General features: G+C 62.3%; 50 protein-coding genes and 1 tRNA gene (2 of these 51 cut by a window edge). 33 read left to right on the forward strand and 18 right to left on the reverse strand.

All coding sequences use genetic code 11. The features are described 5' to 3' along the window. The 12 genes from KUV41_RS16495 to KUV41_RS16550 form a co-directional block, all read left to right on the forward strand. Positions 1-464 carry the 3' portion of a hydrogenase small subunit gene (locus tag KUV41_RS16495; RefSeq protein WP_315900602.1) on the forward strand. Its footprint begins 634 nt before the window's first position, so only the last 464 of its 1098 coding nucleotides appear in the window; the start codon falls outside the window, past its left edge; the stop codon is at positions 462-464. Continuing rightward, positions 464-2278 carry a nickel-dependent hydrogenase large subunit gene (locus KUV41_RS16500; protein ID WP_222486789.1) on the forward strand — a complete coding sequence of 605 codons (1815 nt, stop codon included), beginning with the start codon at positions 464-466 and terminating at the stop codon, positions 2276-2278. The genes KUV41_RS16495 and KUV41_RS16500 overlap by 1 nt, the downstream gene beginning before the upstream one ends. Positions 2279-2291: 13 nt before the next feature. Further along, the gene (gene cybH, locus KUV41_RS16505; protein WP_222486790.1) at positions 2292-3098 is read left to right on the forward strand and encodes a Ni/Fe-hydrogenase, b-type cytochrome subunit; all 807 of its coding nucleotides are present in this window, start codon (positions 2292-2294) and stop codon (positions 3096-3098) included. A gap of 645 nt (positions 3099-3743) precedes the next feature. Continuing rightward, positions 3744-4532, forward strand: a complete 789-nt coding sequence (locus KUV41_RS16510; RefSeq protein WP_261396086.1) for a HyaD/HybD family hydrogenase maturation endopeptidase — start codon at positions 3744-3746, stop codon at positions 4530-4532. Positions 4533-4587: 55 nt separating this feature from the next. Beyond that, positions 4588-4917: a HypC/HybG/HupF family hydrogenase formation chaperone gene (locus KUV41_RS16515; RefSeq protein ID WP_222486791.1), complete on the forward strand. Its 330-nt coding sequence runs from the start codon at positions 4588-4590 to the stop codon at positions 4915-4917. A gap of 130 nt (positions 4918-5047) precedes the next feature. Further along, positions 5048-5446 (forward strand): hypothetical protein, encoded by a 399-nt coding sequence (locus KUV41_RS16520; RefSeq protein ID WP_222486792.1) that lies wholly within the window; start codon positions 5048-5050, stop codon positions 5444-5446. 40 nt (positions 5447-5486) lie between these two features. Beyond that, entirely contained in the window at positions 5487-6317 is an 831-nt protein-coding gene (locus tag KUV41_RS16525; protein ID WP_222486793.1) for a hydrogenase expression/formation protein, read from the forward strand. Then, positions 6314-7399 carry a [NiFe]-hydrogenase assembly chaperone HybE gene (gene hybE, locus KUV41_RS16530; protein ID WP_222486794.1) on the forward strand — a complete coding sequence of 362 codons (1086 nt, stop codon included), beginning with the start codon at positions 6314-6316 and terminating at the stop codon, positions 7397-7399. Before KUV41_RS16525 ends, hybE begins: the two co-directional genes overlap by 4 nt. Next, positions 7399-8490 (forward strand): hypothetical protein, encoded by a 1092-nt coding sequence (locus KUV41_RS16535; protein WP_222486795.1) that lies wholly within the window; start codon positions 7399-7401, stop codon positions 8488-8490. The genes hybE and KUV41_RS16535 overlap by 1 nt, the downstream gene beginning before the upstream one ends. After that, complete coding sequence (gene hypA, locus KUV41_RS16540; RefSeq protein ID WP_206943428.1) at positions 8483-8824, forward strand: hydrogenase maturation nickel metallochaperone HypA; 342 nt, start codon at positions 8483-8485, stop codon at positions 8822-8824. Before KUV41_RS16535 ends, hypA begins: the two co-directional genes overlap by 8 nt. 32 nt (positions 8825-8856) lie before the next feature. After that, on the forward strand, positions 8857-9897 hold the full coding sequence (gene hypB, locus KUV41_RS16545; RefSeq protein WP_315900603.1) for a hydrogenase nickel incorporation protein HypB: 1041 nt from the start codon (positions 8857-8859) through the stop codon (positions 9895-9897). 1 nt (position 9898) lies between these two features. Beyond that, a complete protein-coding gene (locus KUV41_RS16550; RefSeq protein ID WP_222486797.1) occupies positions 9899-11671 on the forward strand; it encodes a sigma-54 dependent transcriptional regulator in 1773 nt (590 codons plus the stop codon). 35 nt (positions 11672-11706) lie between these two features. Here KUV41_RS16550 and hypE read toward each other — a convergent pair whose 3' ends face one another. Genes hypE through KUV41_RS16570 form a run of 4 tightly spaced genes read right to left on the reverse strand, consistent with a single transcriptional unit; the run spans position 11707 to position 16823 of the window. Then, positions 11707-12756 carry a hydrogenase expression/formation protein HypE gene (hypE, locus tag KUV41_RS16555; protein WP_222486798.1) on the reverse strand — a complete coding sequence of 350 codons (1050 nt, stop codon included), beginning with the start codon at positions 12754-12756 and terminating at the stop codon, positions 11707-11709. Next, positions 12753-13892 carry a hydrogenase formation protein HypD gene (gene hypD, locus KUV41_RS16560; RefSeq protein WP_222486799.1) on the reverse strand — a complete coding sequence of 380 codons (1140 nt, stop codon included), beginning with the start codon at positions 13890-13892 and terminating at the stop codon, positions 12753-12755. Before hypD ends, hypE begins: the two co-directional genes overlap by 4 nt. After that, positions 13889-14173, reverse strand: coding sequence for a HypC/HybG/HupF family hydrogenase formation chaperone (locus KUV41_RS16565; protein ID WP_222486800.1), 285 nt, complete (start codon positions 14171-14173; stop codon positions 13889-13891). Before KUV41_RS16565 ends, hypD begins: the two co-directional genes overlap by 4 nt. Further along, on the reverse strand, positions 14133-16823 hold the full coding sequence (locus KUV41_RS16570; RefSeq protein ID WP_222486801.1) for a carbamoyltransferase HypF: 2691 nt from the start codon (positions 16821-16823) through the stop codon (positions 14133-14135). Before KUV41_RS16570 ends, KUV41_RS16565 begins: the two co-directional genes overlap by 41 nt. Before the next feature lie 289 nt (positions 16824-17112). Between KUV41_RS16570 and imuA the strand changes: the two genes are divergently transcribed. The 3 genes from imuA to KUV41_RS16585 are packed head-to-tail and all read left to right on the forward strand — an operon-like array spanning position 17113 to position 22695. Continuing rightward, positions 17113-17787 (forward strand): translesion DNA synthesis-associated protein ImuA, encoded by a 675-nt coding sequence (gene imuA, locus KUV41_RS16575; protein WP_222486802.1) that lies wholly within the window; start codon positions 17113-17115, stop codon positions 17785-17787. After that, positions 17784-19328 (forward strand): Y-family DNA polymerase, encoded by a 1545-nt coding sequence (locus tag KUV41_RS16580; protein WP_222486803.1) that lies wholly within the window; start codon positions 17784-17786, stop codon positions 19326-19328. The genes imuA and KUV41_RS16580 overlap by 4 nt, the downstream gene beginning before the upstream one ends. After that, positions 19312-22695: an error-prone DNA polymerase gene (locus tag KUV41_RS16585; RefSeq protein WP_222486804.1), complete on the forward strand. Its 3384-nt coding sequence runs from the start codon at positions 19312-19314 to the stop codon at positions 22693-22695. Before KUV41_RS16580 ends, KUV41_RS16585 begins: the two co-directional genes overlap by 17 nt. Before the next feature lie 154 nt (positions 22696-22849). Here KUV41_RS16585 and ychF read toward each other — a convergent pair whose 3' ends face one another. The 8 genes from ychF to KUV41_RS16625 all read right to left on the reverse strand — a co-directional run bounded on the left by ychF (position 22850) and on the right by KUV41_RS16625 (position 30178). Further along, positions 22850-23941, reverse strand: a complete 1092-nt coding sequence (ychF, locus tag KUV41_RS16590) for a redox-regulated ATPase YchF (protein ID WP_206943415.1) — start codon at positions 23939-23941, stop codon at positions 22850-22852. A gap of 123 nt (positions 23942-24064) precedes the next feature. Beyond that, positions 24065-24649 carry an aminoacyl-tRNA hydrolase gene (gene pth, locus KUV41_RS16595; protein ID WP_206943628.1) on the reverse strand — a complete coding sequence of 195 codons (585 nt, stop codon included), beginning with the start codon at positions 24647-24649 and terminating at the stop codon, positions 24065-24067. Positions 24650-24776: 127 nt separating this feature from the next. After that, the gene (locus tag KUV41_RS16600) at positions 24777-25466 is read right to left on the reverse strand and encodes a 50S ribosomal protein L25/general stress protein Ctc (RefSeq protein ID WP_206943413.1); all 690 of its coding nucleotides are present in this window, start codon (positions 25464-25466) and stop codon (positions 24777-24779) included. A 119-nt stretch (positions 25467-25585) separates the two neighbouring features. Further along, a complete protein-coding gene (locus tag KUV41_RS16605) occupies positions 25586-26527 on the reverse strand; it encodes a ribose-phosphate pyrophosphokinase (RefSeq protein ID WP_206943411.1) in 942 nt (313 codons plus the stop codon). A 72-nt stretch (positions 26528-26599) separates the two neighbouring features. Continuing rightward, positions 26600-26674 (reverse strand) — tRNA-Gln (locus tag KUV41_RS16610). A 16-nt stretch (positions 26675-26690) separates the two neighbouring features. Further along, positions 26691-27572 carry a 4-(cytidine 5'-diphospho)-2-C-methyl-D-erythritol kinase gene (gene ispE / locus KUV41_RS16615; protein ID WP_206943408.1) on the reverse strand — a complete coding sequence of 294 codons (882 nt, stop codon included), beginning with the start codon at positions 27570-27572 and terminating at the stop codon, positions 26691-26693. Positions 27573-27731: 159 nt separating this feature from the next. Then, entirely contained in the window at positions 27732-28346 is a 615-nt protein-coding gene (lolB, locus tag KUV41_RS16620) for a lipoprotein insertase outer membrane protein LolB (protein ID WP_261396087.1), read from the reverse strand. A gap of 98 nt (positions 28347-28444) precedes the next feature. Further along, positions 28445-30178, reverse strand: coding sequence for a tetratricopeptide repeat protein (locus tag KUV41_RS16625; protein WP_261389674.1), 1734 nt, complete (start codon positions 30176-30178; stop codon positions 28445-28447). A 205-nt stretch (positions 30179-30383) separates the two neighbouring features. Between KUV41_RS16625 and hemA the strand changes: the two genes are divergently transcribed. From hemA to KUV41_RS16695, 14 genes are all read left to right on the forward strand, one after another. Then, complete coding sequence (hemA, locus tag KUV41_RS16630; protein WP_222163703.1) at positions 30384-31649, forward strand: glutamyl-tRNA reductase; 1266 nt, start codon at positions 30384-30386, stop codon at positions 31647-31649. Positions 31650-31716: 67 nt separating this feature from the next. Then, a complete protein-coding gene (gene prfA / locus KUV41_RS16635; protein WP_206943402.1) occupies positions 31717-32808 on the forward strand; it encodes a peptide chain release factor 1 in 1092 nt (363 codons plus the stop codon). Beyond that, complete coding sequence (gene prmC / locus KUV41_RS16640) at positions 32808-33644, forward strand: peptide chain release factor N(5)-glutamine methyltransferase (protein ID WP_222486806.1); 837 nt, start codon at positions 32808-32810, stop codon at positions 33642-33644. Before prfA ends, prmC begins: the two co-directional genes overlap by 1 nt. Before the next feature lie 259 nt (positions 33645-33903). Beyond that, positions 33904-34404, forward strand: coding sequence for an Lrp/AsnC ligand binding domain-containing protein (locus KUV41_RS16645; RefSeq protein WP_206943397.1), 501 nt, complete (start codon positions 33904-33906; stop codon positions 34402-34404). 7 nt (positions 34405-34411) lie between these two features. Next, complete coding sequence (locus tag KUV41_RS16650; RefSeq protein ID WP_206943395.1) at positions 34412-35194, forward strand: HesA/MoeB/ThiF family protein; 783 nt, start codon at positions 34412-34414, stop codon at positions 35192-35194. Then, a complete protein-coding gene (locus KUV41_RS16655; protein ID WP_315900604.1) occupies positions 35191-36108 on the forward strand; it encodes a LysR family transcriptional regulator in 918 nt (305 codons plus the stop codon). The genes KUV41_RS16650 and KUV41_RS16655 overlap by 4 nt, the downstream gene beginning before the upstream one ends. Positions 36109-36524: 416 nt before the next feature. Further along, complete coding sequence (locus KUV41_RS16660; protein WP_222486808.1) at positions 36525-37814, forward strand: NAD(P)/FAD-dependent oxidoreductase; 1290 nt, start codon at positions 36525-36527, stop codon at positions 37812-37814. 69 nt (positions 37815-37883) lie between these two features. Beyond that, entirely contained in the window at positions 37884-39110 is a 1227-nt protein-coding gene (locus tag KUV41_RS16665; RefSeq protein ID WP_222163536.1) for an ABC transporter ATP-binding protein, read from the forward strand. Between the two features lie 11 nt (positions 39111-39121). After that, on the forward strand, positions 39122-40039 hold the full coding sequence (locus KUV41_RS16670; protein WP_206943388.1) for an ABC transporter permease: 918 nt from the start codon (positions 39122-39124) through the stop codon (positions 40037-40039). Then, a complete protein-coding gene (locus tag KUV41_RS16675) occupies positions 40036-40830 on the forward strand; it encodes an ABC transporter permease (RefSeq protein ID WP_206943386.1) in 795 nt (264 codons plus the stop codon). The genes KUV41_RS16670 and KUV41_RS16675 overlap by 4 nt, the downstream gene beginning before the upstream one ends. Positions 40831-40885: 55 nt before the next feature. Beyond that, a complete protein-coding gene (locus KUV41_RS16680) occupies positions 40886-41953 on the forward strand; it encodes a PotD/PotF family extracellular solute-binding protein (protein WP_206943385.1) in 1068 nt (355 codons plus the stop codon). Between the two features lie 105 nt (positions 41954-42058). Continuing rightward, positions 42059-43426 (forward strand): glutamine synthetase family protein, encoded by a 1368-nt coding sequence (locus KUV41_RS16685; protein ID WP_206943384.1) that lies wholly within the window; start codon positions 42059-42061, stop codon positions 43424-43426. 168 nt (positions 43427-43594) lie between these two features. Then, complete coding sequence (locus tag KUV41_RS16690; RefSeq protein WP_206943383.1) at positions 43595-44917, forward strand: NAD(P)/FAD-dependent oxidoreductase; 1323 nt, start codon at positions 43595-43597, stop codon at positions 44915-44917. 346 nt (positions 44918-45263) lie between these two features. Further along, complete coding sequence (locus KUV41_RS16695; RefSeq protein ID WP_206943382.1) at positions 45264-45824, forward strand: glycine zipper 2TM domain-containing protein; 561 nt, start codon at positions 45264-45266, stop codon at positions 45822-45824. 175 nt (positions 45825-45999) lie between these two features. Here KUV41_RS16695 and KUV41_RS16700 read toward each other — a convergent pair whose 3' ends face one another. Next, the gene (locus tag KUV41_RS16700) at positions 46000-46470 is read right to left on the reverse strand and encodes a phosphate-starvation-inducible protein PsiE (protein ID WP_222163532.1); all 471 of its coding nucleotides are present in this window, start codon (positions 46468-46470) and stop codon (positions 46000-46002) included. A gap of 165 nt (positions 46471-46635) precedes the next feature. On the opposite strand from KUV41_RS16700, the gene nhaB reads away from it, so the two are divergent. Then, positions 46636-48177 (forward strand): sodium/proton antiporter NhaB, encoded by a 1542-nt coding sequence (gene nhaB, locus KUV41_RS16705; protein ID WP_222486809.1) that lies wholly within the window; start codon positions 46636-46638, stop codon positions 48175-48177. A 131-nt stretch (positions 48178-48308) separates the two neighbouring features. On the opposite strand, the gene KUV41_RS16710 is transcribed toward nhaB, so the two are convergent. Continuing rightward, complete coding sequence (locus KUV41_RS16710; RefSeq protein ID WP_222486810.1) at positions 48309-49802, reverse strand: Na+/H+ antiporter NhaC family protein; 1494 nt, start codon at positions 49800-49802, stop codon at positions 48309-48311. Between the two features lie 218 nt (positions 49803-50020). Further along, complete coding sequence (locus KUV41_RS16715) at positions 50021-51397, reverse strand: glutamine synthetase family protein (protein WP_222238664.1); 1377 nt, start codon at positions 51395-51397, stop codon at positions 50021-50023. Between the two features lie 246 nt (positions 51398-51643). Here KUV41_RS16715 and KUV41_RS16720 point away from each other — a divergent pair, with 246 nt between their 5' ends. Together KUV41_RS16720 and KUV41_RS16725 are read left to right on the forward strand one after the other, a co-directional pair. After that, entirely contained in the window at positions 51644-52387 is a 744-nt protein-coding gene (locus KUV41_RS16720) for a gamma-glutamyl-gamma-aminobutyrate hydrolase family protein (RefSeq protein WP_222163524.1), read from the forward strand. A gap of 261 nt (positions 52388-52648) precedes the next feature. Further along, positions 52649-53011, forward strand: coding sequence for a hypothetical protein (locus KUV41_RS16725; RefSeq protein WP_206943369.1), 363 nt, complete (start codon positions 52649-52651; stop codon positions 53009-53011). A gap of 154 nt (positions 53012-53165) precedes the next feature. Here KUV41_RS16725 and KUV41_RS16730 read toward each other — a convergent pair whose 3' ends face one another. Next, positions 53166-55145: a Na+/H+ antiporter NhaC family protein gene (locus KUV41_RS16730; protein WP_222486811.1), complete on the reverse strand. Its 1980-nt coding sequence runs from the start codon at positions 55143-55145 to the stop codon at positions 53166-53168. Between the two features lie 264 nt (positions 55146-55409). Here KUV41_RS16730 and KUV41_RS16735 point away from each other — a divergent pair, with 264 nt between their 5' ends. Then, the gene (locus KUV41_RS16735; protein ID WP_222486812.1) at positions 55410-56825 is read left to right on the forward strand and encodes an aspartate aminotransferase family protein; all 1416 of its coding nucleotides are present in this window, start codon (positions 55410-55412) and stop codon (positions 56823-56825) included. A gap of 137 nt (positions 56826-56962) precedes the next feature. On the opposite strand, the gene KUV41_RS16740 is transcribed toward KUV41_RS16735, so the two are convergent. After that, entirely contained in the window at positions 56963-57514 is a 552-nt protein-coding gene (locus KUV41_RS16740; protein WP_206943364.1) for a cupin domain-containing protein, read from the reverse strand. Positions 57515-57589: 75 nt separating this feature from the next. Beyond that, positions 57590-57671: the 3' end of an Asp-tRNA(Asn)/Glu-tRNA(Gln) amidotransferase subunit GatB gene (gatB, locus tag KUV41_RS16745; RefSeq protein WP_206943362.1), read on the reverse strand. It continues 1373 nt past the right edge of the window; 82 of the gene's 1455 nt are visible here — the last part of the coding sequence; its start codon lies beyond the right edge, outside the window; its stop codon occupies positions 57590-57592.

The raw sequence follows: 57671 nt of genomic DNA on the forward strand, positions 1-57671 counted from the left end.
TCGATCGCCTGCCCGAGCTGGATCGTACCGGGCGTCCGAAGATGTTCTATTCCCAGCGAATCCATGACAAATGCTATCGGCGTCCGCACTTCGATGCTGGCCAATTTGTCGAGGCCTTCGATGATGAGGGGGCGAGGCGCGGCTATTGCCTTTACAAGGTCGGCTGTAAGGGGCCGACCACCTACAACGCCTGTTCCACCGTGCGCTGGAATGAAGGCGTGAGTTTCCCCATCCAGGCGGGTCACGGCTGTATCGGCTGCTCGGAGGATGGTTTTTGGGATAAAGGGTCCTGGTACGCCCGCCTGCAGGACGTTCACCAATTCGGTATCGAGGCCAATGCCGACCAGATCGGTGGTGCCGTGGCGACCGGTGTGGGCAGCGCGGTCGCCATTCATGCCGCGGTCACCGCATTGAAACGGGCGCAGGTCAAGCGCCAGTCATCTGTCAGCAAGGAGGAGGTCTGATGACACAGACGCGCACACCCAACGGGTTCGACCTGGATAGAAGCGGCCGTCGCATCGTGGTGGATCCCGTCACGCGCATCGAGGGACACATGCGCTGTGAGGTCAATGTGGATGACAACAATATCATTCGCAATGCGGTCTCCACGGGCACCATGTGGCGTGGGCTTGAGGTCATTTTGAAGGGCCGTGATCCTCGGGATGCCTGGGCCTTTGTCGAGCGCATCTGCGGCGTCTGTACAGGCTGTCACGCGCTGGCATCGGTGAGAGCGGTGGAAAATGCCCTGGATATACGCATCCCGCGAAATGCTCACCTGATTCGGGAAATGATGGCAAAGGTGCTGCAGTGGCACGATCACGTGGTCCACTTTTATCACCTGCATGCGCTCGACTGGGTCAATCCCGTCAATGCGCTGCGCGCCGATCCCAGGGCCACATCTCGTCTGCAGCAACTGACCGGCCCCAACCATCCGCTGTCATCCCCTGGCTACTTTCGGGATGTGCAGAATCGTCTGAAGACCTTTATCGAGTCTGGCCAGCTGGGCCTGTTCAAGAACGGCTACTGGGACAACCCGGCGTACAAGCTGTCACCGGAGGCGGATCTCATGGCCACCGCCCACTATCTGGAGGCACTCGATCTGCAGAAGGAGATCGTCAAGGTCCATACGGTGTTCGGCGGCAAGAACCCGCATCCCAACTACATGGTGGGTGGGGTGCCTTGCGCCATCAATATCGACGGTGACCTGGCTGCCGGGGCTCCGCTCAATATGGAGCGACTCAATTTCGTTCGGGCTCGTATGGAAGAGGCCTTTGCGTTCTCCCAGAACGTCTACCTGCCGGATGTGATCGCCATTGCCAGCTTCTACAAGGACTGGCTCCATGGCGGCGGTCTCGCTGGCAGCAATGTGATGGATTACGGCGACTACTCCAAGGTCAACTACGACAAGTCCACCGATCAATTGAAGGGCGGTGCCATCGTCGGTGGTAACTGGGACGAGGTGCACGAGGTCGACCCCACCGATCCAGAGCAGATCCAGGAGTTCGTGGCCCATTCATGGTATCGCTATGCCGACGAGTCAAAGGGGCTTCACCCGTGGGACGGCGAGACGGAACACCACTACGAGCTGGGCCAGGCAACCGTAGGCACCCGTACCCACATCCGGGAATTGGATGAGTCGGCCAAGTATTCCTGGATAAAGTCGCCGCGCTGGCGCGGGCACGCCATGGAGGTGGGGCCACTGGCCCGCTATATCCTCAATTACTCCCAGGGCAACGAGTTTGTCATCGACCAGGTCGACAGCTCCCTGGCGGCCTTCAATCAGCTCGCCGGCACCCGCCTTACGCCACGCCAGGCACTGCCTTCGACGATAGGGCGCACCCTGGCGCGGGCGCTTGAGGCGCATTACTGCGCCTCCATGATGCTCGATGACTGGCACGAACTGGTGGCCAATATTCGAGCAGGTGACCTCGCCACGGCCAACATCGAGAAGTGGGACCCCGCCTCCTGGCCCAGCGAAGCCCGTGGGGTGGGTATCGTGGCGGCTCCCAGGGGCATGAACGGCCACTGGATTCGCATCAAGGACGGCAAGATCGAGAACTATCAGTGCATCGTGCCCACCACCTGGAACGGCAGCCCGAGGGATGCCGAAGGCAATATCGGAGCCTTCGAGGCCTCGTTGCTGGGGACCCCGATGGAAAGGCCGGACGAACCGGTGGAAATCCTGCGCACCCTGCACTCCTTTGATCCTTGCCTGGCGTGCTCCACCCATGTGATGAGCGAGGACGGAGAAGAGCTGTCCCGCGTAACCGTGCGATAGCGGGGGAGGAATCATGTCTCAGCAATCCAAGACGCCGGATGTTGCGCAGACGTCTGCGGCTTCTGTTGACCCAGAAGTGTCGGGCCAGCCGGGCGCATCACGCGAAGGGGGCGCCGGTACTGAGGCCGGCGCGCTACCTGACTCCGTCAGGCAGACCTCGGTCTACGTGTACGAAGCTCCGTTACGGCTATGGCACTGGACCAATGCCCTGGCGATTCTCGTGCTGATCGTCACCGGCTATTTCATCGGCAAGCCGCTGCCGACGGTCTCCGGGGAGGCCAGCGATCACTTCGTGATTGGCTACATCCGTTTCGCGCATTTCACCGCGGGATACGTACTGACCATTGGCTTCTTGTTCCGTTTCTACTGGTCATTGGTGGGTAACCATCATGCCAAGCAGCTGTTCAGACTGCCGCTGCATCGCAGCGAATGGTGGCGTGAAGTCTGGTTCGAGCTGCGCTGGTACCTTTTCCTTGAAAAGCGTCCGCGCAAGTACGTGGGGCACAATCCCCTGGCGCAGCTGGCAATGTTCCTTTTTATCACCCTGGGAACGCTGTTCATGATCGTCACGGGTATGGCGCTTTACGCTGAGGGGGCTCTCAGGGGGAGCTGGCAGGACAGCCTGTTTGGCTGGGTCATTCCGCTGGTAGGGCAGAGCCTGGATGTTCACACCCTGCACCGGCTTGGCATGTGGGTCATGGTAGTGTTTATCATCATCCACGTGTACGTCGCGATACGCGAAGACATCATGTCGAGACAGAGCATTGTCTCGACGATGATCTCGGGGGAACGTACCTTCAAGGACGATGAACCCTTCTGATGCACTGATTGAGGAGGTCCCGAAGATTTAGAGGGTTCAAACGATTCGGAAGATCCAGAAGCAGAAGGCCTTATTGTGCACACGCTAGCGGGCTATTTACCAACCCGCTAGCGATCCTTGTCAGTTGATAACTCCTTTAGATGTCAGGAAAAGGTGCCAGCTTTTCCGTAACATGCAGAAATAAGTGGCCGTTGATATATCTCGCATTAGCCTGTTTAGAAAGCCCTGTCTCGAAAGCCTCTGTCTCGAAAGCTCTTGCTCGATAGCCCCTGTCGCGAAAGCTTCTCTCTCGTTAACGAGCGACTGGGTAACTACTGGCTTTTCTTGATACACCTTATCGAGACGCATCTCACCTATGTGTGCCGTGCCAGCGATGAAGTCGCCTGTTAGTGGAAGAAAATGGACAGGGTGCTTACCACTTTTCCTTTAAATTGTGCTGGATCAATAGAGACATTTTTTCTTGATTACAGCCCGAGCTATTCTGCGACACTGAGTTTTTGTTTGGTGAAGCGCTAGTGTTCGCTCAGTAATTCACTGTTTTTACATGCCTATATGTCGATACCGAGCACCTTTATGTTGTCTTCTGTTTACCGGTGTCAGCGGCTGATATGACGGGAACTTAGCGCCTTTGAAGGTGGGAGCCGAATGCCTTTAGCCATGGATAACAATGACAGCCAAGCATCGTCGATATTGGTGTTGGGAATCGGCAATGTGCTCTGGGCCGATGAGGGATTTGGCGTTCGGGCGGTTGAAGCTCTCCATCGACGTTTTGATGTGCCCCCTCAGGTAACGGTGCTGGATGGAGGCACCCAGGGTCTTTATCTGCTGCCCTACATCCAGGCATGCAGCGAGCTGCTGGTCATTGATGCCATCGACTACGGGCTTCCTCCTGCGACGATCCATGTCGTGCGTGACGATGAGGTTCCGAGCTTTATGGGAGCCAAGAAGATGTCACTGCATCAGACGGGCTTTCAGGAGGTGCTGGCGGCGGCGCAGTTGCTGGGTTGGCAGCCTCGACACCTCACGCTGATCGGCGTGCAGCCGCAGGTCATTGATGACTACGGCGGGTCGCTGCGCCCTGAGGTAGCCGCCCGTATCGATGAGGTGATCCAGCTGGCCGTGGAAGAGCTTGGTGCCTGGAAGGTGACGCTGCGTCCTCGTGAGGCGATCGCGGATCAGGTCGGCCTGGCCGCACCAGCCCTGGCACTGGATCACTACGAAGGACAGCGCCCGTCGTCGCGAGACGCTTGTCGCCTTGGCGACGCGCGATTTCTTGTCCAGGCAAGCCAGACCGAGACCCAGACCGATACCGAGACCGACCCGAGTCGCGTGGCGGAGCGGCAACATCATCAGCCCTCTGCGTCCCGCTCTTCGATTCAAGGGCCCACATGTCTGGACACTACTGGCTGCTCCCGTGAGGGAGGTCCGCCATGAGGATGGGGCTGGCCACAATCGTCGATAGGCTCTCACCGCACGATAGGTGGCAGCCATGTGTGTAGGCATACCGATGCTGGTGGTGGACGTATCCGGTTCGCTCGCCCTGTGCTGCCGAGAAGCGGGAAGCGCGGCTGAACAGGTGGATATCGCGCTGATCGGTGACGTGGAGATAGGCGATTGGCTGCTGGTGTTTCTGGGTGCGGCTCGGCGTGTGCTCGACCCGGAGGAAGCTCAGCTGATACGCAGCGCCTTGGACGCCGTGGCGCTAGTCGCCAAGGGAGGCGCCATGGAAGCAGGCTACTTCGCGGACCTGGAGGCAGAAGCCCCCAGACTACCGCCGCACCTCGAGGCCGCCCGTAGGGCCGGAAGGACCAGCGGCTGAGGCAAGCTGGAGCGTTGCGGCCGCTCGGGGAAAAACTCGGGGAAAAGCTCGGCGAAAAAGTCGGGATGCGGGAGGACATTGGTGAGAGAAGGGATGTGAGAAAAGATGCGAGAGTCGTTGGGAGAGAGCGATGACGGGACCCTTGGGGCGCTTGATCAATGAACTGGGCTATCCCTGCCTGGCGGGAGCTGAATTGCAGGCGTTCATCTCACAGGAGGGGTTGCACGTACTGCTGTTGAGTGGCGATCCAGAGACCAATCTCGAAACCCAGGACGTGGCTGCCATTCTCCCGGAGCTGGTGAGTGCCTTTGCTGGCAAGTTTATCCCCGCGGTTGTCCAGCGACAGGACGAGGACTTGATAAGAGAGCGCTTCCAGGTCTGGCCGGTGCCTTCTCTGGTTTTCGTCGAGCGAGGTCAGCTAAAGGGCGTGGTGTCGCGGGTTCGTGACTGGCAGGACTATCTCGAAGAGGTCGGCGCTATCGTCGAGGGAACATCGCCGCACGCCCAGTTGATCGCCAGGCAGTCATAAGTCGTCGGGGTGATTGGCGGGCCTATACAAGGAATGGATCATGACGCTGAACCACTTTTCTCCCTCCTTGGGTGGGGTCGGGCCCGGCAGTCAAGAAGGTGCCGAACTCGACTATCTTCCCATGCCGTCGGACATGCGCACCTTTCATGCCTCGTTGCCTGAAGTGGAAGACCCCGAACGTATTCGCCCGGCTCTTACGGCGTTGAAGGCCTTGGCCACCGCCGCGTCCCGGTGGACGCCGGAAGGCGGCAACCTGGTGGTTGAGCTTCCACCGCTGGACGACGAAAACCGTCGGGTGGTGGCCGATACACTCGGGGAAGGAGAGGTCTCGGTGCGTGCGAGGGGGGAGCCATCCTGCGATGTACAGGAGTCCATCTTCGCCGGGCTATGGCGAGTGACCACGGTAGGCAATGGCGGGGCTGACGAGCGAATCGAGATCGGCAGGGTGCCCAGCGCCGCACTGAAGACGCCACCCAAGCGAATTTTCTGCCCACCGGAAACGGCGGCAGGGGTCGTCAATGGCCCCTTTATCGTCACGGAGCTGGTCGAGCGCTGTCACGCTCACCGTCCCGGCGATGAGCCCTACGCCATCAACCTGTCGCTCCTGCCCCATACCCCGGAGGACCTTCATTATCTTGAGCTGGCGCTGGGCCAGGGCGAGGTATCGATTCTGTCCCGGGGCTACGGCAATTGCCGTATCGATAGCACGGCGCTAGAGCATGTCTGGCGGGTGCGTTATTTCAATTCCCAGGATGCGCTGATTCTCGACGTCATCGAAGTGTCCGACATCCCTGAGGTGGCCTGCGCGGCGCCTGAGGACATCGCCGACTCTGTGGTCCGGCTTGAACAGACGCTGGAGGCCATGGCGTGATCCATTCCCAGTTTGAAGGGTCCTTCCTTGGCGACGCGGCGCGTCTGGATGATAACGCCCGTCTTGAATGCAAGATTTGCTGGTACTGCTATGACCCGGCTTTGGGTGACAGCAGCAGGCAAATAGCGCCAGGCACGCCATTTTCTCGTCTTCCGGCGGATTGGCGCTGCCCCGGCTGCGATGGCGATAGCCAACAGTTTATGGTGCTGAGTGACGATAACGCCCCCGCCACAACAGCCATCATCGAGCCTAGCCAGGGTGAGCCGCCGTCTGCGGACGCTCGCGCTCAACCTGAGGACGCTCAAGGGGGGACTAGCGTGTCGGGCGTGGCACCCTTGGGTCCGGCAGAACCTGCGTCTGCAACGTCAATCGAGGCGTCCTTTCCTCAGGGCTCCAGCAGTACCCGTCACGGGGCCGCTAACAGGGCCAATAGTCCAGCCAGTAACGGGGCCAATAGTCAGGTCATCAGTCAGGCCAGCAGCCAGGTCCGTTCGCTGGTCGAGGCCTTCCGTGAAACCCAGGCATCGCGCATGAAAGATATGCCCTTCTGTCATCCAGGGCTTAGCGTCGCGTCGGTGGGCTTTCGGGAGTGGCAGTCCACGACATCGGAATGCCAGGGGCAATTGGGCGTGTTGATCGCCCCCTGGCTGATGAATCTGGTGCTTATCCCTGCGACCGATGAAGTGACCGACCTGCGTTCAGGAGACAAGCGGATAGTGGCCTTTCCCTCGGGGGAGTATGAATTCATCTACAACCTGAGCGCGCCCGTAGGCGGTTTTTTTGCCTGCGCCCTGTTCTCGGACATGAGCGAGTTCACGAGCCAGGAATATGCGCTAGACGTTGCCCATGCGGTCATGGATGCCCTGTTCGATGCGACCCATCGCGCTGAAACGGATCGTCACGCGGATATCGCCGCCAGACAGCACAGCGCCCAGGACGACGAGGCTCCATCCACGGACGACTCCTCACCAGCGGTCCAGCAAGATCCCGATATTCACCAACCGCATCTGAGCGCTTCGCAGCGTCCGCGCTCACGTCGTGACGTGGTGACCATCGGCCTGTCTGGAAAGGCAGCATCCTGATGATGCCTGCTCTGGTCATCGACCATGACCCTCACCGGCCTGAAGGCGCCAACTCGCCTGTCTTTCGCGTTCGGCAGCGCGGCCGTCTGCCCACTCACTGGCTAAAGGACCGTCGTCCTGCCGAGGCTCTGGCCATGGTGGGATGTCTGTACAACCTCTGCGCCGCCGCCCAGACCGCCGCCGCCGCGTCTGCCATGGGGCTGGCGGTGCCAGCCGCACAGCACACCGACATTCAGTGTGAAGTGCTGCGAGAGCACGCGCTGGTGATGTTGCGCGACTGGCCTGGGGCCATGGGGCATCCGGCGGCGGGCAACGAGCTGCAGGGGCTTGCCAGCATGGGGCTGGCTGACCTTGAGGAGTTTGAGCACCGGCTATTGGCCCAGCGGGCGAACCGGGTGCTCGCCGATCTCTCGGCGTGGTGGAACGCCTCACCCAGCCTGCCTGCGCAGGTACTACGGCAGACGGCTGACTGGCCGCCCGAGGCTGGACGCATGGAGGCGGTCAATGACCCCAGCTTCGTGCGACGCGTTGCCTCTGACCCGGCCTTGGCGCGGCTCATCGCCCGGCATGGCTGGAGCCTGCATGTTCGGATGCTGGCGCGCGTCGTCGAGGTGGCGCGCCTGATCGAGGGTTTACGTGGTGTCAGAGGGGACGCAGCTGGCGGCGACGGTACGTCCCGCAGAAGCACATGCTCAGCGTCGTCAGCGCGTGCCTGGTTTGGTCGATCCCGTCCCGGCGACGGCTGGGCAGAGGCCGCTCGTGGCCGGCTGTTGCATCAGGTCGACTGCCTCGATGGCCGAGTCATGGCGTACCGCATCCATACCCCTACCGATGCCATGCTCGATACACCCCTCGCAGATGACCACGGCAATGATGACGGCGGGTGTCAGCCGGGATTTCTGGCACGACTGCTGAGCTCTGCCTACGGCTCAGGCGACAGCGGTGCCCGGCAGCGTGTGGCCATTGCCCTCAGCTGCGCGGACCCTTGTCTGCCGGTGGTGTGGCAGACGACGGATATGACCTGGCCTGCATCGAAGCAAGCGGGAGGAGACATCAACGCAGCCGGAGAGCGGGGTGGCCAGCATGCATGAGTTGAGCCTGTGCCAGGGGATCGTGGAGCTGATTGAAGAGCACGCCCGCAGCGATCCATTCACCCAGGTCACCCGAGTCTGCCTGGAGGTCGGCGCCCTGGCGTGTGTCGAGCCCGACGCGCTGCGGTTTGGGTTCGACCTGAGCGCTCGAGGAACCCTCGTCGAGGGCGCCAGGCTTGAGATCGTCGAGGTGGCTGCTGTCGCCTGGTGCTTTGGCTGCAACCAGACCGTGACGCTCAAGCAGCGGGGCGATCATTGTCCGTGCTGCGCCAGCTCGCGCCTGAGAGTCACCGGCGGAGAAGAACTTCGCATCAAGGAATTGGAGGTAATCTGATGTGTACCGTATGCGGATGCGCCGGGACAGGCGTGCAGAACCGTCCCGGTGAGGACGACCACACCCATCATGACCACGCTCATGACCATAAGCACGATCACCACGCTCATCATCACGGACATAGCCACGACCAGGGTCACTATCATAGCCACGATCCTAGCCATGACCATCACCACGATCATGGGCATGACCATCACCACGATCATAGCCATGACCATGCCCAGGCAGGCCCCGCGGATGAACAAGGCTCTCGGCATGCCATAGGCAGCGTCACCGCTGGTGCCGAGGCGCATCTGGACTGTGGTTCGGGACCCGCTGGCGTCGAGGTGGCGGGGTTGTCGCAGCGCCGGCTGATCGAGATCGAGACAGACGTGCTATCGCGCAACAACCGGATCGCCGACAGCGTACGCCAGCAGCTGGAAGCGAAAGGCGTGCTGTCGTTGAACCTGGTGTCCAGTCCGGGCTCCGGCAAGACCACGCTGCTGGTCGAGACGATTCGGCGGCTGGGCCCTGATGGGCTGGCGGTCATTGAAGGCGACCAGCAGACGGCCAACGACGCTCAGCGTATTCGTGAGACGGGAGTCCCGGCGCTTCAGGTCAATACCGGAAAGGGCTGCCACCTGGATGCATCGATGATCGAGCGAGCGCTTCCCAGGGTAATGCCGGCGGAGCTTGGGCTGCTGTTCATCGAGAACGTCGGCAACCTGGTGTGCCCCTCAGGGTTCGACCTTGGTGAAGATGCCAAGGTAGTCATCCTGTCGCTGACAGAGGGAGAGGACAAGCCGCTGAAGTATCCCCACATGTTCGCCGCAGCCTCCCTCATGCTGTTGAGCAAGATGGATCTGGCGCCCCATGTGGATGTCGATATAGAGGCCTGTGAAGCTTACGCCCGCCAGATCAACCCGGATATCGAGATCATCCGGCTGTCGGCCCGCAGTGGCGAGGGCATGGATCGCTGGCTTCAGTGGATCGCCCAGCGGCGAGAAATGCTGCGGCAGCGCGCGCTGGAGGCGGCACGCCAACGCCTAGAGAAGCTGGAGCAAGGCGAGGCGCCAGGCCTCAAGGTCCTGTGACGTGTCTTCCCTGACGGAACGCTCGGCGCTGGGGGCGGGCCTGGTCGCAGCGGATGCGCTTCCCGGTGTGCTGGTGGTGGGCCAGTCGCTGTACGAGTCTCTGCTCAGCGGGCTGTCATCGCCTGCGCCGGAGTGTCTGGTCGCACAGGATTGGCCAGGGGCCCGGGAGCAGCTGACGCGGCAATGGGTTGGGGTGCTGGTCGTCGATACCCGGGTGCCGTTGTCGCCGGGCTGGGTCCAGGAGCTGACCCAGCGCTGGCCCGACGTGCGTGGTCTTCTGGTGCTGAATGAGGCGCCTGAGGGGGAGTCCGAGCATGCGGCAGCGATGGTCAGGGGAGGCGACAGCGACGTGGCGCTGCCCGAGGCGTTTCAGCGTCTCTTTCGTCAGCATCTGCCGTGGACGCTGGTACGCGCCGTTGAGCATGCTCAGCAGCACTACTGGCTCGAGCGAGAAACACGCCGGCTACGCGCCGAACAGGCGCTGTCACAGCCGGTTGTTCAGGCGCGTCTGGCCGCGCATCGACAGCAGCTACAGCAGTCCCGCGGGTTTGAGCGAATCATCCGTTTGCCGGGGTCGCCCCTTGATGGCCTCTGTCATCTGGCTGCTCGGATAGCCGGCTTCGACGTCCCGGTATTGGTGACAGGAGAAAGTGGCACCGGCAAGGAGCTGATGGCGAGGGCCATACATTCAGCCAGCCTGCGCTCCGAGATGCCCTTTCTCGCGCTGGATTGCGGCGCGGTGTCAGACGAGTTGCTGGAAAGCGAGCTGTTTGGACATTGCAAGGGGGCCTTTACCGGCGCCAGTGCCCACCGTATCGGTATGTTGGAACGGGCGCAGCAGGGCACGCTGCTGCTCGACGAGATTGGGGACGCCTCGCCCGCCTTCCAGCTGAGATTGCTGCGCTTCCTGCAGGAGGGCGAGATACGTCCGGTGGGTACCAACACTGTGCGTCAGCTGGATGTGCGGGTGATTGCCGCCACCCACCGTGATCTGGCGGCAGAGGTGGCAGCGGGCCGCTTTCGGGAAGACCTGTATCATCGTTTGAACGTTGCCACGGTGGCCTTGCCGGCACTGCGTGAACGGCCTGAGGATATTCCTTCGCTGGCAGAAGCGCTGTTGATGCAGCTGGCCAGCCGTCACGGCGTGCGTGTCTCGGGGTTTGGTCCTGGCGTGCTTGACTGTCTATCGGCCCAACCCTGGAGCGGTAACGTGCGCGAGCTGGAAAATCAGATTACGCGCATGCTGATGATGACGACCGGCGCGACCATCGGTCTGGAGCTGCTGCCCGAAGCCCTGCGAACACCACCCCATGCCGGCATGTTCCGTGAAGAGCCGTACCGTGAAGAGTATCGTGAAGAGCCGTGCCGTAAAGAGCGGGGTCGTGAAGGATGGGGCTGTGACGGATGGGGTTGTGAAGAAAGGAGCAAGTGGCCGGTCAGGAGGGAAGCCGGAGGTGCCGCCAGAAGTGACATCAGGGCAGAGCAAACAGACGGGGGCCTAGGCGCAGTCCCAGGAGAACACTGCGTTCGTGATAGCCTCCGGCAAAGTCACCCCGCCTCGACGACCGCTCCCGCGGCGACCCTGCGGGAGCAGATCGAACTGTTGGAAACGCGCTGCCTGCTCGATGCGTTGACCCGGCATGCCGGCAACAAGACACGTGCCGCCGAGGAGCTTGGGCTTTCGCGCATTGGGCTGCGTGCCAAGCTCAAGCGCTATGGAATCGACTATGGGATTGAGGGTGGCGACGCGGCGGGGCCCAGTGACGCCACCTAAGGCCCGCGCTGCATAGATCATCAAGCGCTTGCGATTCAACAAATCCTGGGAAGCTGCTCACCCACCAGCATGTCGACGATTCGCTGGCCGCCGAACAGGGTGCGCAGGGTAACCCGCCCAGGTTTGCCGGAGTAGGCGTGGCCGATCACGCTGGCGTCCCGGCCCAGGGGATGGCGCTTGAGCGCGGCCAGGGCGGCATCGGCACGATCCGCCGGTACCACGGCCACCAGCTTGCCTTCGTTGGCCAGATAGAGAGGGTCCAGGCCCAGGATCTCGCACATGCCCCTGACCTCTCGGCGCAGCGGCAAGGACGCATCCTGAAGTTCGATGGACAGTTGCGAGGCCTCGGCCATCTCGTTGAGCACCGTTGCGACCCCACCGCGGGTGGCATCGCGCAGGCAGCGTGTGTTCGGCACCGCCTCGAGCAGTGCTTCCACCAGGCCATTGAGGGCGGCGCAGTCGCTCTCTAGAGCCGTCTCCAGCGAGAGATCTCCACGGGCGGCCAGGATCGCTGCACCGTGGTCGCCCAGCCAGCCGTTGACGATGACCACGTCAGTCGCCTGAATCTGCTCGATGCTCAGGTGGCGCTCGGCAGGGATCACCCCCACACCGGTGGTGGTGATGAAGATACCGTCACAGGCGCCACGCTCCACCACCTTGGTATCGCCGGTCACGATGGCGACCCCGGCACGGTCTGCCGCTTCCTTCATGGATCGGGCAATACGTCTCAGGTCTTCGACCGGCAGTCCTTCTTCCAGAATCACCGAGCAGGACAGATAGCGCGGAAGGGCGCCACCTACCGCCAGGTCATTGACGGTGCCGCAGACCGCCAGGCTGCCGATGTCCCCACCCGGAAAGAACAGCGGTTTAACCACGAAGCCATCACTGGTCATGGCCAGCCGATCCCCGGTACGGCAGAGGGGCTCCAGCGCCAGTCGAGCCTGATCCTCGAGGGTATCCTCAGGGGCGCCGAAGGCACGAATGAAGACATCATCTATCAGGTCCTTCATGGCCTTGCCGCCCCCCCCATGGGCCTGGGTGATGAAGGCTGCATTGACCGTGGCCAGAGTGCGCTTGTGGCTCATGGCGAGACCTCTTCATGCTGTTCCGCGCGGGGGCCGCCATATTGGAAGTAAGCGGCGCAGGCGCCTTCACTCGAGACCATAAGGGCGCCGCAGGGGGACTCCGGGGAGCACTGGCTACCGAACAATTCACACTGCCAGGGCTTGAGATTGCCGGTCAGTACCTCGCCACAGCGCAGCGCCTCGGGGTCGGCCACCTGCTGGTTCGGGAGCGAGAACTTGCGCTCGGCATCGTAGGCGGCGTATGCCTGCCTGATCTGCATGCCGGAGTCCTCGATGGGCCCCAGGCCCCGCCACTCGCATGACTGGCGGGATTCATACACCTCGTGGACAGCCTGCAGTGCAGCGGGATTACCGTCTCGGGAAACCAGCCGCTGGTACTGGTTTTCGACCTCGGCGCGGCCGTCGTGCAGCTGGCGCACCACCATCAGCAGAGATTGCAGCATGTCCAGGGGCTCAAAGCCGGAGATGACCACCGGGCAACGGTAATGTTCAGCGATGAAGCGGTAGGGCTCGGTGCCGATGATCATTGACACATGGCCCGGCCCGAGAAAACCGTCCAAGCGATGATCGGGATTCTCGAGAATGGCCTTCAGCGTGGGAATGATGGTGATGTGGTTGCAGAACACCGAGAAGTTGGTGATGCGCTGGCGCTGCGCCTGGGTGATGGTCAGAGCCGTGGAGGGGATCGTGGTCTCGAAGCCCAGGCCGAAGAACACCACTTCCCGTTCTGGATGGCGGATAGCGAGATCCAGTGCATCCATGGGCGAGTAGACGATGCGCACGTCGGCGCCCTCGGCCTTGGCCTGAAGCAGGCTCTTGCGAGAGCCCGGGACCCTGATGGCATCACCAAAGGTCGCCAGGATGACCTCGGGGCGTTCAGCGATCGCCAGGCAGTCATCGACGCGTCCCATGGGCAGCACGCAGACCGGGCAGCCCGGGCCGTGGATCAGCTCCAGCTGATCGGGCAGCATCGCCTCCAGTCCATAGTGGAAGATCGCGTGGGTGTGACCTCCGCAGACCTCCATGATGCGAAGGGGGGCAGGGCGATCACGACAGATCTTCTCGACCAGCGTGGTGATGTGCTCCAGGGTCTGGCGGGCTCGTGTGTGGTCGCGGAATTCATCGATAAACTTCATTGCCGCTTCTCCTGGCTGTCGATCAAGGCATCGAGTTCGTGGGTATCACCGAGCATGTCCAGCATCGCCAGGGTACGTTCAGCGGCGGCAGCGTCGATCCGGTTCAGGGCAAACCCGACGTGTACCAGCACCCAGTCTCCCACGCAGGATTCGGGCGGATGGGCATCATCGATGATGCAGGCGATGTTGATCTGGCGGCGGACGCCACTGACGTCCACGGTGGCCAGACGGTTGTTGATATCATCGATCGCGATGATCTGCCCCGGGATTCCCAGGCACATGGGTACTCTCCTGTGCGTCGTCGTCATGGCCGTCGGGCACTAGACAAGGGTGTAATGGCGAGTGTGGTGGGGGCAGACGGCGAGCAGGTGCTGCGGCGATCAGCGCCTGGCCAAGGGCGATGCCCCCATCATTGGCCGGTACCTGGCGGTGACTCAGCACCTTGAAGCCCTGCGCACCAAGGCGCTGCTCGACCAGCGCAAGCAAGCTACGGTTGTGGAAGCAGCCACCACTCAGGGCCACGGTGTCAAAAGGGTGGTCTTGCGAGAGTGTCGAGGTGACACGAGCCAAGGCGGTGGCCAGGCCCAGATGAAAGCGCGCTGCGCAGAGGGCCGGGTCGCAGCCCCTGGCCAGATCATCAAAGAGCGCCGGCCACAGGGGGGCCGGGTCCAGCAGCATGACGCCAGTGTCTGAAACGGTAATGTCGAGGGGATAGCCTGGGGCGGTGCTGAGGTCGTGCACGGACATGCGGGCCAGTGTCCTGGCAGCCAGTGTTTCCAGCGCCATGGCGGCTTCGCCTTCGTGATGCTGGTGCTCGAAGCTCAGCTCGAGTGCCGCCGCGACGGCGTCGAACAGCCTGCCGCAGGATGACGCCTTGGGGCTGTTGAGGCCTGCCTTGAGCATGGCAACCAGGGCTTGCAAGGGCATGCCGCCAAGCCGCTTGACCACCTCCAGTTGGGGATAGCCTCCTAGCAAGGCGTCAATGCCAGGGCCGGCGAACCACTGGGCGACAAGATTGCGCCAGGGTTCTCGGGCGGCGGCTGCGCCTCCGGGCATCGGCACCGCCTTCAATGCTGCAACGCGCTGACACTGTTGGTAGTCCGCCAGCAGGCACTCTCCACCCCATAGCTCACCATTCAGGCCAAGACCTAGGCCATCCAGGGCGATACCCAGTACCGGCGGTGCAGACAGTGGTCGGCCATGTTCCCCCAGGCAGGCGGCAATATGGGCATGGTGGTGGCCGACTTGCGTTATCGTCAGCCCCTCGCGAGCGGCCATCGCTGTGGCCAGGTGGCTCGTGTGATAATCCGGATGACGATCGCAGGCCAGCCAATCAGGACGATGGTCGTAGAGCTTCAGAAAATCCTGCAGATGATGCTCAAAGTCATCCAGGGTGGCGGGATCGTCCAGGTCGCCCTGATGAGGCGACAGAATGGCGCGTTCTCGATCGATCAGGCAGAACGTGGCTTTCTGTTGCGGGCCAAGGGCGAGGCCAGGGCCAATATCCTCGAACCCCGGCGGCAATGGCAGCGACGTTGGCGCGAAGCCCCGAGCCCGCCGCAGGACGCGCAAGGCCCCCGCGGCGTCCTGAACCAGGCTGTCATCAACGCGCCTGGCGATACCGCGATCATGGCTCAGGGCGTGGCTGGCCATAGCCCCCAGTGCATCGCTGAGACGAGCATCATCGATCAGCTGCGGCTCGCCCGAGGCATTGCCACTGGTCAGTACCAGCGGTACGTCGATATGTCGAAACAGCAACAGGTGCAGGGGCGTGGACGGCAGCATCACCCCCAGCCGGTCGAGGCCTGGAGCCAGGTTCGGGGCGATGTCGGGAGCCGGATTCGGGGCGATGTCGGGAGCCGGATTCGGGGCGATGTCGGGAGCCGGATTCGGGGCGATATCTAGAACTAGGTTCGGGGCGATATCTAAAGCCAGGTTGGGGGCCTGGCTAGGCCTTTTGGGAGACATGGGCGTGCGTCGCTCCAGCAGGACGATCGGCGCCGCCGGGCTCTCTAGCGCCTCGGCCTCCCGCGGGCTGACGTGGCAGTAGCGGGAGACCATCGCGAGATCCGCCATTATCAATGCCAGGGGCCGCGTCGGTCGACGCTTCAATTGGCGCAGTCGTGCGACCACATCCTCTCGAGAGGCATCACAGGCGAGCTGATAGCCGCCGAGTCCCTTGATGGCCACGATATGACCCGCGCAGATCAGCTCAGCCGCGGCCATGATCGGATCGGCATCAGGGCTGCTTTCAGGGCTGCCATAAGAGATATCAGCGTGGTTCTCCGAGCCGCTGGCGGGCACACCATGGTCGCGATCAAGGCGCACCAGCGAGACCCGTGGACCGCAGTCGGGGCAGGCGATGGGCTGCGCGTGGAAGCGCCGATCGGCAGGGGAACAGTATTCCTGGCGGCAGCTGGCGCAAAGCGGAAAGGCCGCCATGGTCGTGGCGGCACGGTCGTAGGGCATGGCCCGAATAATCGACAGTCGCGGGCCGCAGTGGGTGCAATTGGTCAATGCATAGCCCGAGCGGCGCTGCATCGGATCAAGAATCTCGGCTTTGCACGCGGCGCAGACAGCGGCATCTGCCGCAATATCGGTGCGAGTTAGTCCGGGCCGACTGTCGATGATGGTGAAATCGGTGATCGATTCCACTGGGGTCAACTCGGACGATGCGATGCCTGTGATGGTCGCCAGCGGTGGCGGCTCACTGTCGAGCTGTGTCAGCAGCGTCACCAATTGTGCCGGGGACCCCTGAGCGCGAATCACGACCCCCTGGCCATCATTGCGGACATTCCCCGTCACGCCAATAGCGGTGGCGAGCTGCCATACCCAAGGACGAAACCCGACGCCCTGAACGCAGCCCTGCACCCTGATCTCAAGCGCTGACATCATAAGGTCGGGGGAAGCGGGAAGGGGAGTGGTGGTCACTGGCGTACGCCTTCGGGCAGCAGGCAAATGTTCCGCACGACTATTCCACAGTCTTTTCCAGGCTGCGGTGAGCTGCGTCACGGTCTGTGTTCACCTTACTCCTCTTGTCCCGCCTTTCTCGGCGGAACCTATGCAGTGCTGAGCCCTGACGACAGACCCCATGTCACGCTGACTGCGTTGACGCCTTGGCGACGTCTCAAGCCGTCATCGCTTGGCATTCCTTAAATACTGTATAAAATAACAGTATTCTGTTCAGCATGACTCGCATCACTTTCAAGGAGGGGGCGCCATGACAGCAGCACACCCCGTCGACATCACTCAACTAATGCAACGGGGAACGTTATGGCGCGCGGGCCGTGATCCTGCGCGGGACTGGGAGACCTCTCAGGCGGATGCTCTGGTTGTGCCAAGCGGATTCGCGACACTGGATGAGGTGATGGGTGGTGGCTGGCCCCGTGGAGACCTGATGGAGTGGCTGCTTGACCATCCCGGTATCGGTGAAATCCGCCTGCTGGCGCCACTGATGACCCGCAGCCAGCGGATTGTCTTGCTGGATCCCCCTTGGATACCTCATGCCCTGGCACTGCAGGCGGCGGGCATCGGTATCACCAAGATCCATGTCATTCAGACAGGCACCACCAAAGAACGTCTGTGGGCCATGGAACAGGTGGTGAAAAGTGGCTGTTGTGACTTGGTGCTTGGCTGGTTTGGCGCCCTCCAGGGCAGCTGGTTGCGTCGCCTGCAACTGGCGATGGCGGGGGGCACCGGGGTCGGCGTATTGCTGCGCCCTGTATCGCTTGGCCAGCAAGGGTCTGCTGCACCCTGGCGTTTGCGCCTGGGGGGCAGCGCTAATGGTCGGCTTGAGGTGGAGGCCTTCAAGCGCAAGGGTGCCATACCGGCAAAAACGATCACGTTGGATCTGCCGACCTCGTCCCTGTCACCGGTGAACAGGGGGGCGCCATGAAGGGGTTATGGCTGTGCCTGCATGGTCCTCGCTTTGAGCTTGACGTGGTGGCTCTTGGCGACACGCAGCCCAAGGCGCTGGTATCGGCCAATGGAGAGCGTGTCCAGCAGGTATGCAGCAAGGCCCAGCGTCAAGGAGTGCGGCCCGGCATGACCGTGAGCACGGCGCTCAGCCTGGAGCCTGAGCTGCAATTGTTCACGGCGGACACGGCCGCATGTCGACAGCGGCTGGAAGGGCTCGCCCTGTGGGTGGGGCGTTTTAGCGCGCGTGTCAGTTTCGAGCCTAGCCTCGCTGGCGAGCCTGCCCGGGGCGTGGTGCTGGAAATTGGCTCGATGCTCCATTACTTCGGTGGTCTTGCCGCGCTGTGGTCCAGGCTGGAGAGCGAGCTGGCCGGTCTGGAGCTCGATCTCGTCTGCGCCACGGGGCATACGCCCTTGGCGGCGGTGCTGCTGGCTCGTGCGGGGGGCGTCCGCCCACACGTTGAGGACCTCGCTGTTCGGGGCACTGGTGTTCGGGGCACTGGTGTTCGGGGCACTGATGTTCGGGGCACTGATGTTCGGAGCACTGGTATTCGTGGCAATGGTACTCAGAGCCCTGGAGCCGATGTTGATGGCCATCATCGGCGGCTGGGGCAGCTGTCGTTGTCCCAGCTGGCGCTGCCGCGTGCCCAGTTGGCGCGTTTGCAAGGGCTAGGCTTCCAGCGTGTTCGCGATCTGCTGGCTCTGCCGACGGCATCACTGGCGTCGCGACTGGGTCCCGATCTGACCCAATGGCTCAAGCGGCTGACCGGTGCTGTGCCTGACCTGCTGCCCGTCTTTGAGCCGCCACCGCGGCTGGAGCGTGAGCTCGAGTTGAACCATGACATCGAATTGGCGCCTGCGCTGCTGTTCCCCTTGAAGCGACTGCTGATGGAAATGGAGGGCTTTCTGCATGTGCGCTGTGCCAAGGCGCTGTCGCTGCAGCTGACGCTCTATCAGCGGGATGCAGAGCAGCACATCTCGGTGGGACATGCCGGAGGAGAGCAGTCTGCCGATGCCTGGCTCGAGCTATGTCGGTTGCGGCTGGAGCGCTGTGAGCTCAATGCGCCAGTGCGCCGTCTGCGACTAGAGGTCAGCGAACTGACGCAGCAGGAGCAGCCCGCTCAGGACCTGTTCGATACGGCGCCCCCCAGAGAAACGGCCGACGCCCTGTTCAGCCGCCTGCGAACCCGGCTTGGGCAGAACAGTGTCATGCAGCCTCGCTGGCGCGAGGATCATCGCCCTGAGCGAGCCTCGACGCTTGAGCGATGCACCCGCGCAGCGGCGCAGGTGTTGCCCCAGGGCCCGCGTCCTGCCTGGCTGTTGCCCACCCCGCTGGCCATGTCGTCGGCAGCGCTGTCGCAGCTGGAGTGGCTTGCCGGGCCAGAACGCCTGGCCAGTGGCTGGTGGGACGCCGCCCCGGCCCGGCGGGATTACTACGTCGTGAGATTTGGCGATGCCCGCTGTGGCTGGATCTTCCGTGACCACACCGGGCAATGGTGGCTGCATGGCTGGTTCGGTTGAACACTGTGAGCCCTCATCGGAGCACGCTGCCTCACGGATAGCGCCTGCAGCCGATATAGCCTCTGGGGCGCCGCCGCTGGCCTATGCGGAGCTCTATTGTCTGACGAACTTCACCTTTCTCAAGGGGGCCTCTCACCCCCACGAGCTGGTGGAGAAGGCGGCCTGCCTGGGCTATCGCGCGCTGGCCATCACCGATGAATGTTCCGTGTCCGGCGTGGTGCGCGCCTGGGAGGCCGCCCGCGATCTGGATATGACTCTGATAGTCGGCACGGAATTTCGTTTTGAGGATCAGGCGGTGGTGGTGCTGGCCGAGAATCGCCAGGGCTATGCGCAACTTTGCCGGATGATCACCCTGGCCCGACGGCGGGCCCCCAAGGGCCATTATCGGCTGGACTGGGAGGAGCTAGCAGGGCTTGAGGATTGCCTGCTGCTGTATGACCCAGCGGGCAGTGACGATCGCTGCGCCTATCGCATGGCCTGGCTGAAGCAGCATTATCCAGGGCGTAGCTGGGTCATGCTGCTGCGCCACTTTGATGCCGGTGAAGAGGTGCGTCATCACCACACCGTCACCATGGCGAAACGTCTTGGGCTGCCCTTGGTCGCTGCCGGTGGGGTGCTGATGCATCAGGCTGCGCGCAAGCGTCTGCAGGACGTGCTGACGGCGCTGCGTCATGGCACCAGCGTGCAGCAGGCGGGCTACCTGCTCGAGCCTAATGCAGAGCGCTGTCTGCGTTCGCTGCCACGCCTGGCCGAGTGCTTTAGCCGTGACATGCTCGATGAGAGCGTGCGCATTGCCGAGCGCTGCCAGTTCGATCTTGGCCAGCTGCGCTATGAATACCCCGAGGAGCTGGTGCCCGAGGGCCATACCCCCATGAGTTGGTTGGTCCACAAGGTGGAGCAGGGACAGGCCAAGCGCTTTCCGGATGGAACGCCTGTCGAGATTGCCGCGCAGATTCAGCACGAGCTGTCGCTGATCGAGCGGATGCAGTATGCCCCCTTCTTCCTGACCATCGAGGATATCGTGGCCTTTGCCCGCGGACAGGGCATCCTGTGTCAGGGCAGGGGATCCGCCGCCAACTCGGTGGTGTGCTATTGCCTGTTCATTACCGAGGTGGATCCACGCCAGGTGCAGTTGCTGTTCGAGCGCTTCATTTCCGAAGAGCGTGACGAGCCGCCGGATATTGATGTCGATTTCGAGCATGAGCGGCGTGAGGAAGTGATCCAGTACATCTATCGTCGCTATGGGCGGGAGCGAGCCGGGCTGGCCGCCACGGTGATCAGCTATCGTCCTCGCAGCGCGCTGAAGGACGTGGGTAGGGCGCTGGGCCTTCAGCCCAGCTACCTGAGCTGGCTTGCCAGCCGACTGGATCGACGTGACGGCGAACAGGCGTGGTTGACCGGGTTGCGCATGGAGCTTGCTCAGTCCGTCGCGGTGACGGCGTCGTCTTCCCCAGGGGCCGGATCGATCGAGCCGGGCAGCGAGGGTGGCGCGCGCAGCCTTCGTCAGCACCTGGTAGAGCTGGTCGAGCAACTGCTGGGCTTTCCACGCCATCTGTCACAGCACGTGGGTGGGTTTGTCATTTCTCGGGGTCCGCTGCATGAATTGGTCCCGGTGGAAAATGCCGCCATGCAGGAGCGCACGCTGATTCAGTGGAACAAGGACGATCTGGAAAGCCTGGGCTTGCTGAAGGTCGACGTGCTGGCGCTGGGCATGTTGACCGCGATACGCAAGACCCTTGGCCTACTGGGCCAGCCACCGAAACACAGCCACGAACCTAAACAGAGCCAGGAACCAAAACACAGCCAGCAACAGGCCCGGCGGGAAAACTGCGACTCGCCATCTGACCACGGCGGTGACCGGGTTATTACCCCCATCGAGGCGCTCGCGGCGATTCCTCGGGAAGATCCGGAGGTCTATCGCATGCTGTCCCGTGGAGACAGCATCGGTGTCTTCCAGGTCGAGAGTCGTGCCCAGATGAACATGTTGCCCAGGCTAAAGCCCCAGAATTACTACGATCTGGTGATCGAGATTGCCATCGTCAGGCCGGGGCCCATCCAGGGCGACATGGTCCACCCGTATCTGCGCCGCCGGGACGGGTTGGAACAGGTCGAGTACCCCAGCGCGGATGTCAGAAAGGTGCTCGAGCGAACCCTGGGAGTCCCCATCTTCCAGGAGCAGGTCATCAAGCTCGCCATGGTGGCGGCGGGCTATAGCGGTGGCGAGGCTGACCAGCTCAGGCGCGCCATGGCGGCCTGGCGGCGGGCGGGTACCATCGCAGAGCACCAGCACAAGCTGACCGCCGGCCTGCGCGAGCGTGGTTACACCGACGAATTCGCGGCGGCCATCTGTCGCCAGATAGAAGGCTTCGGTCAGTACGGTTTCCCCGAGTCCCACGCGGCCAGCTTCGCTCACCTGGTCTATGTGTCCGCCTGGCTCAAGTGCCATCACCCCGCGGCCTTCTGCTGTGGACTGCTCAATAGTCAGCCCATGGGCTTCTATTCTCCGTCTCAACTGTTGCAGGACGCTCAGCGCCATGGGGTTCAGGTGAGGCCGGTAGACCTGCTGCGAAGCCGCTGGGAGTCGACGCTGGAGGTCGATGATGAGGCTCCCCCTGAGGCAGCGGACGCGCCAGTGCATCCCGCAGGGCCAGCGGTGCGGTTGGGGTTGCATCTGGTGAAGGGGCTCAGCAGGGAGGCAGTGCTGGCGCTTCTGGAGGAGCGTGACCGATCCCCCTTTACCCGTCTTGCCGATGTGCGCCGGCGTGTATCGATCCGCTCACAGGACTGGGAGGCGCTGGCCTCTGCGGGTGCCCTGGCCGGTCTGTCGGGACACCGCTATCAGGCCCGTTGGGATCTGCTGGCGCCTCAGCCAGGCCTGGCCCTGGGGGACACCGAGCTGCTCGATGACGACAGCACGGCGTTGATGCCGCCCCTTGAGCAAGATGACCTTGAGGCGGACTATCGCCACCTCGGGCTCAGTCTTGGGCGCCATCCCATGGCGCTGCTGCGTGAGTCCACGGCGGGGCAACGCCATGGGCTCGATGGCTGTCTGACCGCCCAGCAGCTGTTGACCGTGGATCACGGCTGCCTGGTTCAGGTGGCAGGGCTCGTGACCACGCGGCAGCGGCCCGGTACGGCCTCTGGTGTCACTTTTGTGACCCTTGAGGATGATAGCGGCAATATCAATGTGGTGGTGTGGCGAGACACCGCCAAGGCTCAACGTCAGGCGTTACTCAATGCGCAGATACTGAGAGTGACCGGCCACCTGGAGCGAGAGGGGAGTGTGGTGCATGTGATCGCTGGCCGCCTGGAGGATATCGGCGCCTGGTGGAAGGCGCTGAGCGTGTCGTCGCGGGATTTTCGTTAGTCGCTGTTTCGCTCTGGTGCTACCAAAAACGGCACCGAGGCGTACCTCGGTGCCGTTCTGGTCATTGTGCTGGCCGGGCCTGGTTCTCGACACCAACGAGTGGTGGCAGGCCCCAGGCTCAGCTCAGCTCAGGCCCAAGCGTGTAGCGCCTGGATCAGACGTTGAAGCGGAAGTGCACCACGTCACCGTCTTTCAGCACGTAGTCCTTGCCTTCCAGGCGCCACTTGCCGGCGTCCTTCGCACCCTGCTCACCGTTGAGGCTGACAAAGTCTTCGTAGGCCACGACTTCGGCGCGGATGAAGCCTTTCTGAAAATCGGTATGAATGACGCCAGCGCCTTCCGGGGCCGTCGCGCCGACCTTGACGGTCCAGGCACGCACTTCCTTCACACCTGCCGTGAAGTAGGTCTGCAGACCCAGCAGCGCGTAGCCAGCGCGAATCACGCGATCGAGGCCGGGCTCTTCCATGCCCATCTCGGCCAGGAACATCTCGCGTTCCTCGTCGTCCAGCTCGGCGATCTCCGCCTCGAGCTGGTTGCACACAGGCACCACTACCGCGCCTTCCGCCTCGGCAATACCCTTCACCACGTCGAGGTAAGGATTGTTGTCGAATCCATCCTCGTTGACGTTGGCGATGTACATGGTGGGCTTGAGCGTCAGGAAACCAAAGCTCTTGATCTGCTTCTTCTCGTCGTCAGAGAGATCGAAGCTGCGCAGCGGCTGGCCTTCTGCCAGGTGAGGCTGGATGCGGTCGAGCACCGCCTTGGTGGCGATGGCGTCCTTGTCGCCGCCCTTTACCACGCGAACCAGGCGCTGGATGGCCTTTTCCACGGTATCCAGGTCGGCCAGGGCCAGTTCCAGGTTGATGGTCTCGATATCCGCCGCCGGATCGACCTGGTTGGCCACGTGGATGACGTTGTCGTTATCGAAGCAGCGCACCACGTGGGCGATGGCCTGGGTCTCCCGGATATTGGCGAGGAACTGGTTGCCGAGGCCTTCACCCTTGGACGCGCCGGCGACCAGGCCGGCGATATCCACGAATTCCATGGTGGTCGGTACGACCTTCTCCGGCTTGACGATCTCCGCCAGCTTATCGAGACGCGGATCCGGCATCGGCACGATGCCGACATTGGGCTCGATGGTGCAGAACGGGAAGTTCTCGGCGTCGATGCCGGACTTGGTCAGGGCGTTGAAGAGGGTGGACTTGCCGACATTGGGCAGGCCAACGATGCCGCAGTTGAATCCCATGGGTGATTCCTGAAATAAGGTGAAGGAAGTCGAGTCATCGCAGAAAGCGCATCAGTGTATGACGTCGAGTGGCAGAGTGACAGCCTGTCTCGACCCGCTGAGCGCTGCCGCGGGAGTCTGTCGTCAGGCCGAATGGCTGTGCAGGCGATTCATCGCCTTGGCCCAGTCGCCCGCCAGGGCCTGGGGCAGTGTCGCCAGGCACTCGATCAGCGCGCCGTCGATCGCCTCTCGCTCGCTCTTGCCGGGACGGCCAAGCACGTAGTTGGTGACCAGATTGGCGCTGCCCGGATGGCCGATGCCGATGCGCGCACGATGGAACGACTTGTCATTGCCCAGTGCGCTGATGATGTCGCGCAGGCCGTTGTGTCCACCGTGGCCGCCGCCCTGCTTGTAGCGGGCGCTGCCAGGGGGCAGGTCGAGTTCATCATGGGCGACGAGCATCTCGTCAGGGGCCAGCTTGAAGAAATTGGCGAGGGCGGCCACGGCGGCGCCGGAGCGATTCATGTAGGTCGTCGGTACCAGCAGGTGCAGGTCTTGTCCTTCCACAAAGGCCTTGGCATAAAGCCCAAGAAACTTCTTTTCCGGGCGTAGCTCGGCAGACGCCTGGCGGGCCACTTCCTCTACCAGCCATGCGCCAGCGTTGTGGCGGGTCGCCTCATACTGGGCGCCGGGATTGGCCAGGCCAATCAGTGCCTTGATCCGTGTCATGCTCATGTCTCCGGCCGCGGTGCGGGCAAGCGCTTTGCTCAGGGCCTCGGCGGCGCGACGCTGGGCAAAGCGATCGATGAAAACGAAAAGGGCCACCGCAGTGGCCCTTGAATCAAGCGGACAGGGATTACTCCTTGTCGCCTTCTTCGCCTTCGTTCTTCGCTTCCTCGGCAGCGTCGGCGCTGGCATCAGCGGCGGCAGCTTCGTCCTCGGCAGCTTCTTCGTCGGACTGCATGGCCTTGGCCTTGGTCACGTTGACGATGGCCTGGTCATGGTCTTCGCCGTAGGTCAGCTCGACGATGGTGACGCCAGCCGGCGCCTTGAGGTCGGACAGGTGCAGAGTGCTGCCCAGCTCCAGGCCGGCGATGTCGACTTCGAGGTAGTCGGGCAGATCTTTCGGCAGGCAGCTGATTTCAACGTCGTTGGCCAGCTGGTGCAGTTCACCGTCCTGCTCCTTGAGCGCCTTGGACTCGTCCTGACCGACCACGTGCAGCGGTACGCGCATGGTGATCTCGTGAGTCGCATCGACACGCAGGAAGTCAGCGTGGGTCACCAGCGGCTTGTACGGGTGACGCTGGAGGTCACGCACGACAACCTGCTGGGCCTTGCCATCTACCTCAAGGGTGATGACGGAGGAGAAGAAGGCTTCTTCTTCCAGGGCCTTGTAGAAGGCGGTCTTGTCCACAGCGATGGGCTGCGGCGTCTTCTCGCCACCGTAGATGATGGCAGGCACTTGCTGGTTCGCACGACGCAGGCGGCGGCTCGCACCTTTCCCCAGGTCGTTACGAACGTTGGCGGTAAGTTTGTAGTCAGACATGGATTTGCCTCTTGGCTAAAAGTAAGGAAGCCACCGAGCCCGCGACCAGACCTCGATGGTTCCAGGTGCCCCGGAGACCGGGGCGCGTTACCCGCGCAATGTGCTGGCCTTTCGCAGGCTCAGTGGAACATCGCGCTGACGGATTCTTCATTGCTGACACGGCGAATCGCTTCCGCGATCAGGCCGGCCACGCTCAGCTGGCGAATACGCCCGCTGCGACGAGCGGTTTCGGACAGCGGGATGGTGTCTGCCACCACGACCTCATCCAGAACCGACTCGGAAATGTTGTCCACCGCAGGGCCAGACAGGATCGGGTGGGTGGCATAGGCCACCACACGGCGCGCGCCGTGATCCTTGAGGGCCTCACCGGCCTTGCACAGGGTGCCAGCGGTGTCGATCATGTCGTCCACGACCACACAGGTGCGGTCCTGAATATCACCGATGATATGCATCACCTGAGCCTGGTTGGCCTGGGGACGACGCTTGTCGATGATCGCCAGATCAGCGTTCAGCTGCTTGGCGATGGCACGTGCGCGGACAACGCCGCCAACGTCGGGGGAGACCACTACCAGATCGTCGTAGTTCTGGCGCTCGATGTCGTCGAGCAGGATCGGTGAACCGTAGACGTTGTCGACCGGAACATCGAAGAAGCCCTGGATCTGATCGGCGTGCAGGTCCATGGTCATCACCCGGTCAACGCCCGCCTTGACCATCATGTCGGCGACGATCTTGGCCGAGATCGGTACACGGGCAGAGCGCACGCGGCGATCCTGGCGGGCATAGCCGAAGTAGGGCACCACTGCCGTGATACGGGTAGCGGAGGCCCGGCGCAGGGCGTCAACCATCAGGATCAGTTCCATCAGGTTGTCGTTGGTCGGTGCACAGGTGGACTGCAGGACAAAGACATCCTTGCCGCGCACGTTCTCGTTGATCTCGACCGCGACCTCTCCGTCGCTGAACTGACCGACCGTGGCATTGCCAAGCCGGCTGTCCAGGCTCTCGGCGACCTTACGGGCGAGTTCGGGGTTGGCATTCCCGGCGAAAACCATCAATTTTGACACGCGCAGCCACCTTTGCTGTGTTGGGTCTTCAGTGTGAGTCTGGGGGAGTGAGTCCAGGACTCAGAAGGAAGTTGGCTGGGGTAGGAGGATTCGAACCTCCGCATGCCGATACCAAAAACCGGTGCCTTACCGCTTGGCGATACCCCAGCAATAACGTCCTGCCTCAATCATCGGGCAGGGCGTCGAGGAGAGGCGATCGATTCAGGCCCTTGGCCTTGAAGGCGTGCCAGTCCGGTTGCTGCTGCTCTATTGCTTCAAGCAGCGCCACCGCGTCGGCTTCCGACGTCAGACGGGCAAAAACACATGCTCCGGTACCCGTCAACATCGACGGCGCCCGGGTGTTCAGCCAGTCCAAGGCACGAGCCACGTCAGGATAGCGCTGCCTGACAGTGTCTTCGCAATCGTTGCGCCAGCTCGACGCTCCCCCCTTGAGTGCGCGCGCCATGGTAATGGCGGGGGTGTTCCGTGTCAATTCTGGCGCAGTGAAGACCGCGGGGGTCGATACGCTGATACCGGGGTGCACGACCACAAACCAGGGGGTATCGAGGTCCACCGGGGTCAGGCGCTCACCGATGCCCTCGGCCCAGGCGGCGTGGGCGTTGACGAAGACCGGAACGTCGGCGCCGAGGCTGAGCCCAAGCTCAGCCAGCTGCGGGCGCGGGATGCCCAGACCCCATAGATGGTTGAGTCCTGCCAGCACGCTGGCAGCATCGCTGCTCCCGCCGCCCAGGCCACCCCCCATGGGCAGCCGCTTGGTTACCGAGAGCGTAGCGCCGAGGTGGCAGCCGCTGGTCTGTTGCAGGTGCCTGGCGGCGCGCCACACCAGGTTGTCCTGGGGAGCAACGCCGTCGAGGGCAGCGTCCAGCACCAGCTGGCCATCCTCGCGCAGCTCGATGGTAATGTCGTCGCCATGGTCGAGGAACTGGAACAGCGTCTGCAGCTCGTGATAGCCGTCGGCTCGACGGCCGACGATATGCAGCATGCGGTTTAGCTTCGCCGGGGCGGGCAAGGTCAGCCGCGTGGCGGTGGTGGGTGGCTGGGGCATGGCCATGTTGCCTTTACTGGTCGTGCCGTCGAGCAGCCGCGGCTGCTCGAATGACTGCTGGAATGACTGCCCACATGACTGCCCTGGTGACAGGCCGAGCGATGGCGTGGGTGATGGCGTGGGTGATGGTTTGCGTCATGGCTTAAGCAAAGGTGCGCGTCATTCTTCGAGCGGTTGCCACTGATTGACCACCAGGGTGGCGCGCAGGTCGTCGTAGGTCATGACCAACCGGCGCGGCAGCCAGGTACCAGACACATCTTCCCAACCACGATAGTCAATCTCCCAGCCGTCCTGTTCCAGGGTAGCCGGAAAGCCGAGCTCATCTTCTGTCATGCGGTGGTCGCTGTTGTCGGCGGGCAGTCCTCTTACCCAGTCGGTCAGACTGGACACCGGCAGTGACCAGCCCAGGCGCTGTTCCATCAGGGCTTCCGGGCTGTCGGCCTCGAAGCGCCCTTCGCTGGTCGTCAACGAGACGCGGCCGTCACGGCCTTCCAGGGTGCTGCGGCCGGCGCCCATCGGCCCCGTCACCAGCAGGCGGTAGTGGTAGGGCGTCTGGCGCCAGTCCAGGTTGGCGCTGGTGGAGTCTTCAGGGGTGCGCAGTCCCACCTTGCCGGTCAGGTTCCAGGCGGTAAAGGCTTCCACCTGGGACAGCTGCGCTTCCCAGTCGCCGGCTTCGCGCTCGGTGCGCGGCTCGGTCACGCTCTGGGAGGTGGCGCAGCCAGCCAATAAAGAAAGGCCAAGGGCGATAGCGGGAAGTCGTAGAGAAGGCATCATCGCGGGGTCCTTGCGGGTCATCGGGAGACACACTATGAGAATAAAGGTAGAGCGTTGCGGGGGAGGGCGGTCACCTACCCGGCAGACGCCTGGTACTGTCAGGGGGCAATTTCTGGCCGTCGATCCAGCAGGTCGACAATCAGCGGGCGCTCCTCGAAGCGTTCCTGCGCCTGCTTGAGCAGGTCGCGGGCGCGTTCGCGCTCGCCAAGATCCCACAGCACCTCAATCAGGTGGGCCGCCACTTCCTGGTCCGGAATCTGGCGCCAGGCCTGTTCAATCCAGGGTAGCGCGACCTCAGGTTTGCCTTCGCGATAGGCGATCCAGCCCAGGCTGTCGAGAATCGCCGGATTGTCCGGCGACAGGTCGTAGGCGCGCTGAATCAGTCGCCTTGCCTCGGCGAAGTCATCAGGGTCGCCTGCATCTGCCAGGGTGTAGCCAAGGGCATTGAGGGCGACCGCATTGTCCGGCTGCTGTTCGACCAGAGTGCGTAGATCCTGTTCCGAGGTGTCCATGTCTCCCTCGGTCCAGGCGCGCATGGCGCGGAAGTAGCGCAGGTCGCCGTCTTCCGGTGTGCGGGTCAGTTCGCGATTGAGCAATGTCTCGGCCTGGGCATTCATGCCCTGCTGGTCGAGCAGTTGGACTTCGGTGACCACCAGGCCGGTATAGGCCTCATCGTGGCGCAGGCGTTCGACCCGCAGGAACGCGCGCGCATCCAGCAGTCGATCGGCCTCGATCAGCATGCTGGCCGCCCGCTGACGGGACAGCAGGAAGTCGGGCCCAGGGGGGACTCGCCGGTAGTACAGCAGGGCGTTATCGACGTCGCCTTCCTGCTCGGCGATGCTGCCGAGTAATAAATAGAGGGCGCTGGGCGCCTGAGGGTCATCGACCAGCGGCAGCAGCAGACGTCGGGCCGGCGCGCGATGGCCTTCTTCCAGGTAGAGCTGGGCCAGGCCGACCCGCAGCAGCGGGTTATCGCCGCGGGTATCCAGCAGCGTGTCGGTGTTCCCCTCGGCGGAGGTCAGGTTGCCCAGACGGATGTCGGCTCGCGCCATAAGAAGAAGGAAGCGAGGATCTTCCGGTGATTGGTCAAGGCCGCGGCGTGCGGTGCTGCGAGCCTGCTGGTAGCGGCCTGCATCCAGAGCGATGCGTGATTCCGCCAGCAGTCCCTGGGTGCTGTTACGGCTGCTGGCATCGAGTGCGGCAATTCGCCGCTGTGCCGCGTCGTGGTTGCCCGAGGCGGAATCGGTCAGGGCCAAGGCCAGCTGCAGGTCGTCCCGTTGGCGCGCGTCGCGCTGACCGGTGGTCAACGCCTCGTTCAATTGTGCCGCCAGCGCCTGAGGATCGGCGCCGCTGGACAGAGCGGTGTCGACGAAGCGGGTAATGTCGTCTTCCCCGGGGGCGATCAGTCGCTGCTGCAGCGCTTCTGTCCAGTTGCCGCGGCTGCCCGCCAGGTTGCCGAGAATCTGAGCCGCCACCGGGGCTTCTGGAGAGACCGACTGCCACTGGCGCGCTGCGCGTTCGATCAAGGCGGTATCGTCGGTAAAGCGTGCCGCCAGGGTGGCGCGCTCGACCAGGGCCGGCGAGCGATAGCGTTCGGCGGCGGCCAGATAGCCTTCGGTGGCTCGACGATAGTCGCCGCGCTGGCCAGCCATCTCCGCGATCAATAGGGTCGACAGGCCTTCGGCGTCGAGCCCCCGGGTGATCGGGGGAGCGCCCGCCATCGGGTCGTCGGATGCCATGTCATAGGCGCTGCCGCTGGGGCTATAGGAGACGCTTTGGCAGCCGGCAAGCCACGCTGTCAGCGACAGGGCAAGCAGGGTGCGGGCTGGCATTCCTTGGCGCGCGTTCGAAGGCATTGAGGCATCATCTTTTCCATCAGGAATCCCAGCATAACGGCTTGGCGTCTCTTGGCAAAGGTCAATACCTTAAGGCGGCGACAAGGGAGCGAGCTCGCCACACCCTATGGTAGGATAGGGCGCCTTGCAGGAGTGGTTCACTGGACCACCCCAGACACCCGCTGATGAAGACGTCGAACGCATGACCCTGCTCGCCCTTGGCATCAATCATCGAACCGCCGCCATCGAGGTGCGCGAAAAGGTGGCTTTTGGCCCCTCGCAGCTGACGCTGGCGCTCAACGAGCTGCGCGCGCTGCCTGGTGTGCACGAAGCGGCGGTGCTGTCGACCTGTAACCGTACCGAGCTGTACTGCGTCACCGATGCTCGCGGCGAGTCCGACGTACTTGATTGGCTCAGCCGGTTTCACGCCCTACCCCGAGAAGAGCTGTTGCACTGCGCCTACCATTATCTGGATGGGGATGCCGCCCGACACCTGATGCGTGTGGCGGTAGGTCTCGATTCCATGGTGCTGGGTGAGCCTCAGATTCTGGGGCAGATCAAGGACGCCTATCAGGCGGCGCGCGAGGCGCAGGGGCTGGGGGGAGAGCTCGAGCGACTGTTTCAACATACCTTTGCCGTCGCCAAGCAGGTGCGTACCGAGACGGCCATCGGTGAGAACCCGGTGTCGGTGGCGTATGCCGCCGTCAGTCTGGCCAGTCGCATTTTCGATGATTTTGGTCGCGCCCGAGCGCTGCTGATCGGGGCGGGCGAGACCATCGAGCTGGTGGCCCGCCATCTGCATGAGGCGGGGGTGCAGCAGTTGACCGTGGCCAATCGCACCCGCGAGCGCGCCAGCGTGCTGGCCGGTGCCCTGGGTGGCACCGCTATCAGCCTCGATGAAATTCCCGAGGCGCTGGAACATGCCGACATCGTGATCTCTTCCACGGCGGCGCCGCTGCCGATACTGGGCAAGGGGATGGTGGAGCGGGCGCTGAAGCGTCGCCGTCATCGCCCCGTGTTTATGGTGGACATCGCGGTGCCGAGGGACATTGAGCCCGAGGTGGGGGACCTGTCCGATATCTTCCTTTATACCGTCGATGACCTGCAGGAGGTCATCGAGGAAAATCGCCGCCACCGCCAGGTGGCCGCGGATCAGGCAGAATCGCTGATCGAGCATGGCGTTACCCACTGGCACAAGGAGCGCCGCGTTCGTGGCGCCGGTGAAGTGATTCGTGACGTGCGTGCCAAGGGCGAGGCGCTGCGCGACGAGGCCCAGGCTCAGGCCCTGGAGCGGCTGGCCAAGGGGGAAGACCCTGAGGCCGTGGTTCGGCGGCTGGCCCACCAGTTGACGAATCGCCTGTTGCACCAGCCGACCCTGGCGCTGCGAGGCGCCGCGGCCGACGAGCGCCAGGAGCTGATGGATGCTGCTGTGGAGCTGCTGCTGGGCGAGTCCCATTCGCCGGGCTGATGCGCTCAGCTCGGGCTGCGGCTGTCGGGTGTGCTGCTCCCTCTTACATGATTTCAAGGAATAACCGATGAAAGCTTCCCTGCGTGAGCGCCTCGATGCCTTCGTCGACCGCTTCGAGGAACTCTCTGCCCTGCTGGCAGAGCCCGATGTGATCAGCGACCAGGCTCGCTTTCGTGACTACTCTCGTGAATACGCTGAGCTTGAGCCTCTGGTAGAGGCCTGGCAGCGCTATCGCAGCATCGAAGAGGATGTGGCCACTGCCGAGCAGATGGCCGAGGACGCCGACGCCGATATGCGTGAGCTGGCTCAGCTGGAGCGCGAAGAAGGGCTTGAGCGACTCGAGGCGCTCGAGGTCGAGCTGAAGCAGCTGCTGGTGCCCAAGGACCCTGATGATGGACGTAACGTCTTTCTCGAGGTGCGTGCCGGCACCGGCGGTGACGAAGCGGCGCTGTTTGCCGGTGACCTGTTTCGCATGTACTCCCGCTACGCCGAAAACCAGGGGTGGAAGGTCGAAGTGGTCAGCGCCAGCCACGGTGAGCAGGGCGGTTACAAGGAAATCATTTCGCGGGTCAAGGGCGAGGGGGTCTATGCACGGCTCAAGTTTGAGTCCGGGGCCCACCGCGTTCAGCGAGTTCCCGCCACCGAGTCCCAGGGGCGTATCCATACCTCGGCGTGCACCGTCGCGGTGATGCCGGAGGCGGACGAGGTCTCCGATATCGATATCAACCCTGCCGATCTTCGCGTCGATACCTTTCGTTCCAGCGGTGCGGGTGGTCAGCACGTCAACACCACCGACTCTGCCATCCGTATCACCCACCTGCCCACCGGCGTGGTCGTGGAATGTCAGGAAGAGCGCAGTCAGCACAAGAATCGCGCCAAGGCGATGTCACTGCTGGCCGCCAGGCTCAAGCAATCCGCCCAGGACAGTCAGCGGCAGGAGCAGGCCGATGCCCGCCGTTCGCTGGTCGGGTCGGGGGATCGCAGTGAGCGCATCCGCACCTATAACTTCCCCCAGGGGCGGGTGACCGACCACCGCATCAACCTGACGCTCTACAAGCTCGGTGAGGTGGTATCAGGAGAAGGGCTGGATGAGGTGATCCAGCCGCTGATCCATGAGTATCAGGCGGAACAGCTGGCAGCGCTGCAGCAGGAGCATTGATGCGCATCGACCTGTTGCTGGGCCGCGCGGGGGCGAGGCTCGCCTCCGCTGGCAGCCCCACTGCGCGGCTGGATGCGGAAGTGCTGGCGATGAAGGTGCTCGGGGTCGATCGCACCTGGCTCTACACCTGGGGCGACCGCCCCATGGAACCGCTGGCAAGGGCGCGTTTCGAGGCTCTGGTCGCTGCCCGCGCCCAGGGCACCCCGGTGGCCTACCTGACCGGCGAGCGAGAGTTCTGGGGACTGACGCTGGAGACGGCGCCAAGCACGCTGATCCCCCGTCCCGATACCGAAACCCTGGTCACGGCGGCGCTGGAAAAGGCGCAGGCCGACATCGGCCGTTTTCTCGACCTGGGCACCGGTACCGGGGCCATCGCCCTGGCGGTTGCCAGCGAGCGCCCGGCCTGGCATGTCACCGCGGTAGACCTGTCTGTGGATGCCGTGGCGCTGGCGCGGCGCAATGCGCGTCGTCATGGACTGCAGGTCCGCGTTCAGCAGAGCGACTGGTTTACGGCTGTCGCCGGTGAGCGCTTTGATCTGATTGCCTCCAATCCTCCCTATATTGATCCGGATGACCCTCATCTGGACCTGGGAGACGTGCGCTATGAACCGGCTTCGGCGCTGGTGGCCGCCGACCGAGGATTAGCGGATCTCTTTACGATTGCCGACCAGGCGCGAGAGCACCTTACGGTTGGAGGCTGGTTGATGATGGAGCACGGCTTCGACCAGGCGACGGCGGTGCGCGACCAGTTGATCGCACTGGGCTATGCCAATGCCAGCAGTCTTCGGGATCTGGCGGGACACTCGCGAGTGACGCTTGGGCAGTGGTTGCCATAGCTCTCCGCCGTGCTTGGACCCAGCGGCAGGACAGGCGCGAATGACGGCGGTCTCCTCGGGGATAGTGGTGCGCTGAAGCGGCCGCTGCGTTGAACCTCGGGGTGGAGTCCGTCAGAGGGCTGTGATACTGATAATCAGAAAAATACGTTGCCACCGCGCGGCGGGGCGCGAGAGATTGTTGTGAAATGCCTCTTTGTCAGGTCTTTTTTGGTCGATCTTTCCAGCTCACTGTCCCTGCCGCTAGATCATCAGGACCACAATGAAAACCAAGAACCGTTCCCTTGATCGTATTGATCTCAAGATCCTTCGCTGCCTTCAGGACAATGCCCGTGTGTCGTATGTGGACCTCGCCGCTCAGGTAGGGCTGTCCACCACGCCCTGCCTGGAGCGGGTCAAGCGCCTGGAGCGCTCCGGCGTTATCCGCGGCTACAAGGCCATTCTCAATCCGCGCATGCTCAAGGCCAACCTGCTGGTCTTTGTGGAGATCAGTCTGGAGACACAGTCTCCCGCCGTCTTCGATGAGTTTCGCCGGGCGGTCTCAAAGTTGCCCCAGATCCAGGAGTGCCACCTGGTCTCCGGTCAGTTCGACTACATTCTCAAGTGCCGGATTCCGGAAATGTCGGCGTATCGCCAGCTGCTGGGCGATGTGGTCCTGACGCTGCCCGGAGTAAAGGAATCCAAGAGCTACGTGGTCATGGAGGAGGTGAAGGAAGACTTCGCCCTGCATGTGCCGGACATCGCAGAATTCGAGGACAAGTGACCGCGCCATGAATGATCAGCAACTGCTGCGTTACAGCCGCCAGATCATGCTGCCTCAGGTCGACATCGAAGGGCAGGAGCGCCTGCTAGGCAGTCATGCCTTGGTCGTCGGGGCCGGAGGGCTGGGGTCTCCGGTGGCGCTGTACCTGGCCGCGGCCGGGGTCGGCGAGCTGACCATCGCCGATGCCGATAGTGTCGAGCTGTCCAATCTGCAGCGCCAGATCGCCCATCGCCAGGCAGACCTGGGACGCAACAAGGCGAGCTCTGCCGCAGAGGCTGCCACGGCGCTCAACGAGGGCTGTCAGGTGCATATCGTCGAGCAGCATCTCGATACCGCCGCCCTCGCTGCCCTGGCCAGCAAGGTCGACGTCATCGTGGACTGCACCGATCGTTTCAGCAGTCGTTATGCGGTCAACGCCGCCAGCGTGGCGGCCGGCGTCCCGCTGGTGTCCGGGGCGGCGATTCGGTTCTCTGGCCAGCTGGCGGTATTCGATCCGCGCCAGGAGCAGAGTCCCTGCTACGCCTGCCTCTACCCCCAGGACGACCAGCAGGATGAGGCACTGTCCTGCGCCGAGAGTGGCGTGATTTCCCCCCTGGTGGGGGTGATCGGCTGTTTTCAGGCCCTTGAGGCGGTCAAGCTGCTGGCGGGAGCGGGGCAGGCGCACCAGGGACTCGCTACCTTTGATGGCCTGTCCGGTGAGTGGCGTCACTACCGGCTGAGCCGCGACCCTCACTGTCCTGAGTGCCGCCAGCGTCCCACCGAGTCTCAGCCGCAAGAGCAGACGCCGTGAGCCGACAGCGGCCCGTCACGGATTTTGATATCCGCCTGCTTCGGGTGTTCAAGGCAGTGGCCGAGTGCGGCGGCTTTTCCGCTGCCGAGAGTGAGCTTGGCATCAGTCGGTCGGCCATCAGTCTGCACATGGGGGATCTGGAAAAGCGTCTTGGGCTCAAACTCTGCCGCCGCGGTCGAGGCGGCTTTGCGCTGACCGAGGAGGGCCGCGAGGTTCTGGAAGGGGCTCGACGTCTGCTGTCCGGGCTCGAAGCCTTTCGCACCGAGGTGAATGCGCTGCATCACAGCCTTCGTGGTGAGCTGAATATCGGCATCACGGACACGCTGGTCAGCTCGCCTGAGATGCGCATTACCCATGCCCTGGCCAGCCTCAAGACCCAGGGCCCCGATGTGCGCATCAATATGCATATGGATCCCCCGGGAGAGATTGCCAGGGGAGTGCTGGATGGCCGCCTGCATGTGGGGGTGGTTCCGGCGGTCAATCTTCCCACCAGCCTCGACAGTCATGCGCTCTACAGCGAGCGTTCCGGGCTCTACTGCGGTCGAGGGCACCCCTTGTTCGACGCAAAGGACGTGGCACTGGACGCACTCACCGACTGGGACGCGGTGGTGCCTTCCTATCCACTCCCGGATGACGGTCGTGAGCGCCATCAGGGGCTCAAGGCCAGCGCCACTGCATCCGACCGCGAGGGTGCCGCCTTTCTTATCCTCACCGGGGCCTACCTGGGATACCTGCCAGATCACCATGCCCAGATCTGGGTGGCCCAGGGGCGGCTGCGTGAGCTTTGCCCGGAGCAGGCCGCCTACGAGACGCCGTTCGTCGCCATCACTCGCCGTGATCGGCGTCCGCATCGCGTGCTGGAAGTCTTTCTGGAGGCGTTGGGACACGAAGCCCAGTCAGCGCGAGAGCCCTGATGATGGCGTGCGTTGTGTGCTCGCGTATTTCTGCTAGTCTGCTTCGTCGCTCATCGTTGATGATGGCGATGTGAGCGTATTGGGCCTGGACCAGGTGTCGAGTTTTTTTACCTTGATGGTGCTACGTTCTGCCAGCTGCATAACAGTATGACCGACGCGTTAACGATGTCTTTTGGTCGTCCGGGACGATATGAAGCCAGAAGCGCAAAGTCTAGGTGTCGTAGCTGGAGACATTTTCGTCAAGGCCATCAGGATGGCCATGCGTTAGGAATTACTGACCTTAGGGTTAGTAGGTTTGTGTTATTGGATACTTGACGCCTGGTGGCGAAAAAATGGCACACTGTCGTCATCACCTTGCTAAAAAGGTGTGAGATTCGATAACAACAAGCGTTTACGCAACCAACACGGATTCTCCCATGACAGATTCTTCCTCGTCCGCGGCGGCCTCCTGGTACCGCGACTCCATCAAGGTGGAGCTGGCGCCGACACCGGCACTAGAAGGCCAGGTGCATGCGGACGTCTGTGTGGTCGGTGGGGGTATTACCGGCTGCTCGACAGCACTTCATCTGGCCGAGCGTGGCTACAAGGTGGTGGTCCTGGAAGCTCAGGAGGTCGGCTACGGCGCCTCTGGTCGCAGTGGTGGGCAAATCCTGCCGGGGCTTGGCACCGACATGAGTACCGTGGAGCAAGCCCTTGGGCTATCGGCTGCACGGGATATCTGGGAGATGAGTCGCGAGGCGGTTCGTCTGACCGCTGACCTCATTAAGCAGCATGACATTCCTTGCGAGCTTGCCTGGGGTTACCTGCATGCAGCGGTGAAACCGCGCCACGTTCGCGAGCTGCGCGAGCACCAGGACACCATGGCACGGAAGTACGATTACCGTGCGCTTGAATGGCGCGAGGGTGCCGCACTCAAGGAGCATGTGGTGACCGACGCCTATCCGGCCGCCCTGTGGGAGTCGGAAGCGGGCCACCTCCATCCCCTCAACTACACCTTGGGTCTCGCCCGTGCAGCGCAGCAGGCCGGGGCCGTCTTCCACGGTTTCAGTCCGGTCTCGTCGATCGAGCAGGGCACCCCAGCGCGGGTGCTCACGCCACAGGGGCAGGTCACCGCCGACAGCGTGGTGGTCGCGACCAATGCCTACGGCGACGCATTGCTGCCCCGCCTGAGCGGGCGGGTCATGCGCTGCGCCAACTACATGATTGCCACCGCGCCCATGAGTGAAGAGCAGGCCGCGTTGGTGCTGCCCCGTAACGATGCGCTGTCCGATGCCAACTTCGTGCTGGATTACTATCGGCTGTCGGCGGACCGTCGCCTGATCTATGGCGGCGAGGTCAGCTACGATGGACGCCCTCCACGTGGGCTAGAGGCGCGCATTGATGGCAAGATTCGGCGTCTGTTTCCCGTGCTCAACGATGTTCAGATCGACTACCGTTGGGGTGGCGACGTCGCCATCACCTTCAATCGGGCGCCGGACTTCGGGCGTGTAGCGGCCAACGTCTACTACGCGCAAGGATACTCTGGACATGGCATGGCCATGGCCGGCCTCGCCGGCAAGCTGATGGCGGAAACGATTGCCGGCCAGAGCGAGCGCTTCGATGTCTTTGCTGCCATGCCCCATCGCCGCTTCCCTGGCGGTCGTCTTTTGAGGACGCCGCTGTTGTTGCTCGCCACACATTTCTACAAGCTTCGCGATCGGCTGTAGCAATGCACGGTCACGCTTTAACGACCGCAGCGTTTCACTGATGTGCCGACCATGACGAGGATCCCCCCTATGACCGAGATACCTTCCGCTCAGCGTGCGACCCAGCATGCGGGTGATTCCAGCGCTACGCCCGCGGACTCCGGCGAGGCTGAGCATGTTGCACAACCGCACGGTTCGTCACAGCACGAGCTGTCAGAGCATGGTCCTTCAGAGCACGACCGGCCCGCAGACGGCGGACCAGAGCGCAGCGCCTCGTCGATCCATATGCAGGGACTGCACAAGCGCTTCGGCAACAGCACCGTGGCTCTTGATGGCGTTGATCTCACTATCCAGGCGGGAGAATTCTTTACTCTGTTGGGGCCGTCTGGCTGCGGCAAGACAACCCTGCTGCGAATCCTCGCGGGCCTGGAAGAAGCCGACGATGGACGTCTGACCATCGGCCAGCGTGATGTCACCGACGTGCCGCCCCACCAGCGCAGCGTCAATACGGTATTCCAGTCCTATGCCCTGTTTCCGCACCTTTCCGTGCGCGAGAACCTGGCCTTTGGCCTCAAGATGCGCGGTGTCGATCGTCAGCAGCGGGAAGAGCGGGTGGCGCGTATTGCGCAGTTTATCCAGCTGGGGGATCTCATCGACCGGCGTATCGATCAGCTGTCGGGCGGCCAGCGTCAGCGCATTGCCCTGGCTCGAGCGCTGGTGTGCGAGCCGGACGTACTGCTGTTGGATGAGCCTCTGTCGGCGCTTGATGCGGGCTTGCGCAGCCAGCTGCAGGTGGAATTGCTGAGGGTACAGAAGCGGCTGGGCATGACCTTCGTGTTCGTGACCCACGATCAGGACGAGGCCATGGTCATGTCCGATCGTATCGCCGTGCTCAATGGAGGCACGATCCAGCAGGTGGGGCCGCCACGTGATGTCTACGAACGGCCCGTCAATGCGTTTGTGGCGCGCTTCATGGGACATGACAACCTCTATCCCATCAGCCGCCGGGAGGGGGATCGGGTGACCACCGAGCTGGGCGAACTGGTGCTCGAGCCGGGCACGGCGGGCAGCGATGAGCTGCTGTTGATTCGCCCTGAAACCCTGGACGTGCTGCCGGGAACGCAGCAGGGCGCCAATCACCTGCATGGCAGGGTGGTGGAACGCCTGTATCGGGGCAGTCACGCCGAGTTTCGCCTGGCGGTCGGCGCGGCCACGATCCAGGCCACGATCAACAACCGTGGACACCGGCTGCCCGAGGTGGATGACGAGGTGACCCTGGTGGTGGCCGCTGAAGATCTTGTGACCGTTGCTGCATAGGGGGACCGAGCATGAACGATACTGCTGTGCTCGGCCGTAGCCGAGCCATGGTGACCGAGACCAGGCATCTGCTGTTTACCGTCAGTCCCGGTGCTGCATGGATCATCCTTTTTCTGGTGCTGCCCAGTGCCTATCTGATGGGCGTGGCCTTCATGACCAACGGGCCCTATGGACTGCCCGAGATGCCATTGTCGCTGGAGTCCTTTCGCCAGCTGGCGGGATTCGGCTTTCTGGGCTGGAGCCCGGGCAACCTCTATACGCTGTTGAGGTCGCTGTGGCAGACCGTGGTGGCGACAGGGTTGGTGGTCGTCGTGGCCTATCCGATCGCCTACTACATCACCACCTGTCGAGCTCGCTGGCGGCCGATCATGCTGCTGCTGGTGGTCGTGCCGTCCTGGACCAATCAGGTCATCCGCACCTTTGGCTGGATGAATCTGCTGGCACCGGGGACGCCGCTGTCGGCTGCCGCCGAAACGTTGGGACTGATTGCCCCGAACATGGGCCTGTATCCGTCGAACTTCGCCGTCACCCTGGGCCTGGTCTACAACTTCCTGCCGTTTATGGTGCTGCCGCTGTACGCCGCCTTTGAAAAACTGGATACGGCGCAGGTCGAGGCGGCCCAGGATCTCTACGCCACGCCCATCAAGGCCTTCTGGCACGCGGTGTTTCCGCAGACCTTGCCGGGACTGCTGGCGGGCGTGGTACTGGTGGCCATCCCGGCCTTTGGCATGTATGTGATCCCTGAGCTGCTGGGCGGTGGCAAGGCGTTGATGCTGGGCAACCTGGTCGCCAACCAGTTCTCGGGTGGCTCCAACTGGCCGCTCGGCGCCGCCGGCGCCATCTTGATGCTGCTGGCAACCTTTGCTGGGCTTTATGCCATGCGGCGTATTGGCAAACGCCTGGGCGGTGGAGAGGAGGTGGTGATATGAGAAAGCGCACCCTCAAGCGTGGACTGACGGGCTTCTGGTGGTTGACCCTGGTCTTCCTGTACCTGCCGCTGGCTGTGGTGGTGATGTTTTCCTTCAACGCCGCCAATAGCGCCGCCAGCATGACCGGCTTCTCCCTGCGCTGGTATCACCAGCTGTTTGCCAATGACCAGATCATGAGTGCCTTCGGCAATACCCTGGTGCTGGCGCTGGCATCGTCACTGATCGCCCTGGCGATCGGCTGTCTGATCGGGTACGGCATGTATCGCCACCGGCATCGCAAGCTGGGCTGGTTGATCGTGCTGATCTATCTGCCGATCGTGTTGCCGGATATCGTCTTTGGCATCTCCGAGATGGCCTTTTTCGTCAAGCTCCACGAGTTGACCGGCTGGTTCAAGCCTGGACTCGGGACGATGATCATCGCTCACGTGACCTTTCAGATTCCGTTTGTGGCGCTGATTGTCTACTCCCGTTTCGTGGGGCTCGACCCCACCCTGTTCGAGGCGGCCAAGGACTTGTACGCGACCCCGATCAAGCGGGTGGTGCACTTCATGCTGCCGACCATCAAACCGGCGTTGATATCTGCCTTCTTCCTTTCCTTTACCCTGTCGGTGGATGATTTCGTCATCAGCTTCTTCACCTCGGGACCGGAAAGCGCCACCTTGCCGATCTATATCTGGGGGGCCATCAAGAAGGGGGTTTCACCAGAGATCAACGCCATTGCCACCTTGATGATCGCTGCCGTGGCGCTGGCTGCTGTCGCCAGCCTTGCCATCAATCGGCGCAAGGCGTGAAGGACCGATAACCGATACCTGTTCCATGACCCAGGGCACCAGGGAGACCCACACCATGCTCTATCGCAACCGCATCGCCGCCGGCATCACCTTGGCCAGCGTCCTGTTCACGGGGGCCGCTCAGGCCGAAGAGGGCAAGCTGTACCTGTTCAATTGGACCGAGTACATGGACCCCGAGATCATCGAGGCGTTTGAGGAGAGGTACGACGTTGAGGTCGTGACCAACTATTTCAACTCGAACCCTGAAATGATCGCCAAGCTCAATGCTGGCGGCACGTCCCAGTACGACATTGTGGTGCCGTCGAACTATTACATTCCGCGGATGATCGAGACGGGTCTGGTGCAGAAGCTTGACCGTGCACTGATCCCGAATTTCGATAACCTGATGGACCAGTTCAAGGACCCCAGCTTCGACCCGGGTGCTGAGTACTCGGCGGCGTATCAGTGGGGCACCACCGGTATCGTGTATAACACCGAGACCTTCCCTGAGGCGCCGAAGAGCTGGTCATTGCTGTTTGATCCGGAGGTCAATGGCGACTATCCGTTCTCGATGATCCAGGACGGCCAGGTGGCCACCGGCAGCGCCTGCGCCTATCTGGTAGGCAACTTCCAGTGCAGCAGTCTGGATGATTTGAAGCAGGCCGCGAGACTGCTGATCGAAACCAAGAACCGCGATAACTTCTCCGGTTTTACCGATGGCACGCCGACGCTGCAGCAGCTGGCGCGGGGCGTTACCCACGTCGGCATGTCCTTCAATGGCGACTATCTGTACTTCAAGGATGAAGACCCGGAAACCTTCGAGCATCTCGCCTTCATCATTCCCGACGAGGGTGCCGAGATGTGGGTGGACTCCATGGTCATTCCCGTGGATGCCCCCAACCCGGAACTCGCGCACAAGTTCATCGACTTCATTCTGGACGCCGAAATTGGCGCTCAGCTGTCCAATTACAACTATTACGCAAGCCCCAACGAGGCCGCGCGGCCTTACCTCGATGAGGTGCTGACGCAGCCGCCGACCCAGCCGACCGAAGACGATATGGAACGCCTTCGCTTCACCCCCAGCCTGTCAGGCCAACAGCTGCAGACCTTCCAGCAGCTGTGGTCCGAGGTAAAGGCTCGGTGATGCCACTGCCGCGAGGCGTTCAGCGCCTCGCGGCGTCGGCCCGGCCACGGGCCCCGGGACGGGGCTCGGCCACCGAGTGAGACACTTACGCAACGGAACACTCTCATGAGTAACCGCCAGGAAAGCCCAGCGCTTAGCGACTGGTTCAAACAATATGGTATTACCGAGGTCGAGTGCCTGGTCACCGATCTCACCGGCATCCTCAAGGGCAAGATCATGCCCGCGGGCAAGTACCTGAACGGTGGTCGGCCGCGCCTGCCGGACTCGATCTTCATTCAGACCGTGACCGGCGGCTACCCGGACGACGAGGATATCCGCTTCTGGAATCCCGCCGAGCGGGACATGGAGCTGGTCCCCGACCCCAATGCGGTGTTTCTGGTCCCCTGGGCTGACGATCCCACCGCCCAGATCATTCACGACTGTCACTACCTCACTGGTGAGCCGGTGGAGCTGGCGCCTCGCTACGTTCTCAAGCGCGTGCTGGAGCTCTATCAAGCGCGAGGCTGGACGCCCGTCGTGGCCCCGGAGGTCGAGTTCTTCCTGGTCAAGACCAATACCGACTCTGACTACCCCCTCGAGCCCCCGGTAGGGCGCACCGGTCGACAGGAGAGCAGTCGACAGAGCTTCTCCATCGATGCGGTCAACGAGTTCGATCCTCTGTTCGAGGAAATGTACGACTACTGCGAGGCGATGGATCTGGATCTGGATACCCTGATCCATGAGGAAGGCGCCGGGCAGATGGAGGTCAACTTCCAGCACGGTGACCCGCTGGTGCTGGCGGATCAGGTCGTGATGTTCAAGCGCGTACTGCGTGAGACGGCGCTGCGTCATGGCATGTATGGCACCTTCATGGCCAAGCCGATGGCCAACGAGCCGGGCAGCTCCATGCATATTCACCAGAGCCTGGTAGATCCGGCAACGGGTCGAAACCTGTTTGCCGGTGACGATGGTCAGCCCAGTCGCCTGTTTCACCATTTCATCGGCGGGCTGCAGCGTTATCTGCCCGCTGCCATGCCGCTGCTGGCGCCCAACGTCAATTCCTACCGGCGTCTGCTGCGCACCGAGACCTCTGGTTCGGCGCCCATCAACGTCGAGTGGGGCATGGATAACCGCACGGTAGGCCTGCGTGTCCCTGTGTCAGGGCCGGAGGCGACCCGGGTCGAGAACCGGTTGGCCGGAGCCGACGCCAACCCCTATCTGGTGATGGCGGCCTCTCTGGCCTGCGGCTACCTGGGAATGCTGGGCCAGGTAGAACCGCGTCCGCCCATGGTCGGGTCTGCCTGGTCGGGCGGTAACAAGCTGCCCGACGACATCGGCCCCGCGCTGGACCTGCTGCATGGCTGTGAGGCCCTGGCGGGTATTCTGGGGGAGCGATTCACCAACAGCTATCTGGCGGTCAAGCGTGCCGAGCACCGAGAGTACTTCCAGGTGATCTCCTCCTGGGAGCGTGAGCATCTACTGCTTCGGGTGTAGGTAGATGGTGGCGTGTCGGCGTTGACATCGAGCCAGGCGATTGCCTGGCTCGATGCATATGGAAGCTTAGAGTGGTGATTATTTGATGTCGCTGGGGTTGGTTTTGGCGCTTTCAACCGCGTAGAATGCGATCATATGTTGAATAAAATAACCATGTGAGAGGTTTTTATGGCCAGGTCAGCTTCTACGTCCTCTGCGGCGGCATCAGCCAACAGCGTTCATCACGCGGCCTCCTGGTATGCCGCTTCGGCCAATGAGAGTCCCCAGCGTCCGGCGTTGGCAGATGACGTGAGTTGTGATGTCTGTGTGGTAGGTGCCGGATTCACCGGTATCTCCGCCGCCCTGCATCTGGCCGAGAAGGGGCTGAAGGTCATCGTACTCGAAGCCGCACGTGTCGGTTATGGTGCCTCTGGTCGCAATGGTGGTCAGATCGTCAACAGCTATAGCCGTGACATGGATGTCATCGAGGACAAGTACGGGGCTGATACGGCTCGGGCATTGGGAGACATGGCCTTTGAAGGCAACCGCATCATTCGTGAGCGTATTGCCCAGTACGGCATCGATTGCGACCTGCGTGAGGGCAACCTGTTTGCGGCCTGCAACGACAAGCAGCTCAAGGGGCTGCGTGAACACAAGGCCTTGTGGGAGCGTTACGGCCACCATCAGCTGGAGTTGCTGGAAGGCGATAGCTATCGCCGTGAAGTCGGCAGCGACCGCTACAGCGGGGCGCTGGTCGATCATTCCGGCGGTCACCTGCATCCCTTGAATCTGGTGCTGGGGCAAGCGGCGGCGCTTGAGTCTCTGGGTGGCGTGATCTACGAGCAGAGTCCGGTGGAAGCTCTGGTGCATGGTCAGCCGGTACAGCTCAAGACCCGCCATGGGCGAGTCCACGCTGACAGGGTAGTGATGGCGGGCAACGCCTACATGAGCGGCGTCATGCCCGAGCTCGAGGCCAAGTCCATGCCCTGCGGTACTCAGATCATCACCACCGAGCCGTTGAGCGATGACCTGGCCCGCTCGCTGCTGCCGAACAACATGGCGGTGGAAGACTGCAACTACCTGCTGGACTATTTCCGGCTGACCCGCGACAACCGGTTGATCTACGGTGGCGGCGTCAACTATGGCGGCGAGGACCCCGCTGACATCGAGGCTGTCATTCGTCCGAAGATGGAAAAAACCTTTCCGCAGCTCAAGTCCACCAAGGTGGACTTTGCCTGGAGCGGGACCTTCCTGATGACGTTGAACCGACTGCCGCAGTTCGGTGTCATCAATGACAATGTCTACTACGCCCAGGGCTATTCAGGACACGGGGTTACCTGCACCCATCTGGCGGGGCGGCTGATCAGTGAGGTGATGACCGGCCGCGACGAGCGCTTTGATGCCTTCGCTGGCCTCCCTCATTTGCCGTTTCCCGGTGGACGCATGCTGCGCGTGCCACTGTCCGCTATCGGCGCCTGGTACTATGAGACCCGGGACAAGCTGGGACTATAGGGCTTGTACGAAAAGTGCCTGCGCTTGGTGATACGGCGTTAAAAATCGCCTTAAAATGCTCATTTACACCTCGTAAACTGCGCTTTCTCACCGATTTTTGCCTTGTCTAACCTTCGCTCGTCGACTTTTCGGACAAAGCCTAGGTCGGCGTCCTCTAGTGCTGTCGTCTCGGCGTCGCCAATGGGGGCCACCCTTGTCGCGTCGGGACGACAGTACGACAAAAACCTTGCAAGTTGACCGAGAAGGCTTCGAACGCTGTTCGATAATGGCTAGGATGGTGTCATCAACCTACGCCAAGACGCCCATCACGGGTGATAAGTGCCCGTGAAGGAGCAAGGAGAACAGCATGAGCAAGTCGATCATTGTCGGTTCCACCCTAGCGGTCTTCGGTCTCGGTGGCTTGGCCTTTGGTGCCTGGCAGGTCCAGCAGGCGCCCCAGGGGCCTCAATTCGCCAACATTACCGCGGTGACGCCGGTCACCGAGACCGTCAGCACACCGCGCCAGGTCTGCGAAAATGTGCAGGTGTCGCGTCAGGCACCCACCCGTGACCCTCACAGTATCCTGGGCAGTGCCGCGGGTGCCGTCGTAGGCGGCCTGGTCGGTAACCAGATTGGTGGCGGTAGCGGGCGCAAGATCGCCACGGTGGCCGGCGCCATCGGCGGAGGCTTTGCCGGCCGAGAGGTTCAGCGGCATATCGAGTCCGGGCAGACGGTGACCACCACCGAGCAGCGCTGCCACACGGTCAACGATACCAGCGAGAAGACGCTGGGCTATGACGTGGCCTGGGAATATGACGGTGTACGCCAGGTTGCTCGCCTGGAGAGCGCGCCGGATGGTGACCGGGTATTGCTGGAGCAGGGGCAGCCCCAGTGGGAGGTGGTGACGCAATCCACCGACCGCTCGTGAGGATGGCCGCCAAGGGATGATGAGATCCCTGCAGCTCCAAAAGACGCCGGAGCCCGTCAGTGGCTTCCGGCGTCTTTTTTCTTTTCATGGGCTGATGTTTATGGGCCGATATTCATCGGGCCGATGTTCATGTGCAAAGGGTAGGTTCGCAGTCAACGGCGTGACGGGGGAGTGCTCACTCCGACTTGCCGCTGTCCACTTCCTTGCCCAACGCATCAATGGGGCGACTCGAGGGGAAGGTATACGAGGCATAACGCACGGCCAGCACCGCCAATGCCAGCAGGAAGATGCCCCCGCACAGATAGAGCAGGCTGATATCTGGCTTGGGATGGTGGGAAATGTCCCCTATCAGGTAGCGGGTCAGGGCAGTAATGGCGACGTAGAGTAGAAAGCGAATCGGCAGGTGGTTGGTCTTGAAGTAGATGCCGACCATGGCGCCTAGCTCCAGGTAGATGAACAGCAGCAGAATGTCGTCTACGCTTGCATGCCCAGAGCTGATCATGGTGATGAACGTCCCCACCGAGGCCCAGGCGATCATTCCACCAATCACGAACAGCCCCAGGTAGTGGAAACCTTCCACAAGCAGGTTGCCAACGTCATCGGCGTGGTGGTGCATCTTGTCGCGGCTGCTACGGGCCCATTTCACATTCCATTCCTCATTGGCGGGGTCTGATCTCACGCTATCCCGATGGCTAAGCGCTGACAAGTCGCTACCCCTTTGGTTCAGGCTGAAGTCTTGATCCAGACGCGCAGTTCTCGCCGCTGCCTACTTGCATACTCCTGTCTGGTGAGTGTGACGAGGAGACTGCAGATGGTGACGACGTTACCGCAGGCACTATTTCGACATTTCCTGGGGACTTCCCCCGACTGGTACAAGCTCTCGCTTCTTGCCTGCCTGGTGATCAACCCGCTCGTGTTCTTCTGGCTGGGTGGCTTCGTGGCTGGCTGGCTATTGCTGGCGGAATTCATCTTTACCCTGACTATGGCGCTCAAGTGTTATCCGCTGCAGCCTGGTGGACTGCTGGCCCTGGAAGCCGTCGGCATGGGCATGACCGATGCACACCACGTGATGGATGAGGTCTCGGCCAATCTCGATGTATTGCTGCTGCTGGTCTTCATGGTCGCGGGTATCACCTTCATGAAGCCGCTGCTGCTGAAGCTATTCACCCGGCTTCTGGTCGGTATTTCCTCCAAACGTGTACTGTCGCTGTGCTTTTGCCTGACGACGGCGGCGTTGTCGGCGTTTCTCGATGCGCTGACCGTCATGGCGGTGGTCATCAGCGTATCCGTTGGCTTCTATGCCATCTATCATCGCGTCGCATCGGCCCGCGGCCAGCACGACAGTCACGATCACGCTGACGATACGCGGCTGTCCGATATCAGCCGCACTGAGCTGCAGGAGTACCGTCGGTTCTTGCGCTCGCTGTTGCTGCACACCTCCATGGGTACCGCCCTGGGTGGAGTCATGACCATGGTGGGGGAGCCCCAGAACCTGATCATTGCGGACCAGGCGGGCTGGGGCTTCGGCGAGTTCTTCTTGAGACTGGCGCCGGTGACCATCCCGGTGTTGGCGGCTGGGCTGGGTACCTGCCTGTTGGTGGAGAGTCGCCATCTGTGTGGCTATGGTCAGCGGCTCCCAGGCACGATTCGCCAGATCCTGATCGAACATGATCGGCAAGACCGCGCCGGATGTAGCGTAAGCGAACGCGCTCGACTCTGGGTCCAGCTGGGGGTGCTCACCTGGTTGATGGTGGCGCTGGCACAGCATCAGGCGTCGGTGGGCTTGATCGGGTTGGCCGTGATCGTACTGGCAAGCTCGCTGTTGGGTATTACCGAGGAGCATGCCCTGGGGCATGCCTTTGAAGAGGCGCTGCCGTTCACTGCCCTGCTGGTGGTGTTCTTTACCATTGTCGCGGTGATCGTCGAGCAGCACCTGTTTGTGCCGGTGATCGACATGGTACTCGCGCATACCGGGGGAGAGCAGTTGGGATGGGTCTATCTCAGCAACGGACTGCTGTCGATGGTGTCGGATAACGTGTTCGTTGGCACGGTCTACATCAGCGAGATTCGGGCCGCGTTCCAGCAGGCACTGATCAGCGCTGAACAGTTTGATCTGCTGTCGGTCGCCGTCGCCACAGGCACCAACCTGCCCTCGGTGGCCATGCCCAACGGGCAGGCCGCATTCCTCTTCCTGCTCACGTCCACGGTGGCGCCGCTGGTGCGCCTATCGTACCGACGGATGGTGTGGATGGCCGCCCCCTATACCCTGGCGCTTAGTCTCGGCGGATTCCTGTGCGTCCGCTACGGACTTGAGCCCGCCAGTCAGGCCATGCAGAGCCTGGGGTGGTTGTAGGGCGGCCAATATCGCGAGATAGAACCTGACACCGCCGCCCACAGGGGGCGGCGGTGCTGTTGACTGCCAGACCTCGCCAATAGGCATTGCCGGCAATGCACGAGGCTTAAGCGCCACGCCAAGCTTCCGTGCTACGCCAGGCAATATCCCAGCACGATAAAGCCGAGGGTGGTGATGCTGGCGCCGATCAGGGTGTAGGGCAGCTGCGTCAGGGCGTGCTGCATGGGCAGTACTCCGCTGCCCTGGGAGGACAGTACCGACGAGTCGGAGAAGAAGCAGGCATGGCTGCCGAAGCTCGAGGCGGACAGCAGGGCGCCGACCACCAATGGCATCGACACTCCCATATGGGCGGCCATGGGCACCACAATCGGGATCGAGATGACAAAGACGCCCCAGGAGGAGCCGGTAGCAAAGACCACGACGGCCATGGAAGCAAACACTATGGCAGGCAGCAGTGCGGGGGTGATGTAAGGAGCCAGCGTATCGATCATGAACTGGGTCATGCCCAGTTGATCGTTGACTTCCTTGAGCATGAAGCCGACGGCAACAATGGCCAGGGGCAGCATCATGGTACGGAAGCCGTCCATGATCGAATCCATCAAGCTCGAGAAGGTCGACAAGCGCTGCACCAGGAACAGCACGATAGTGAACAGGGTGGCGGCGATGACGCCCTTGAGCAGGTCGATCTCGAAGTAGGCACTGGCGCCGATCAATACCGCCATGGGGGCAATGAAATTGAACAGGCCAAGCCAGGGATTGCCGCGAGGGGTGTCGTCACTGAGCGGTTCGTCGGGGGCGCCATCGGGGATGGGTTGTCCGGCCTTGGCGCGACGCTCAGCGGCCTTCATCGGTCCGAGGTCGGGCATCAACCCGATCGCGACCAGAAAGACCAGGCCCATGGCCACCCAGCCATACAGCATGTACGGGATCGATTGGATATAGAGCCACATGCCAGGCCCGTCGGTCGCGCCATTGGTCTCCAGCAATTCGGCAAAATACACCGCCCAGGTGGAAATCGGCACGAGCACACAGATCGGAGCGGCCGTGGAGTCGACGATGTACGCCAGCTTTTCGCGTGATACCCCGAAGCGGTCGGTAAGTCGCTTCATGGCAGCAGATGTGGCGAGAGCGTTGAGGTAGTCATCGATAAAGATCAGCAGGCCGAGAACGGCGGTACTGATCAACGATTGCCGACGAGTCTTGACCAGGCGGCTCATGAAGTGGCTGAAGCTCAGGGTGCAGCCGGACTTTTCCAGCATGGCGATAAAGCCGCCCATCAGACCGCAGACCAGAATCAGCCAGGCGATGGTCTCGTTCATCATGACATCGAGTGAGATATCGGCCAGGGTCCCGATGTAATCGGCCGGCTCGATCAGGATGAGGCCTGACAGGGAGCCGATGGCCAATGCTTCAAGGGTGCGGTGGGTGGCGATGGCCACGACCAGTACGATCAGCGAAGGGACCAGACTGATCCAGCCAAATGGCGTTCCCGCTTCATGGTAGAGGGTGAGACCAGCCACCAGGGCGACTAATCCTGCGACCAGAAGGAAGACTCGGCCCTTGCCTTTCTGTGCAGGTTTGCCAGGAGCAAAGGGATGCGAGGAGGTGGAAGAGGGCGTGGTCATGCGATCACCTCCTGCAGATGAGGCTGGTGAGTGGCCAGGTTGACGAAAACGTCCTGCAGGCACGACGGGCGCTTGGGGCTTTTAGGAGTTGTGCGTGTCATAAGGGGACCCGTGTTGGTGTGTTGTGTTCGGGTTGACGTCGGGACAGGGCTACGCGACGGCCCCATGGGGCCGCTGCGTAGCAGGAATATCTGTGATGCTGAGAGGGTCAGGCGCCCTTAGACGTGGCGCAGATACCAGTCATACTCAAGGCGACTGACGCTTTGCATGGCGAGCTCGCGCTCCGCTCGACGGTTGGCCACGAAGACCTTGAGAAAGTCGCGGCCCAGGGCCTCGGCAAGGACCGCTGAGTCTTCCAGCAGATCCAGCGCCTGGCTCCAGCTATTGGTCAGCGTGGGCGTGAGCTGGCGGTAGGCGTTGCCGGTGGTGGCCTCAGGGGGCGTGAGGTCTGACGCCAGCCCATGCAGCACAGACGCCAGCAGCGTGGCCAGCAGCAGGTAAGGGTTGGCGTCGGCCCCCGCGACACGATGCTCGACTCGGCGCGCAGCGTTGGCACCGGAAGGGATGCGCAGGGCCACCGAGCGGTTATCGTATCCCCAGCAGGGGGTCATGGGCACGTAGAGCCCTGGTTGAAAGCGGCGGAACGAGTTGAGGTTCGGCGCGAACAGCGCCATCGACGCGGGCATCAGCTCCATCAGGCCAGCGATGGCGTTGCCCAGCAGGCGGCTGCCATGGGGATTTTCGTCGGGGTCTGCGAACACATTGTCGCCATTCTGGTCGACCAGGCTCATGTGCACGTGCATGCCATTGCCCGCTTCCCCGCCGTAAGGCTTGGCCATGAAGGTGGCTTCAAAACCGTGGCGCAGCGCGACCCCTTTGATCAGGCGCTTGAGCAGCACGGCGCTGTCACATGCCTTGAGCACATCATCGCCGTGAATCAGGTTGATCTCGAACTGCCCCGGGGCGCACTCTTTCAGTGCCGTATCGAGGGGCAGCTGCTGTGTCTTGGCCGCGGCGTGAACTTCCTCGAGAAAGTCGGCGTACTCATCGAGTTCACTGATGGAGTAGAGCTGGCTTTCCTTGGCTCGTTCGCCGCTGGCGGGGGACTTGCAGGGCTGCGCCATGCCGAGTTCATCGCGGGCACGATCGACCAGATAGAATTCCAGCTCCAGTGCCACGACCGCCTTGAAACCGCGATCCGACAGGCGCTGAACTTGGGCCGCCAGGACATTGCGTGGGTCGGCAAAGAAAGGACCATCGTCGTCGTCGCGCATGCTCATGAGCAGCTGGGCATGACGGCCGTCTCGCTGCCAGGGGGCCACCATCAGGCTGCCAGGAACGGGACGACAGATCTGGTCACGATCCCCGATGTCGAGCCCTAGCCCTGTCTCTTCCACGGTGTTTCCGGTGATATCGAGGGCGAACACAGAGCCCGGTAGCGCAATGCCGCTGACAAAGGCCTTTTCCAGGTTGTCCGTCGGAATTCGCTTGCCGCGCAGGACGCCATTGAGGTCACTGATCAGCAGGTCCACGCTGTCGATCTCGGGATGGCGCTGGAGAAAGTCGCGGGCTTCATCGACGCCGGGGGTGCTCATGCGGTCACCTTTGTTGGTTCGTTGTGATCGGCATAGTGTTTCGCTGGGCAAGCGGTGGTGTCAAATTATTTACGCGCGGCCATCACTGCATAGCACAGAAGGAATCCCGTCTGTTTGCGTATTTTTGTATCATAAACATGAATTTATAGATTGTTGTCTGTGGTTTTCTTCAGCCAGGGTTGGCAAGAAAATGCGACCAATGTATGTTGAGCAAACCATAACAAGTGAACGTTCAAGAGGGAGAGCATGAATATCCGTCCCCTGGTAGGAGTCATCGCGTGTCGCCGTGACGTCGAAGGTCATCCGGCGCACATGGTCACGGACAAGTACGTGAGAACGCTGCGTGACTACGGTCTCGAGCCGGTCGTGCTTCCCGTCTGGGAAGAGCAACGCGACGAGGACGTGAGTGCCTTGCTGGCACGCCTTGATGGTCTTGTGCTCACCGGCAGCTACACCAATGTGTTGCCCGAGCGTTACGGGGCGCAACGGGCCCCGGAAAACACTCGCGATGACGTGGCACGGGATGCTGCTGCCATGAGCTGGATTCCCCTGGCGCTGGAGCGCTCACTGCCGCTGCTGGGGATCTGCCGGGGCTTTCAGGAAATCAATGTGGCCTTCGGTGGCAGCCTGCATCAGGCCGTACAGCGTGTCCCGGGGATGCTGGATCACCGGGAGCCCGAGGGACACAAGCAGCAGCAGTATGCTCCCGTGCACGACGTGACGATCGAACCGGGAGGCCAGTTGGCGGCGCTGTTCGACGAACCGGTAGCCAAGGTCAATTCACTGCATCAACAGGGCGTCGACCGCCTGGGTGAAGGCTTGCGTGTGGAAGCCCTGGCCCCTGATGGCCTGGTGGAGGCAGTTTCTGTAGCGCAGGCACCGGGCTTTACCCTGGCTGTCCAGTGGCACCCTGAGTGGGAGTCTGCTTCCCATCCGCTTTACGACGCCATCTTCCGAGGGTTTGCCAAGGCTTGCGCAAGTCGTCGGTAATATCGTCGTTAGATGGAGGTTATTGACTCGTTTTGGTGTAAGACATGGATTACATCAGAGGCGGTGACGCTGAGCTGACGCGGGTTTTCGCCAGGACAACGGTGAGTGCTGGGGTCGGCGGCGTCGATGTTGATGCCTCGACAGGCATAGAAACTACATTAAGCTGACATCGTGGTCATGCTCCCGGGGAAGTGGCCCTTCCCCATTGCAGTTCCAGGGCTGCCCGGGAGAATTCTTTTGAGAATTCGCAAGGAGAGAGCGATGGTGCTTAAGCGTGTGTCTGCGATGGGTATGCTGGCGGGCTCAATGCTGCTGTTCGGGGCAGGTCTGGCCGTGGCTGAATCGTCGTCAATGTCCGGGGAGCAGTCTACGGCAGAAGAGGAGTTGCGCCAGGCGTTGGAGGAAAGCCACGCGGAATCTCAGCCGGGCGAAGGCATGATGGAGCAAGATAATGCCACCATGCTGGAAGGCAGCGCTGCTGCCACCGAAAAGCGGCAGGAGATGCTCGAGCACGCTGATCCTGGTAGCACTGAAGGCGCCATGGACGGCTACAACAGTGACATGCTCGAGGGTAGTGAGGCAGCCAACGAAAAACGTCAGGCGATGATGAACGAAGAAGGCTAAGCCATATCGGCTCGGCGGTTTCGCCGGTTTTTTATCGCCATGTCTTTTCGCAGGTAGACCATCAGCGGCACCGTCTCAGGACGGTGCCGCTGTCGTTGGTGGATAGCGTTCGTAGCGAGTCGAGTGCAGCCAGGCAGCCGCCTGGCATGCACGGTCAGCCGTGGGAGAGCGTCGGTGTGCTTGAGGGAACCGTCGCGCGTTGGCCCAGCAGGTAGAGGCAGGCGGTCAGCGTAAGCGCGCCTGCTCCGAGCCCCAGCCACCAGGGGAGTCCCAGCCCGGTCATGCCGGCACCGAAAATCAGTGCCACCAGCCCTACCAGCAGCGCGTAGGGCAGCTGTGTGGTGACGTGTTCGATCAACTCACAGCCGCTGGCCATCGCCGCCAGCAGGGTGGTTTCGGCCAGTGGAGAGCAGTGGTCGCCCCACACTGCTCCGGCCAGCACGCCCGCCACGGACGCGTAGAGCAGTGGCATGCCTTCCGCACTACCGGCCATGTCGTGGTGGTCAAGAACCGCCCAGGCCAGCGGCACCACCAGAGGCATCATGATGCCCATGACACCCCATGACGAGCCGGTAGCAAAGGCGGTGAAACCGGCAAGACAGAAGATCACCGCCGGTAGCCACTGTGGTGACAGGCTCTCGCCCAGGACGGACACCAGGTAGTCACTGGTATGCAGCGCGTCATTCACCCCTGCCAAGGCCCAGGCCATCATCAGGATGGTGATCGGCAGCAGCATCGACTTCACGCCCTCGAACCAGTAATGAAGCGTCTCCGTCATGCGCATCAGCCCCTGGGCCAGGGTCAGCACGACGGCGCATAGGCAGGCCGCAAGGGAACCCCACATCATGGCGCTGAACGAGTCGCCTTCCCCGAAGACGTCGCGCAGCAGATGTGGTCCCTCGCCGAGCGACGCCAGTCCGGTGGTGTAAATCCCGCCGAGGGTGACCCCGACCAGGACCAGCATGGGCACAACGGCGTTCAGTGCGCGATGGGGGATACCTTCCTTGGTGGCGATGTCGGCCTCCTCGACGATCGCCTCTCGGCTGCTGAGGCCTTGCCGCTCCCCTGGGGATGCCAGGGCGCGTCTCTCGGCTTTCAGCATCGGGCCAAAGTCGCGGCCGGTCCAGGCCACCAGAAAAACGAAGACCAGCGCGAGAATGGGGTAGGCGTTGTAAGGAATGGCGTTGACGAATACCGAGTAGGCCGAGGCATCCCAGTCATCGATCCCCGCCATCGCCTCGCTGATCAGGCCCACCTGAAACCCGATCCAGGTCGTGACCAGCATGATGGCGGACACCGGCGCCGCAGTGCTGTCGACAAGGTAGGCCAGCTTGGCGCGAGAGACGCATAGCCGATCGGTGATATGTCGCATGGTGTTGCCGACGATCAGAGCATTGGCGTAGTCGTCGAAAAAGATGGCTAGCCCCAGCAGTGCGGAGGAGCTTTGGGCTTGGCGACGTCCGCGCACCACCCGGGAAATGCGCTCGGCAATGCCGCGGGTCCCGCCGTTGCGGGAGATGATCCCCACCATGCCGCCAATCAACAGGCAGAACAGTACGATGGACATGTGATCGCTGTCGCTGGCGGCGTTCAACACGTGCACATTCACCGAGTCACCGAAGGCGTTGAGCAGCGCGGTTGGATGCATGCCATGCAACACCCAGCCGCCCAGCAGCAGGCCAGTGAACAGCGCCACGATGACCTGGCGAAAGGCCAGCGCCAGCGTAATGGCGCTGAGTGCTGGCAGCAGCGATAGCCATGCAGGAATCGGGTCAAGCACAGCAGTGGCCAGGCTGGCGTTGGCTGCGTCCACGAGCGAGACGGTGTATGTCTCCTGGCCGAGCACCAGCTCCAGGCTGGCCTGGCCGGCGTCGTCGGCAATCAACTGACGCTCAGGGAGCAGTCTCTCGCTGCCGGAAGGGAGAGTGTGGCGTGTCTCGATACGATAGGAGGCGCCCGGTTCCAGACCACTGGCCTCGATGTGAGTCGGGACCTCTGCAAGGATGAGTTCGGCAGTGGAAAGGTCAGGCTGTGCGTGTGCGGGTGACGACAGGATGGCGGCAAAGGCCAGGCACATGGCCCAGCAGCAGGCGCGCCCAAAGCACTGGCGCAACAACGGGGTAAGGTGATGCATAGGGACTCCCGGAAAGTGATTGGAATGGTTGTTGGTCTGGGGAGAGTTGTGTCAATGAAAATTGGTCTATGTTGATTGGGTCGTCAAACAAAAAAATTAAGATTTACATCTAATGTCGACATTTTCTTACGGTCATGAACCATATAACAAAGGGTTAGCTTCGTGTTGGGCGAAAGGATGATCGATCTCTTGGCAAGAAAGCGTATGGTGGTTATGTTGAATAAAACATAACGTTTATCCTCTGCCGTTTTGGGAGAATCGGCCATGACCCTGAAGGACAGCACCACCCTCAAGCAGCTGGACAGTGCTCACCACCTGCATCCCTTTACCGATTTCAAGGCGCTTGGGGAGGAGGGCAGTCGCATCATCGTCGATGCCCAAGGCGTGTACATACGTGATGCCGACGGCAACCGAATACTGGATGCCATGGCGGGGCTGTGGTGCGTCAACCTGGGGTACGGTCGCAAGGAGCTGGTCGACGCCGCCACCCAGCAGCTGACTCAGCTGCCGTACTACAACAACTTCTTCAAGACCTCGCACCCACCGGCGGTGGAGCTGGCCGCGACCCTCTGCCGTCTCGCTCCGCCGCACATGAACCGGGTGTTCTTCACCGGTTCAGGCTCCGAAGCCAATGACACCGTCGTGCGTATGGTGCGGCGCTACTGGGCATTGAAGGGGCGTCCGCAAAAGCACTGGATCATTGGTCGCGAGAACGGCTATCACGGTTCCACGGTGGCGGGGATGAGCCTTGGGGGTATGGCACCCATGCATGAGCAGGGTGGGCCCTGCGTACCGGGGATTACCCATGTTCGTCAGCCCTACTGGTATGGCGAGGGCTTGCCCGATGCCAGCTGTGAGGACCCCGACAGCTTCGGTCGTCGCTGCGCCGAGGCGCTTGAGGCGCGCATTCAGGAGCTGGGCGCCGATCAGGTGGCGGCATTTATCGCCGAGCCGGTACAGGGTGCCGGTGGCGCCATCATCCCGCCAGACAGCTACTGGCCGGCCATCAAGGAGGTGCTGGATCGGTACGATATCCTGCTGGTGGTGGATGAGGTGATCTGTGGGTTTGGTCGCCTGGGAGAGTGGTTCGGCAGTGTTCACTACGACCTGGCCCCCGACCTGATGCCGATCGCCAAGGGGCTGTCGTCAGGTTATCTGCCTATTGGCGGCGTGCTGGTCGGTGACCGTGTCGCCGAGACCCTGATCGAGGAGGGGGGCGAGTTCTATCACGGCTTCACCTACTCAGGGCATCCCGCCTGCGCCGCTGTGGCGCTGAAAAACCTGGAGCTGATGCAGGCCGAGGGGATCGTCGACAAGGTCCGCAACGAGCTGGGCCCGTACCTGGCGTCACGCTGGAAGGCCCTGGAGGCCCATCCATTGATCGGCGAGGCACGCTCGCTGGGGTTGATCGGTGCCCTGGAAATTGTCGCTGACAAGGCCAGCGGGCAGCGCTTTGACAAGGCCCTGGCCGTGGGCAATCTGTGTCGTGACATCTGCTTTGAAACGGGGCTGGTGATGCGCTCGGTGGGTGACACCATGGTCATCTCACCCCCCTTGGTGATCAGCCGTGACGAGATCGATGAGCTGGTGCGTCTCGCCGAGCGTGCGCTGGACGAGACCTTGCGGCGGCTCGAAGCGCAGGGTGTCAGTATTGCGTCCTGCGAGCAGGTGGAGTCATGACGCGTCTCCAGCCTGTGATGAGCGTGTAACGCCCAGTGAAAGCGCCTTGCCCTGGATAAGGGGCAGGGGAAGAGGTCACGCCTGGCGTGGCCTCTTGTTGTATCAAGGGAGGGGTGGGCGAGAGGAGAAGACGGCTGCTAGAACGTGCGGGCAGGGGTGGCGCAGCTGACCAGTCGGCAGGCCTCTTTGCCGGGATTGCGGAAGCGATGAGGCACATTGGTGTCGAAGTAGTACGCTTCGCCGGCAGCGAGCATACGGGTTTCAGCGCCAATGGTGATTTCGATGGCGCCCTCGAGGATGACGCCCGCTTCCTCTCCCTGATGGGTAATCATCTCGCGCCCTGTATCACTGCCTGGGGGATAGGTCTCGATCATGAACGACAGGGCCCGGCTATCACGATTGGCGCCAACCAGCTTGAAGATGACGTCGCCACTACCCACGTCCGTCAGCTCATCGGCACTGTAGAAGACCTGATTCTTGCTCTCGAGGTCCATGGTGAAGAAGTCGCCGACGCTCATCGGAATGGCGTCCAGGATCTTCTTCAAGGAGCTGACGGAGGGGCTGACCTTGCCTTGTTCGATCAACGACAGGCTGGAGTGGGTGACGCCGCAGCGCTTGGCCAATTCCCGTTGAGAGATGCCGCGCAGGGTTCTCAAGGCCCGTAGTCGGGCTCCGACATCGTCAGACATGGTGACTTCCTAGGCCGCTAGTGGACGAGAGGCCCCGGGACAGCCCTCGCTGTCCCGGGAAGGCGTGCGTCAGTTTCAGCACAGAGCGTCGAGTTTTTCCTTGAGCAAGCCGTTAACCTGCTGAGGGTTGGCGGTGCCGCGAGACGCTTTCATCACC

Source organism: Halomonas sp. DP8Y7-1 (genome assembly GCF_019801685.1).
Classification (GTDB): Bacteria; Pseudomonadota; Gammaproteobacteria; order Pseudomonadales; family Halomonadaceae; genus Halomonas; species Halomonas litopenaei_A.

Coding starts and splice junctions, on each gene's coding strand:
- KUV41_RS16670 (WP_206943388.1), top strand. CDS start 39,122: ATGAACGATACTGCTGTGCTCGGCCGTAGCCGAGCCATGGTGACCGAG.
- pth (WP_206943628.1), bottom strand. CDS start 24,649: ATGACACGGATCAAGGCACTGATTGGCCTGGCCAATCCCGGCGCCCAG.
- KUV41_RS16720 (WP_222163524.1), top strand. CDS start 51,644: ATGAATATCCGTCCCCTGGTAGGAGTCATCGCGTGTCGCCGTGACGTC.
- KUV41_RS16625 (WP_261389674.1), bottom strand. CDS start 30,178: ATGCCAGCCCGCACCCTGCTTGCCCTGTCGCTGACAGCGTGGCTTGCC.
- ychF (WP_206943415.1), bottom strand. CDS start 23,941: ATGGGATTCAACTGCGGCATCGTTGGCCTGCCCAATGTCGGCAAGTCC.
- KUV41_RS16665 (WP_222163536.1), top strand. CDS start 37,884: ATGACCGAGATACCTTCCGCTCAGCGTGCGACCCAGCATGCGGGTGAT.
- KUV41_RS16730 (WP_222486811.1), bottom strand. CDS start 55,145: ATGCATCACCTTACCCCGTTGTTGCGCCAGTGCTTTGGGCGCGCCTGC.
- KUV41_RS16685 (WP_206943384.1), top strand. CDS start 42,059: ATGAGTAACCGCCAGGAAAGCCCAGCGCTTAGCGACTGGTTCAAACAA.
- KUV41_RS16740 (WP_206943364.1), bottom strand. CDS start 57,514: ATGTCTGACGATGTCGGAGCCCGACTACGGGCCTTGAGAACCCTGCGC.
- KUV41_RS16680 (WP_206943385.1), top strand. CDS start 40,886: ATGCTCTATCGCAACCGCATCGCCGCCGGCATCACCTTGGCCAGCGTC.
- KUV41_RS16510 (WP_261396086.1), top strand. CDS start 3,744: ATGCCTTTAGCCATGGATAACAATGACAGCCAAGCATCGTCGATATTG.
- KUV41_RS16660 (WP_222486808.1), top strand. CDS start 36,525: ATGACAGATTCTTCCTCGTCCGCGGCGGCCTCCTGGTACCGCGACTCC.
- KUV41_RS16580 (WP_222486803.1), top strand. CDS start 17,784: ATGAAGGGGTTATGGCTGTGCCTGCATGGTCCTCGCTTTGAGCTTGAC.
- ispE (WP_206943408.1), bottom strand. CDS start 27,572: ATGCCCCAGCCACCCACCACCGCCACGCGGCTGACCTTGCCCGCCCCG.
- KUV41_RS16565 (WP_222486800.1), bottom strand. CDS start 14,173: ATGTGCCTGGGAATCCCGGGGCAGATCATCGCGATCGATGATATCAAC.
- KUV41_RS16520 (WP_222486792.1), top strand. CDS start 5,048: ATGACGGGACCCTTGGGGCGCTTGATCAATGAACTGGGCTATCCCTGC.
- KUV41_RS16735 (WP_222486812.1), top strand. CDS start 55,410: ATGACCCTGAAGGACAGCACCACCCTCAAGCAGCTGGACAGTGCTCAC.
- KUV41_RS16500 (WP_222486789.1), top strand. CDS start 464: ATGACACAGACGCGCACACCCAACGGGTTCGACCTGGATAGAAGCGGC.
- KUV41_RS16690 (WP_206943383.1), top strand. CDS start 43,595: ATGGCCAGGTCAGCTTCTACGTCCTCTGCGGCGGCATCAGCCAACAGC.
- KUV41_RS16725 (WP_206943369.1), top strand. CDS start 52,649: ATGGTGCTTAAGCGTGTGTCTGCGATGGGTATGCTGGCGGGCTCAATG.
- imuA (WP_222486802.1), top strand. CDS start 17,113: ATGACAGCAGCACACCCCGTCGACATCACTCAACTAATGCAACGGGGA.
- KUV41_RS16650 (WP_206943395.1), top strand. CDS start 34,412: ATGAATGATCAGCAACTGCTGCGTTACAGCCGCCAGATCATGCTGCCT.
- KUV41_RS16600 (WP_206943413.1), bottom strand. CDS start 25,466: ATGTCTGACTACAAACTTACCGCCAACGTTCGTAACGACCTGGGGAAA.
- KUV41_RS16515 (WP_222486791.1), top strand. CDS start 4,588: ATGTGTGTAGGCATACCGATGCTGGTGGTGGACGTATCCGGTTCGCTC.
- hypE (WP_222486798.1), bottom strand. CDS start 12,756: ATGAGCCACAAGCGCACTCTGGCCACGGTCAATGCAGCCTTCATCACC.
- nhaB (WP_222486809.1), top strand. CDS start 46,636: ATGGTGACGACGTTACCGCAGGCACTATTTCGACATTTCCTGGGGACT.
- KUV41_RS16645 (WP_206943397.1), top strand. CDS start 33,904: ATGAAAACCAAGAACCGTTCCCTTGATCGTATTGATCTCAAGATCCTT.
- KUV41_RS16695 (WP_206943382.1), top strand. CDS start 45,264: ATGAGCAAGTCGATCATTGTCGGTTCCACCCTAGCGGTCTTCGGTCTC.
- KUV41_RS16675 (WP_206943386.1), top strand. CDS start 40,036: ATGAGAAAGCGCACCCTCAAGCGTGGACTGACGGGCTTCTGGTGGTTG.
- hemA (WP_222163703.1), top strand. CDS start 30,384: ATGACCCTGCTCGCCCTTGGCATCAATCATCGAACCGCCGCCATCGAG.
- lolB (WP_261396087.1), bottom strand. CDS start 28,346: ATGATGCCTTCTCTACGACTTCCCGCTATCGCCCTTGGCCTTTCTTTA.
- hypD (WP_222486799.1), bottom strand. CDS start 13,892: ATGAAGTTTATCGATGAATTCCGCGACCACACACGAGCCCGCCAGACC.
- cybH (WP_222486790.1), top strand. CDS start 2,292: ATGTCTCAGCAATCCAAGACGCCGGATGTTGCGCAGACGTCTGCGGCT.
- KUV41_RS16525 (WP_222486793.1), top strand. CDS start 5,487: ATGACGCTGAACCACTTTTCTCCCTCCTTGGGTGGGGTCGGGCCCGGC.
- KUV41_RS16585 (WP_222486804.1), top strand. CDS start 19,312: ATGGCTGGTTCGGTTGAACACTGTGAGCCCTCATCGGAGCACGCTGCC.
- prmC (WP_222486806.1), top strand. CDS start 32,808: ATGCGCATCGACCTGTTGCTGGGCCGCGCGGGGGCGAGGCTCGCCTCC.
- prfA (WP_206943402.1), top strand. CDS start 31,717: ATGAAAGCTTCCCTGCGTGAGCGCCTCGATGCCTTCGTCGACCGCTTC.
- hypA (WP_206943428.1), top strand. CDS start 8,483: ATGCATGAGTTGAGCCTGTGCCAGGGGATCGTGGAGCTGATTGAAGAG.
- KUV41_RS16715 (WP_222238664.1), bottom strand. CDS start 51,397: ATGAGCACCCCCGGCGTCGATGAAGCCCGCGACTTTCTCCAGCGCCAT.
- KUV41_RS16535 (WP_222486795.1), top strand. CDS start 7,399: ATGATGCCTGCTCTGGTCATCGACCATGACCCTCACCGGCCTGAAGGC.
- KUV41_RS16710 (WP_222486810.1), bottom strand. CDS start 49,802: ATGACCACGCCCTCTTCCACCTCCTCGCATCCCTTTGCTCCTGGCAAA.